General features: G+C 66.2%; 54 protein-coding genes (2 of these 54 only partly in view). 23 read left to right on the top strand and 31 right to left on the bottom strand.

All coding sequences use genetic code 11. The features are described from left to right. The 10 genes from gspD to FG93_RS16100 all read left to right on the top strand — a co-directional run. Positions 1 to 1468, top strand: partial view of a type II secretion system secretin GspD gene (gspD, locus tag FG93_RS16145; RefSeq protein ID WP_161783827.1) — the 3' portion only. The gene continues 806 nt to the left of window position 1, outside the view; 1468 of the gene's 2274 nt are visible here — the last part of the coding sequence; its start codon lies beyond the left edge, outside the window; the stop codon is at positions 1466 to 1468. Positions 1469 to 1519: 51 nt separating this feature from the next. Beyond that, positions 1520 to 3274, top strand: coding sequence for a GspE/PulE family protein (locus FG93_RS16140; protein ID WP_043236091.1), 1755 nt, complete (start codon positions 1520 to 1522; stop codon positions 3272 to 3274). Beyond that, a complete protein-coding gene (locus tag FG93_RS16135; RefSeq protein ID WP_043236088.1) occupies positions 3271 to 4491 on the top strand; it encodes a type II secretion system F family protein in 1221 nt (406 codons plus the stop codon). The genes FG93_RS16140 and FG93_RS16135 overlap by 4 nt, the downstream gene beginning before the upstream one ends. Next, entirely contained in the window at positions 4488 to 4946 is a 459-nt protein-coding gene (locus tag FG93_RS16130) for a GspH/FimT family pseudopilin (protein WP_043236086.1), read from the top strand. Before FG93_RS16135 ends, FG93_RS16130 begins: the two co-directional genes overlap by 4 nt. Further along, positions 4927 to 5358, top strand: a complete 432-nt coding sequence (locus FG93_RS16125) for a type II secretion system protein (RefSeq protein WP_043236084.1) — start codon at positions 4927 to 4929, stop codon at positions 5356 to 5358. The genes FG93_RS16130 and FG93_RS16125 overlap by 20 nt, the downstream gene beginning before the upstream one ends. Continuing rightward, positions 5355 to 5987 (top strand): hypothetical protein, encoded by a 633-nt coding sequence (locus FG93_RS16120; RefSeq protein ID WP_043236082.1) that lies wholly within the window; start codon positions 5355 to 5357, stop codon positions 5985 to 5987. Before FG93_RS16125 ends, FG93_RS16120 begins: the two co-directional genes overlap by 4 nt. 294 nt (positions 5988 to 6281) lie before the next feature. Continuing rightward, positions 6282 to 8684, top strand: a complete 2403-nt coding sequence (locus FG93_RS16115; RefSeq protein WP_043236081.1) for a multicopper oxidase domain-containing protein — start codon at positions 6282 to 6284, stop codon at positions 8682 to 8684. A 69-nt stretch (positions 8685 to 8753) separates the two neighbouring features. After that, on the top strand, positions 8754 to 9725 hold the full coding sequence (locus FG93_RS16110; RefSeq protein WP_052513837.1) for an SCO family protein: 972 nt from the start codon (positions 8754 to 8756) through the stop codon (positions 9723 to 9725). Between the two features lie 198 nt (positions 9726 to 9923). After that, on the top strand, positions 9924 to 10799 hold the full coding sequence (locus FG93_RS16105) for a type II secretion system protein GspK (protein ID WP_043236079.1): 876 nt from the start codon (positions 9924 to 9926) through the stop codon (positions 10797 to 10799). 27 nt (positions 10800 to 10826) lie between these two features. After that, entirely contained in the window at positions 10827 to 11348 is a 522-nt protein-coding gene (locus tag FG93_RS16100; protein WP_052513836.1) for an A24 family peptidase, read from the top strand. Positions 11349 to 11534: 186 nt separating this feature from the next. Here the strand turns inward: FG93_RS16100 and FG93_RS31250 are convergent, their stop codons facing one another. From FG93_RS31250 to gspG, 4 genes are read right to left on the bottom strand one after another with little or no spacing between them, the layout of a single operon-like run. Continuing rightward, positions 11535 to 12086, bottom strand: coding sequence for a type II secretion system protein N (locus tag FG93_RS31250; protein ID WP_052513835.1), 552 nt, complete (start codon positions 12084 to 12086; stop codon positions 11535 to 11537). Next, positions 12071 to 12631, bottom strand: coding sequence for a type II secretion system protein GspM (gspM, locus tag FG93_RS16090; RefSeq protein ID WP_043236077.1), 561 nt, complete (start codon positions 12629 to 12631; stop codon positions 12071 to 12073). Before gspM ends, FG93_RS31250 begins: the two co-directional genes overlap by 16 nt. A gap of 1 nt (position 12632) precedes the next feature. Continuing rightward, a complete protein-coding gene (locus FG93_RS16085; protein ID WP_043236075.1) occupies positions 12633 to 13730 on the bottom strand; it encodes a PilN domain-containing protein in 1098 nt (365 codons plus the stop codon). Then, positions 13727 to 14380 carry a type II secretion system major pseudopilin GspG gene (gene gspG / locus FG93_RS16080; protein WP_244448631.1) on the bottom strand — a complete coding sequence of 218 codons (654 nt, stop codon included), beginning with the start codon at positions 14378 to 14380 and terminating at the stop codon, positions 13727 to 13729. The genes FG93_RS16085 and gspG overlap by 4 nt, the downstream gene beginning before the upstream one ends. 402 nt (positions 14381 to 14782) lie before the next feature. Between gspG and FG93_RS16075 the strand changes: the two genes are divergently transcribed. Continuing rightward, positions 14783 to 15340: a peptidylprolyl isomerase gene (locus tag FG93_RS16075; protein WP_200878114.1), complete on the top strand. Its 558-nt coding sequence runs from the start codon at positions 14783 to 14785 to the stop codon at positions 15338 to 15340. A gap of 111 nt (positions 15341 to 15451) precedes the next feature. Here the strand turns inward: FG93_RS16075 and FG93_RS16070 are convergent, their stop codons facing one another. The 4 genes from FG93_RS16070 to argH are packed head-to-tail and all read right to left on the bottom strand — an operon-like array spanning position 15452 to position 19385. After that, the gene (locus tag FG93_RS16070) at positions 15452 to 16282 is read right to left on the bottom strand and encodes an ABC transporter substrate-binding protein (RefSeq protein ID WP_052513834.1); all 831 of its coding nucleotides are present in this window, start codon (positions 16280 to 16282) and stop codon (positions 15452 to 15454) included. Positions 16283 to 16303: 21 nt separating this feature from the next. Further along, on the bottom strand, positions 16304 to 17083 hold the full coding sequence (locus tag FG93_RS16065) for an amino acid ABC transporter ATP-binding protein (RefSeq protein ID WP_043236074.1): 780 nt from the start codon (positions 17081 to 17083) through the stop codon (positions 16304 to 16306). Continuing rightward, the gene (locus FG93_RS16060; RefSeq protein WP_052513833.1) at positions 17080 to 17973 is read right to left on the bottom strand and encodes an amino acid ABC transporter permease; all 894 of its coding nucleotides are present in this window, start codon (positions 17971 to 17973) and stop codon (positions 17080 to 17082) included. Before FG93_RS16060 ends, FG93_RS16065 begins: the two co-directional genes overlap by 4 nt. Beyond that, positions 17970 to 19385: an argininosuccinate lyase gene (argH, locus tag FG93_RS16055; protein WP_043236072.1), complete on the bottom strand. Its 1416-nt coding sequence runs from the start codon at positions 19383 to 19385 to the stop codon at positions 17970 to 17972. Before argH ends, FG93_RS16060 begins: the two co-directional genes overlap by 4 nt. A gap of 97 nt (positions 19386 to 19482) precedes the next feature. Here argH and FG93_RS32425 point away from each other — a divergent pair, with 97 nt between their 5' ends. The 4 genes from FG93_RS32425 to FG93_RS16030 all read left to right on the top strand — a co-directional run bounded on the left by FG93_RS32425 (position 19483) and on the right by FG93_RS16030 (position 24004). After that, positions 19483 to 20457: a LysR family transcriptional regulator gene (locus tag FG93_RS32425; RefSeq protein ID WP_052513832.1), complete on the top strand. Its 975-nt coding sequence runs from the start codon at positions 19483 to 19485 to the stop codon at positions 20455 to 20457. 180 nt (positions 20458 to 20637) lie between these two features. Continuing rightward, the gene (locus tag FG93_RS16045) at positions 20638 to 21351 is read left to right on the top strand and encodes a hypothetical protein (protein WP_043236132.1); all 714 of its coding nucleotides are present in this window, start codon (positions 20638 to 20640) and stop codon (positions 21349 to 21351) included. A 45-nt stretch (positions 21352 to 21396) separates the two neighbouring features. Continuing rightward, positions 21397 to 22554, top strand: a complete 1158-nt coding sequence (locus FG93_RS16040) for a winged helix-turn-helix domain-containing protein (protein ID WP_043236070.1) — start codon at positions 21397 to 21399, stop codon at positions 22552 to 22554. 169 nt (positions 22555 to 22723) lie between these two features. Further along, complete coding sequence (locus FG93_RS16030) at positions 22724 to 24004, top strand: hypothetical protein (protein WP_043236066.1); 1281 nt, start codon at positions 22724 to 22726, stop codon at positions 24002 to 24004. A gap of 7 nt (positions 24005 to 24011) precedes the next feature. Here the strand turns inward: FG93_RS16030 and FG93_RS16025 are convergent, their stop codons facing one another. The 11 genes from FG93_RS16025 to FG93_RS15975 all read right to left on the bottom strand — a co-directional run bounded on the left by FG93_RS16025 (position 24012) and on the right by FG93_RS15975 (position 36720). After that, positions 24012 to 24581, bottom strand: coding sequence for a hypothetical protein (locus FG93_RS16025; protein ID WP_043236064.1), 570 nt, complete (start codon positions 24579 to 24581; stop codon positions 24012 to 24014). Next, entirely contained in the window at positions 24574 to 25137 is a 564-nt protein-coding gene (locus FG93_RS16020) for a hypothetical protein (RefSeq protein ID WP_052513831.1), read from the bottom strand. Before FG93_RS16020 ends, FG93_RS16025 begins: the two co-directional genes overlap by 8 nt. Beyond that, the gene (locus tag FG93_RS16015; protein WP_043236061.1) at positions 25137 to 25775 is read right to left on the bottom strand and encodes a hypothetical protein; all 639 of its coding nucleotides are present in this window, start codon (positions 25773 to 25775) and stop codon (positions 25137 to 25139) included. The genes FG93_RS16020 and FG93_RS16015 overlap by 1 nt, the downstream gene beginning before the upstream one ends. A 93-nt stretch (positions 25776 to 25868) precedes the next feature. Continuing rightward, positions 25869 to 26963 carry an NADH:flavin oxidoreductase/NADH oxidase gene (locus FG93_RS16010; protein ID WP_043236059.1) on the bottom strand — a complete coding sequence of 365 codons (1095 nt, stop codon included), beginning with the start codon at positions 26961 to 26963 and terminating at the stop codon, positions 25869 to 25871. 125 nt (positions 26964 to 27088) lie between these two features. Then, positions 27089 to 28039, bottom strand: coding sequence for an AEC family transporter (locus tag FG93_RS16005; RefSeq protein ID WP_043236058.1), 951 nt, complete (start codon positions 28037 to 28039; stop codon positions 27089 to 27091). 159 nt (positions 28040 to 28198) lie between these two features. Further along, the gene (locus FG93_RS16000) at positions 28199 to 29542 is read right to left on the bottom strand and encodes a YncE family protein (RefSeq protein WP_152579458.1); all 1344 of its coding nucleotides are present in this window, start codon (positions 29540 to 29542) and stop codon (positions 28199 to 28201) included. Between the two features lie 75 nt (positions 29543 to 29617). Beyond that, complete coding sequence (locus tag FG93_RS15995; RefSeq protein WP_043236053.1) at positions 29618 to 32539, bottom strand: FAD-binding and (Fe-S)-binding domain-containing protein; 2922 nt, start codon at positions 32537 to 32539, stop codon at positions 29618 to 29620. An 88-nt stretch (positions 32540 to 32627) separates the two neighbouring features. Continuing rightward, positions 32628 to 34157, bottom strand: coding sequence for a tripartite tricarboxylate transporter permease (locus tag FG93_RS15990; RefSeq protein ID WP_043236052.1), 1530 nt, complete (start codon positions 34155 to 34157; stop codon positions 32628 to 32630). Positions 34158 to 34167: 10 nt separating this feature from the next. Then, positions 34168 to 34665, bottom strand: coding sequence for a tripartite tricarboxylate transporter TctB family protein (locus FG93_RS15985; protein ID WP_043236049.1), 498 nt, complete (start codon positions 34663 to 34665; stop codon positions 34168 to 34170). Positions 34666 to 34833: 168 nt separating this feature from the next. Continuing rightward, the gene (locus FG93_RS15980) at positions 34834 to 35817 is read right to left on the bottom strand and encodes a tripartite tricarboxylate transporter substrate binding protein (RefSeq protein WP_043236048.1); all 984 of its coding nucleotides are present in this window, start codon (positions 35815 to 35817) and stop codon (positions 34834 to 34836) included. Positions 35818 to 35982: 165 nt separating this feature from the next. Then, positions 35983 to 36720 carry a GntR family transcriptional regulator gene (locus FG93_RS15975; protein WP_052513830.1) on the bottom strand — a complete coding sequence of 246 codons (738 nt, stop codon included), beginning with the start codon at positions 36718 to 36720 and terminating at the stop codon, positions 35983 to 35985. A gap of 159 nt (positions 36721 to 36879) precedes the next feature. Here FG93_RS15975 and FG93_RS15970 point away from each other — a divergent pair, with 159 nt between their 5' ends. The 3 genes from FG93_RS15970 (at position 36880) to FG93_RS15960 (ending at position 39924) form a co-directional block, all read left to right on the top strand. Then, positions 36880 to 38079 (top strand): alanine--glyoxylate aminotransferase family protein, encoded by a 1200-nt coding sequence (locus FG93_RS15970; RefSeq protein WP_043236046.1) that lies wholly within the window; start codon positions 36880 to 36882, stop codon positions 38077 to 38079. 260 nt (positions 38080 to 38339) lie between these two features. Further along, a complete protein-coding gene (locus FG93_RS15965) occupies positions 38340 to 39131 on the top strand; it encodes an enoyl-CoA hydratase/isomerase family protein (protein ID WP_043236124.1) in 792 nt (263 codons plus the stop codon). A 115-nt stretch (positions 39132 to 39246) separates the two neighbouring features. Beyond that, positions 39247 to 39924, top strand: coding sequence for a transglutaminase-like domain-containing protein (locus FG93_RS15960; protein WP_052513829.1), 678 nt, complete (start codon positions 39247 to 39249; stop codon positions 39922 to 39924). Between the two features lie 38 nt (positions 39925 to 39962). Here the strand turns inward: FG93_RS15960 and FG93_RS15955 are convergent, their stop codons facing one another. The 7 genes from FG93_RS15955 to FG93_RS15925 all read right to left on the bottom strand — a co-directional run bounded on the left by FG93_RS15955 (position 39963) and on the right by FG93_RS15925 (position 46917). Further along, entirely contained in the window at positions 39963 to 40697 is a 735-nt protein-coding gene (locus FG93_RS15955; RefSeq protein WP_043236041.1) for a 2OG-Fe(II) oxygenase, read from the bottom strand. A 327-nt stretch (positions 40698 to 41024) separates the two neighbouring features. Further along, positions 41025 to 41411 carry a type II toxin-antitoxin system VapC family toxin gene (locus FG93_RS15950; protein WP_043236039.1) on the bottom strand — a complete coding sequence of 129 codons (387 nt, stop codon included), beginning with the start codon at positions 41409 to 41411 and terminating at the stop codon, positions 41025 to 41027. Then, positions 41408 to 41779 (bottom strand): type II toxin-antitoxin system Phd/YefM family antitoxin, encoded by a 372-nt coding sequence (locus tag FG93_RS33620; RefSeq protein ID WP_244448630.1) that lies wholly within the window; start codon positions 41777 to 41779, stop codon positions 41408 to 41410. Before FG93_RS33620 ends, FG93_RS15950 begins: the two co-directional genes overlap by 4 nt. A gap of 120 nt (positions 41780 to 41899) precedes the next feature. Further along, positions 41900 to 43174, bottom strand: coding sequence for an acyl-CoA dehydrogenase family protein (locus tag FG93_RS15940; protein ID WP_052513828.1), 1275 nt, complete (start codon positions 43172 to 43174; stop codon positions 41900 to 41902). A gap of 12 nt (positions 43175 to 43186) precedes the next feature. Continuing rightward, the gene (locus tag FG93_RS15935; RefSeq protein ID WP_043236037.1) at positions 43187 to 44227 is read right to left on the bottom strand and encodes a phosphotransferase family protein; all 1041 of its coding nucleotides are present in this window, start codon (positions 44225 to 44227) and stop codon (positions 43187 to 43189) included. A gap of 31 nt (positions 44228 to 44258) precedes the next feature. After that, positions 44259 to 45500, bottom strand: a complete 1242-nt coding sequence (locus FG93_RS15930) for an MFS transporter (RefSeq protein WP_043236034.1) — start codon at positions 45498 to 45500, stop codon at positions 44259 to 44261. 10 nt (positions 45501 to 45510) lie between these two features. Continuing rightward, entirely contained in the window at positions 45511 to 46917 is a 1407-nt protein-coding gene (locus FG93_RS15925; protein ID WP_043236032.1) for an amidase, read from the bottom strand. Between the two features lie 178 nt (positions 46918 to 47095). Between FG93_RS15925 and gcvA the strand changes: the two genes are divergently transcribed. Further along, positions 47096 to 47998, top strand: coding sequence for a transcriptional regulator GcvA (gene gcvA / locus FG93_RS15920; protein ID WP_043236030.1), 903 nt, complete (start codon positions 47096 to 47098; stop codon positions 47996 to 47998). A 332-nt stretch (positions 47999 to 48330) separates the two neighbouring features. Further along, entirely contained in the window at positions 48331 to 49926 is a 1596-nt protein-coding gene (locus tag FG93_RS15910; protein WP_043236027.1) for a CYTH and CHAD domain-containing protein, read from the top strand. A gap of 138 nt (positions 49927 to 50064) precedes the next feature. Here the strand turns inward: FG93_RS15910 and FG93_RS15905 are convergent, their stop codons facing one another. Further along, positions 50065 to 51303, bottom strand: coding sequence for an aspartate kinase (locus tag FG93_RS15905; protein WP_043236024.1), 1239 nt, complete (start codon positions 51301 to 51303; stop codon positions 50065 to 50067). A gap of 148 nt (positions 51304 to 51451) precedes the next feature. Between FG93_RS15905 and ubiG the strand changes: the two genes are divergently transcribed. Next, the gene (gene ubiG, locus FG93_RS15900) at positions 51452 to 52207 is read left to right on the top strand and encodes a bifunctional 2-polyprenyl-6-hydroxyphenol methylase/3-demethylubiquinol 3-O-methyltransferase UbiG (protein ID WP_043236022.1); all 756 of its coding nucleotides are present in this window, start codon (positions 51452 to 51454) and stop codon (positions 52205 to 52207) included. Positions 52208 to 52298: 91 nt separating this feature from the next. Here ubiG and FG93_RS15895 read toward each other — a convergent pair whose 3' ends face one another. Both FG93_RS15895 and FG93_RS15890 read right to left on the bottom strand, forming a co-directional pair. Then, on the bottom strand, positions 52299 to 52676 hold the full coding sequence (locus tag FG93_RS15895; protein ID WP_043236020.1) for a DUF4180 domain-containing protein: 378 nt from the start codon (positions 52674 to 52676) through the stop codon (positions 52299 to 52301). 42 nt (positions 52677 to 52718) lie between these two features. Continuing rightward, positions 52719 to 53027 carry a hypothetical protein gene (locus FG93_RS15890; RefSeq protein ID WP_043236018.1) on the bottom strand — a complete coding sequence of 103 codons (309 nt, stop codon included), beginning with the start codon at positions 53025 to 53027 and terminating at the stop codon, positions 52719 to 52721. Positions 53028 to 53412: 385 nt separating this feature from the next. Between FG93_RS15890 and ccrA the strand changes: the two genes are divergently transcribed. Both ccrA and FG93_RS15880 read left to right on the top strand, forming a co-directional pair. Beyond that, a complete protein-coding gene (ccrA, locus tag FG93_RS15885) occupies positions 53413 to 54687 on the top strand; it encodes a crotonyl-CoA carboxylase/reductase (protein WP_043236016.1) in 1275 nt (424 codons plus the stop codon). Positions 54688 to 54918: 231 nt separating this feature from the next. Next, positions 54919 to 55848, top strand: coding sequence for an acetamidase/formamidase family protein (locus FG93_RS15880; protein WP_043236015.1), 930 nt, complete (start codon positions 54919 to 54921; stop codon positions 55846 to 55848). 56 nt (positions 55849 to 55904) lie between these two features. Here the strand turns inward: FG93_RS15880 and aac(6') are convergent, their stop codons facing one another. Then, the gene (gene aac(6'), locus FG93_RS15875) at positions 55905 to 56354 is read right to left on the bottom strand and encodes an aminoglycoside 6'-N-acetyltransferase (RefSeq protein WP_052513827.1); all 450 of its coding nucleotides are present in this window, start codon (positions 56352 to 56354) and stop codon (positions 55905 to 55907) included. A 58-nt stretch (positions 56355 to 56412) separates the two neighbouring features. After that, a protein-coding gene (locus tag FG93_RS15870) for a GNAT family N-acetyltransferase (RefSeq protein ID WP_043236012.1) crosses the window boundary here: on the bottom strand, positions 56413 to 56641 show its final stretch. The gene runs 284 nt beyond the window's last position; only the last 229 of its 513 coding nucleotides appear in the window; its start codon lies off the right edge, out of view — the gene reads right to left on this strand; it ends in the stop codon at positions 56413 to 56415.

The raw sequence follows: 56641 nt of genomic DNA, 5'->3' as shown, positions 1-56641 counted from the left end.
GGTCAACCGCATCTTCGCATCGAATGCGGAAGGCGCGATGAGCGGCATGGTCCAGCTGGTTCCCAATGCGAAGCTCAAATCCATCCTGATCATGGCGAGGCAGCCGCAATATCTGCGCGAGGCCCAGCAATGGGTTCGCCGCCTCGATGACCAGGCGGCCGGACCGCAGCGGGAAATCCACAGCTATGTGCTCCGCAACCGGCAGGCCAAGGAACTCGTGGAGGTCTTGAACTCGATCTTCGCCAGCGAGGTTACCGGCGGCGGCGATGCAGGCCGGCGCGGCGGGCAAAGGGTGCGCAGCTCCGAGCCGGATGCCGCGGGCGTGCCGGGCCAACTGGCCCAGGCCACTGGATTCTCGGGCGGCGGCGCGGGCGGTGACCGGTTCGCGGCCGCCTTCGGGGGCAGCGCGCCGCGCCGCAGCTTCGACATGTTCTCGGGCCTGCCCATTGGTGGTTCGACCCTGGCCACGGGAGGGCAGGAGAATGGTGCTGCTGCCGAAACGGCCGCGACGGGGTTCGGCGCGGGTGGACCGGGCGGCGAGCCGCGGATCAAGGTCGTGGCCGACCCGGCGCAGAATGCGCTCCTGATCCTCGCCTCCCAGGAAGACTACAAGCGGGTGGCCCGGGTCATCGCCAATCTCGACATCGTTCCCAATCAGGTCCTGATCGAGGCGACGATCGCCGAGGTGACGCTGAACGACGACCTCAAATTCGGCGTCCGCTGGTTCTTGCAGAACCAGCGTGGCAATCAGTCGGCAACCTTCACCAACGCGATCGACGGGGCCATTGGCGCCGCGTTCCCGGGCTTCTCCTACGTTTTCAGGGCAGCCCAGGCCAATGTTACGATCAATGCGCTCGCCGAGGTCGGGCGGGTCAACGTGCTCGCTTCACCGAGCCTGATGGTCGTCGACAAGAAGACCGCGACCCTGCAGATCGGCGACCAGGTGCCGATCACGACCCAGTCGGCGGTGAGCGTGCTGACGCCCGGAGCCCCGGTCGTGAACTCGGTCGCCTACAAGGACACGGGCGTGATTCTCAACATCACGCCGCGGATCAACGAGTCCGGCCGTGTCCTGCTCGATATCGAGCAGGAGGTCTCGACCGTGCAGAGAACCACCACCTCCGGCATCGATTCGCCCACATTCGGGCGCCGGCGGGTGCGCACCACCGTCGTCGTGAACGATGGCGAGGGCATCACGCTGGGCGGCCTGATCCAGGACAGGACATCGCGGGTGGCGACGCAGGTGCCGGTCCTTGGCGACATCCCGCTGTTCGGCAATGCCTTCAAGGACAAGCAGGATCTGGTCGAAAAGACCGAGCTCGTCATCATGCTGACGCCGCGCGTCGTGCGGGACCTGAACGAGGCGAAGGCGGTTACCGACGAATACCGGCGCAAGGTCGAGGCCTTTGCCCCGACCCGCAATCCCGGTCGGGTCGTGATCCAGAACGCGAAGCGCGTGCTACGATGATACGGAGATCATCTGGGCGATCTCCGGCACTGGGCTTCCCATGGAGGGAGCATGACCGAGTACGCGCGAACCGCACTGGCAGACAACGATCCGCATAGCCGATCGTTCTCGGAGAAATTCGGGGCATTCCTGCTGTCGCAGGGCCTCCTGGATGCGACATCGATAGGCCGCGCGCAACGCGCCGCCGCGACCGCCGGGGATCGCTTCGACCTCGTTCTGGCCAAGCTCGGCATCATGTCCGAGGCGGATCTCGCGCTTAGCCTCGCACGCTATCTCGGGCTCCCGCTCTATGCGCCAGGTGACGAGAGCCTGCAGCCGCTTCTCACCGAGAAGCTGCCGCCTTCCTTCGTGATCCAGAACCGGATCCTGCCGATCCGGCTGGAGGCGGGCACGCTGACGCTCGCCGTCGTCGATCCGCTTGACCAGATGCCGCTGGATTCTGTGCGCTTCGTCGTCGACCACGCGATCCGCCATGAGGTCATCACGCTTGCCGAGTTCGAGCGCCTCGCCGCGGTGCTTTATGGCGAGATGAGTTCTGCCGAAGCACTGGCGACGCCCGTGCAGGCGGGCGAGGACCCCAGCGAACACGACCTGCAGCGGCTGCGCGACAGCGCCAGCGAGGCGCCGGTGATCCGGCTCGTCAACCAGATCATTTCCGCCGCGGTCGATGCCCGCGCCTCGGATATCTATGTCGAGCCGATCGGGAATGGGCTCTCCGTCCGGTACCGGATCGACGGGATGCTGCGCGTCACCGAGGAGGTGCCTGCGCGGCTGCGGGCGGCTGTCATCTCGCGCATCAAGATCCTGGCGAGGCTCGATATCGCCGAGCGCCGCCTGCCGCAGGACGGGCGCATCAAGCTCGCGATCCGCGGCAATGACATCGATTTCCGCGTCGCGACCATCCCCACCATCGATGGTGAGACGGTGACGATGCGCGTGCTCGATCGCAGCCGGGTGAAGCTCGATTTCTCGAGCCTCGGCTTCGAGCCGGCGCAGATCGCGGTGCTGCACCGGGTCATGGAGCAGCCGAACGGCATCATCCTCCTCACGGGCCCGACCGGCAGCGGCAAGACGACGACGCTCTACACCATGTTGAAGCACGTCAATCGCCCGACGGTGAAGATCTTCACCGTGGAGGACCCGATCGAGTATCAGCTCGCGGGCATCAGCCAGGTGCAGGTCCAGCAGACCATCAACCTCGATTTCCCGGCCTGCCTACGGGCCATCCTGCGGCACCACCCCAACATGATCATGATCGGCGAGATCCGTGACACGGAGACCGCCCGGATCGCCGTGCAGGCCTCGCTGACCGGCCATCTCGTGTTCTCGACCTTGCATACGAACAGCGCCGCCGAGACGGTGACGCGCCTGATCGACATGGGGATCGAGCATTTCCTGCTCGGCTCGACCTTGCGTGGGATCATGGCCCAGCGGCTGGTGCGGCGCTTGTGCACCTCCTGTGCAGAGCCGCATGAGGTCGCCCACGAAATCGCGGAGCAACTGACCGAAACGGTTCCGGCACTTCGCGAACTCGGCCCGCCGAAGCTGCTACGGCCCCATGGTTGCGAGAAATGCGGCTTCAGCGGGTTCCGCGGCCAGTTGTCGATCGCGGAGCTGCTGGTCGTTGACGATAGCGTGCAGCGGGCGATCCTGCAGCGCCTGCCCGCGGTCGAGATCGAGCGCATGGCGCGCAGGACGGGCGGGGGATCGATGTATGAGGACGGCGTCGCCAAGGCCTGGCGGGGCCTGACGACCGTCGAGGAAGTGCTGCGCGTGACGACCGCGCTGACGGTGGAGCAGCCATGAGGTTCCACTTCGAGGCATTCGATGGGGCGGGCAACCTCATCGAGGATGATGTCGAAGCCGCGTCGAGCGACGAGGCCCGCGACATCATTCGCGCTCGCGGTGTCACCCCCTATGAGGTCCGGGCCTCGGGGGGAGGGGATTTCCTGTTCCGCGAGATCAGCCTGGAGCGCGGCTCGCGGCGGATAAGCGACGCCCAGCTTGCACGCCTGGCCCGCGATCTTGCGGTGCTCCTGCAGGCTGGCCTGCCCCTCGATACCGTCCTGCGCATCGCCTCGACGACGACGGAAGAGCCGCGGATGCGGGCGCTTGCGCTGCAACTGATGGAGGGGGTTCAGCAGGGCTCGACGCTCGCCGAAATCATGGAGGGAATGCCTGGTCGCTTTCGGCACGAATACATCCGCATCGTTCAGGCGGGCGATGTCGGCGCCGATCTCGGCGGCGCGATGCAGGAACTGGCCGAGCTGCTCGATCGACGGGTCGAGATCAGAAGCCGGATTCGCTCCGCGATGGCCTATCCGGCCCTCCTGGTCTGCCTTGCTGCGGTGTCGATCTCGATCGTTCTCGGACTGCTGGTCCCGGCGGTCACGCCACTCTTCCTGGAGAACGGCATGCCGCTGCCCACCGTTCTCGCCGCCATGGAAGCCGTTCGGCAGAACGGGGCGTGGATCCTGGGCCTTGCCGCTGCGACGCTCGTCATCGCGGGGTTGGGCATCACCGTGGCCCGGCGGAATACTGTGCTTCGGATCAAGCTGGACCGGCTCTATTTGTCCGTACCCGTCATCGGGCGCATAGCGGAACTCCGTGAGGCGGGGCGTTTCACGCGCACGCTCGCCACCCTGGTCAAGGCCGGTGTCCCGCCGCTGCAGGCGCTCCAGGCCTCCTGTCCCCTGGTCAGGAACCAGCACACGCGCGAACGGCTTGACCGGGCCGTCACGGATGTCCGGGCCGGCGTCAGCATCGGCGACGCGGTCTCGGCAGCCGAGGCGCTGCCTTCGGTGGCGCAGCAGATGATCACGGTCGGCGAGGAGAGCGGGCGCCTGCAGGACATGCTGCTGCGCGCGGCCGTGATCCTCGAGCGCCAGGAGCAGGTCCGGACCGCCCGCGCGCTCGCGGCGCTGACCCCGGTCATCACGATATTCGTTGCGGGCATGATCGCCGTCATCATCTTCTCGGTGATGGGAGCGGTGCTCTCGATCAATGAACTGGCATTGCGATGACCCGCGCAGGGCGCGCCATCCCCGCCAATGCGGGCTTCACGCTCATCGAGGTGCTGATTTGCATCGCCATCCTGAGCCTTGCCCTGACCATGGCTGCGCCGCTGCTCAGGCGCACCCCGTCGCAGGCACAGGTGACGGCCGACGCGACCCGCCTGGCGGCCGCGCTCCGGGTCACGCGCGCCGCCGCCATGGCGCAAAGCCGGGACATGCTCTTCCTGATCGATGCGGACAGGCGCACCTATGGCTCGCCCGTGATCGGTGAAACGCAGATGGCGCCCCGTACCAGCATCGACATGGCGCTGGCCGAGGCCGAGCGCCGCTCCGCCAGTGTCGGCGGTATCCGCTTCCTGCCGAGCGGGCGTTCGACCGGCGGCGACATCCATTTGCAGCTGAGCCAGGTTGCCGCACGCGTGCGGGTCAGTTGGGCCACCGGCAATGTCACGCTCGAGCAATAACGCCAGGCGCGAGGGCGCAAGCGACAACGCCCAGGCGGGCTATACGCTGCTCGAGTTCCTGGTCGCTTTTGCGATCCTGGTGGTCGTCCTGGCTTCGCTCCTGACAGCCTTTGCCGTTGCGATGCGCGGCGACCGACAGGCCAGCTTCCTCACTTTCGCGACGCTGCTCGCCAGGAGCAAGCTGGCGTCGGCCGGGCAGGACTTCCCCTTGAGGCCGGGAACGACGGCCGCGAGATTCGACAATGGCTATGAATGGCGTGCGGTCGTGCGCAGCTACGGCTCGGTCAGACTGGGCGAGAGCCGGCAGGCCGAGAGCCTGTGGGTCGACGTCACAGTCTCGGATCCCGCCAGCAACGGCAGCCGCTCGCTGACCCTGTCGTCCCTCGAGATCGCACCGAGGTCCGGGCCATGACGAGAGGCTCGCAGTCCGGCGGCCGGACCGGTGGCTTCGTCCTTCTCGAAGTCCTGGTCGGGCTGATCCTGCTCTCCCTGACGCTGGGGCTCTTTGCGCTGACGCTGAGCTTTGCGAGCAGGGTCGCGGAGGCGGGGCGTCTGCGCGACCGCGGCGCCGAGATCGCCGTCGGGACTGCGGCAATGTCCGGCTGGCTGGCTGGCGCGCTGCCGCTCGTTCAGCCGCGTGCGACAGAGCGGCCGCTCGTGATGTTCGAAGGTCTCGCCGACAGGGTGTCTTTCGTCACCTTGAGCAACGGAGACGCGCAGGCTGGCGGAATACTTGCGATCACGATTGCGAGCGAGAACACCGGGACGCGGGGCAACGGCGCGCTTGTCTTCGGCTCGTCGCTCCTATCGATCGGCGCTGCCGCGTTGCCGGTCCAGAACGCGGGAGAGGTTCTGGCGCGCGGCGTCGCTTCGGCGACATTCAGTTATTTCGGCTCGTTGGAGGAGGGAGCTCCGGGGCGTTGGCATGATGAATGGAGAAATTCCGAGCGGCTGCCAAGTCTCGTCAGTCTACATATCAGCGTTATTGTGGAGCGTAAATTGGAGGATTTTGAGTTAAGCTTTCGTATTTTTACAGAGTGATCGAATCGTATTCTTGCTTTTAAGAAAGTAATTTAAATGTAAATCTATCATTCTCGCAATTTTATGAATTTGATTATGGCTTTCCGCTCGTGCTTCGATCTGGCTCGGCGACTTGACCATTCCGTAGAGCCGTCCCGCCGCAATAATTTCTAGGCAGGATGAGAGAGTCGTACGACCAAGGTCACGGACTTTGGTTCCATGCGCGGGCCGACCTTTGCCCCTTCAGTTGCTTCCGCCCGAAAACTAGAATCCTCCCGATATCTTGCAGGCTTTCAGCTCGGGGAGGAGGCGGTCGTGTATCTTCCACGCGGGACCACTGGCATCCGGTTGAGGGAAGCTGAGCGCGCTCTGGAAAACCGGCTCGAGATCGTCAAGGCTCTTTCGGTGGGGCAGATCACCAAACGCGACCTGCTGCGCTGGGGCTATTTCACCGCTGGCGGGCTGCTGATCGCGAAGAACGGGCTCAGCCCCTTCGCCAAGAGCGCTTATGCCCAGGTGCCGACCGGGGCGCCACGTAGCCCCACGTTCGGTGCTGCCAAATTTCACGACGCGATGCGGCGGGCCGAAGTCCAGAAGCCGGTCCCGCTTCTGCGCATGCCGAATGGCGATGCGGCATGGCAGTTCGCTGGGGGAGGTCAGGAACTGCCGGCCAGGAACCTCTCCTATCACACCGATTTCAGCAACTCTGGGGGGGCGGCATTTCGCAACCCGGTGACCGGATTCGGGCCGTTCGAAGGACGACCGCCGGGCGAGTTCTTCGCGCATCAGCGCTGGGAGGAACTCTATCCGAAGAAGGGCTATCTGCTGTCGCTGGGGCAGGCCCGGCCGGGCAACAAGTTCTGCGACGCCATGCCTGACCAGAACCCGAACGCGATGTGGAGCTTTGGCCCGCGGCAGCCCGGACAAGCGGGCAATGTCGCCGGCACGCGCAACGGTCTTGGCATGCCGATCCTGATCAAGGCGCGCTATGGCGAGCCGGTCCTGACCCGCATGTACAATGATCTGCCGGTCGACCGGGCGGCCAATGGCGGTTTTGGCCGGAACGAGGTCTCGATCCATTTCCATAACGCCCATAACGGCGCGGAGAGCGATGGCGCCTGCAACGCCTTCCACTTCCCCGGGACCTTCTATGACTACCACTGGGGAATAACCATGGCCCGGCGCGACATGCCGAGCCTCTGGCCGACGGGCGACCGCGATTATGTCCGCAAGTGCTCCGGCCCCGATGACGGCGATGGTCTTGTCCCCGTTCCCGGGGACTTTCGGGAAATCCAGGGCAGTCTCTGGTTTCACGATCACCGCTTCTTCTTCACGGCGGAGAACGTTCACAAGGGTTTGTTCGCGGTCTGCAATTTCTACAGCGGGCCCGACAGGGGCCGTGAGGATCTCAACGACGGCATCAACCTGCGGCTCCCGAGCGGATCGCAATTGAAATGGGGCAATGTCGATTTCGACGTCAACATGGTCATTTCGAACCCGGCCTTCGATGCCGATGGCCAGTGCCGTTTCGACATCTTCGACACCGACGGCTTCCTCGGCGACATGCTCTGCGTCAACGGCACCTATTATCCGCATTTCGAGGTGCTGCCGCGACGCTATCGCTTCCGCTTCCTGAATGCGTCCATGTCGCGCTTCGTGAAGCTCGCGCTGGGCGTGAACAAGAGCGCTCGGTTTTCGCAAGGCACGAAGGTGCCATTCTACTTCATCGCCAATGACGGAAATCTGGTGGTCAACCCGATTCTGCTCACCGAGCTGGACGAGCAGGGCGTTGCGGAGCGCTACGACATCGTCGTCGATTTCGCGGCCTTCGCGCCTGGAGACAGCGTCTATCTCGTGAATCTGCTGGAGCAGACGGACGGGCGCAAACCCAAGGGCGCCGTCTCGATGGACAAGGCCTTCAAGGGCCGGGATGAGGACCCCTGCGTCGGCCCGATTCTTGAGTTCAGAATCGTGAGCCAGGTCCAGAGCGTCGACAATCCCGGCAAGGTCTATAACGCCAGCAATCCGCTCGATGCCGATCGCAGCGCCAATTTCGCCGATCCCGACTGGAAATCCGGGGTCAAGACGCTGACCACCCAGATCCCGATCGTCGCACCCGTTCGCGAGCGGGTGATCGAGTTCGGCCGGTCGGGAAGTGGCGATTCACGCGGGGCGGACGGACAGTGCATACCCGAATGCGGAGACATCACGGCCTTCCCGTGGAGCATCAAGGTCAATGGTCAGGCGGCGCACACGCTCAACGCCAATCGTATCTCCGTGCTCATTCCAAAGCCGGGCGAGGTCGAGCACTGGACGCTCGTCAATGGCGGCGGCGGCTGGGACCATCCCATCCACCTCCATTTCGAGGAAGGCATCACCATGGACCGGGGAAGCCTCTCCATTCCGGCGACGGAGCGGCTGGTGCGCAAGGATGTCTGGCGCCTGCGGCCCTCGGGCAAGGTGAAGTTCCAGGTGCGCTTCGGCGAATTCGGCGGCGCCTATGTGAACCATTGCCACAACACGGTTCACGAGGATTTCGCGATGCTGCTGCGCTACGAGCTGCTCACTCCGCCGCCCGGTGACCCCAACTATAAGGGGCAGCCGCAATATGTGCCGACGATGACGCCGATCCCGACACCCAATGGCGTGACCTGGAAGCAGCCCGAAATTCTGCCGGAGGGCGATCCGAGATCTCTGAAAGTTGCTTCCAAGACCTGAGGGGGAGTCACCACCCCGACGGCCTCTGCCGAAGTCGAGATCGCATTCGTTGCTATGAGGGGACTGTTCATGCTGAGACGACTTTTTGCGATCAGCGCCATGATTGCACTGTTTGGAAGTGTCGGCGGCAGCATTGCGGCCCCTGGCGGCTCGCCCTGGGGCGCAGGATACCTGCCCAACGTCCCGGTCATCACGCAGGACGGCAAGACGCTGCAGTTCTACGATGACGTGATCAAGGACAAGATCGTCGTCATCAGCTTCATCTACACGACCTGCAGGGATATCTGCCCGGTGATGACGGCGCGCCTGGCGCAGGTCAAGGACAAGCTCGGCGATCTCGTGGGCAGCCGCATCTTCTTCGTCTCGATCAGCATCGAGCCGGAAGTCGACACCCCCGACAAGCTCAAGAACTATGCGGAGGTATTTCAGACGGGGCCGGGCTGGGTCTTCCTGACCGGCAATTCCGCCGATATCACCGTGCTCCGGCACAAGCTTGGTGAGCGAAGCCGAAAGGTGTTCGAACATCGCAGCGATATCATGCTGGGCAATGACGCGACCGGCGAGTGGGCAAAGGATTCAGCCTTTAGCGACCTCAATACGCTGGCCATGACGATCAAGGCCATGGATCCCGTCTGGCGCAATCAGATGGGGAGTCCCGAGACCGCTGCGGCAGATGGTGCAGTTGGGCGCGGCGAACGCCCGATCGCGGCGACCTCGACCGGATTGCCCGGCCAGGCCCTGTTCATCAAGGCATGTGCCGCATGCCACACCATCGGCAGCGGCAAGCGCGTCGGCCCCGATCTTCAGGCGCTCACCGCGCGGCGGGATCGCGACTGGATCGTGAACTACCTCATGGAGCCCGATCAGATGCGGGCGAAGAAGGACCCGATCGCGCTCGAGCTGTCGGGAGCCTACAAGATCCGCATGCCAACTCTCGGCCTGTCGAAGAATGATGCGGCGGATCTGATCGCCTATATCGACGCCATGTCCTATGTCGCTGCGGCCAACAAGAAAGACCCCCATGCGGGGCATCGTCACTGACCTGCATCTCGCGTCCCCAAGACTGCCTGCCGATGACTGCCTGCCGATGGCGGGCAGTCATCGTTCTCGCTTTGGGAATGACATTTCCAGAGGGCAGCGCCACAGTCCCTGGGTCCTTGCCTTGGATTCGGGCGGCAGATGATGAGAGCACGGCCGGGCCGCTATCCCCATAGCCGGCCTGCGGGAGATCCGAGGGCAGTGGATCGCGCGGAAAGCCGCAGGGACAGCGGTTTTGCGCTGCTCGTCGTGATCTGGGCGACCGGGATCCTCGGCCTGCTGTTCATGACCTACATCGCGGCGGCGCGCTATCGCGCCATCGAGGCCGCGAGCCTGTCGCAGCATGCCCGCGCCGAGGCGATGGCGAATATCGGGATCAAGATCGCGATCCTCGATCTTCTCTCCGGCAGTTCGCAGGGGCGGGCTCGCAGTGGCCGCTTCGGAGCTGACGGGACGCAGGTGGGCTGCACTTTGGGCGACGGCTGGACAGTGGCGATTTCCGTCGCGGACGAGGGCGGCAAGGTCGATCTCAACACCGCAAATATGGAACTGGTCGACGCGCTCATCCGCGGTGTGAGTGCGGACGGCGAGGCCGCAGCCTTGATCGTGCGGAACATCAAGGGGTTGCGCGAGCTCTCGCAGGACACGGGCAGCACGGCATCCGGGGGCTCTTCTTCGGTGCGGGCGCTCAAATCCGTGTTCGAGCTCGATCAGATCCCCGGTGTGGGGCGCGATCTGTTTCGGGCGCTGCTCCCCCTGGTGACCGTCAACTCCGGCAGCACCGGGTTCGACCCTGCCGTCGCCCCCCAGCAATTGCTCGTGGCCCTGGCGCCAGGTGGCGCCGCCTTGTCGCGGGAGGTGGCACGACGGGACCTGCCGGCCCTCTATATCACTGAAACCGCAGGCAGGGCCTTCCTGATCGGGAGCGAGGCGCTGGCCGGTACCGGAGTGCGCTTCGCGCGCGACGCCGTCGTGGAAATCTCGCAGGACCTGCCAACGGGCTATCGCATTCGCGAATGGCGTGAAGGATTGCCGCGTTCGGACGCCGACGCTGGCGGGCGGTTGCCGCCATGCTGAAGCACCGTCCGTAAAGGGGCTGGGCCGATGCCGGATCTTGCTCACCTTGCAGCGCTGACGGTTCTCGTCGGGCTGACCTGCTACGCGGCCGCGGTCGATCTGCGGTCGATGATCATTCCAGATCCGGTCAACCTGGCGATCTTCGCATCCGGGATTGCGGCATCCTTCCTTCTCGGCGTCACCGGCCCGCTCTCGGCGCTCGCCGGAGCTGTGCTCGGAGGTGGCGGTCTCTGGCTCGTGCAAAGGGCCTTTCGGGCCTATCGCGGCTATGACGGTCTCGGGCTCGGTGACGTCAAGTTCGCAGCCGCGGCAGGGACCTGGACCGGCATGGAAGGCCTCGCCTTTGCCCTTGTCCTGGCTTCGCTGTCGGCCCTGCTTTACCTGCTGGCGCGCCGCCTCCTCGATTCCAGCTTCGACGCCCGGCATCCCTTGCCCTTCGGCCCGTTTCTGGGGGTGGGCGTCGTGTCGGTCGCCGGTTTCGCAATCCTGACCGGGGCATCGATTGCCGAGATCATTGATGCCTGGCTATGGCGGTTTCACGGCGGCTAAAGCATCGGCCCGAAAAGTGGATTGCGGTTTTCGGGAAAGCCGATGCGAATACTGAAGGTCAGAGCATCGGCCCGAAAAGTGGATTGCGGTTTTCGGGAAAGCCGATGCGCACACTGAACGTCAGTTCATCGGCCCGAGACGTGGAGTGCGGCTTTCAGGAATGCCAATGCAATCAAGACAGTGAGCTCAGCGCGTCATCGCCGCCGACTGGCCCTGCGTGCGGGCATGGAGAGGCAGCGCCACCTGCCGGCCTCCACGGGCCAGCGTCACCCTGTCCGGATTGATCGATGCGACGACCCAACCCTCATCGGTCGTTTCGCCCAGGCTGAACCATCGTCCGGCCTCGCGCAGCTGTCGGCGCAGCAGCGCCTTGCTCAGGCCGGACGAGACGACGACCCCACCGATCAGATAGCTCGGCGGTGGTTCCTCGACCGGGCTTGCGACCGGCTCGGGCACGGGGGCCCTGGCGACGACGCTCGCCGGCGGTCGCCTGCTGGGTGAGAACAGCGGCCTCGCGGTCAACATGCCGGGCCGATAGCGCGGCGCCTCCGCCGGCGGAGCGAGCGCATCGCTCGTGATCGATGCGGCCTTCGTTACCGCGGAAGCGGGCGGGGGCTCGATCGGGCCTGACAGGCTTCGCGACGCGAAACTCACGGCAATGGCCGCCATGGCGGCGAGGCCAGCGAAGCCCGCGGCCTTGGCGAGACCAGTCCTGCCTACGCTCAGCCCTTTGACCATCGCGTCACTCCATAGATCTCGATCGTGACGCTCAGTCCGTTGTCGCTGGCCTCTGCCTCGCTCGGCGCTGTCAGTTTTGCGTTCCGGATGAAAAGAAACGAAGGCCCGTCTTCGAGGCTCGACAGGACTTCGGCCACGCGCGGCGTCGGCGCGGTGAACTCGACCCTCGCCCCGATCATGCGATGGCCGGACCAGTTGCGCGCCGGCAAGGTTGCGACCGAGTTGAAGCTCACGGCGTGCTGATCGGCGACCTCGCGAAGCCGGGTCAGCAAGTCGGCGGTCGAAAGGCTCTCGGTATCGCCCTGGAGAAAGCGCCGCCTGGCTCCGTCGACATCCTCGGGGCGCAACGCGGACAGCGATTGCCTGCGCGCGACAGCCGAATCAAGATGCTCGATCATGACGGCGTTCTGCGTGATCTGGGTTTCCTGGTCCCTCAGGATCTGGAGCGCGGGATCGATCAGGAAGAGGTAGATCCCCGCCAGGATCAATCCGTTCGCGGCGACGAAGGCGGTGAAACGGGTCCAGCTCTTGATCTGTCGCCACATCTCACTTGCCCTCCTCAGCTGGGAGACGGGCCTTCCGCAGGGTGACGCGGAGCGAGAAGTTCTCCTTGCCCGTGGCGCGGTCGAAGACCAACGGGCCGGCCAGGGCGGCATTGTGCAGGATCGGCGATTCCTCCAGCAGCTTGATCAGGGCCGGAGCCGCATCGGAATAGCCGGTCGCGCGCAGATTGGCGCCGGAGATCTCAAGTTCCGTCAGGAAGGTCGAATCGGGAAGGATCCGCGAGAGTTCGTCCCAGACCTGGACGATGCCGGGTGTGCTTCGCAGCGCGGTCAGCCGCGAGACGTCGTCGGCCAGCCCAAAGACGGATCTGAGGCTTTCCGTCGACTGCCGGGCGGGCCCCGAGATCTCGGCAATCTGCGCTTCCATGCTCTTCAGGAGCTGTGCCTGGCGCCAGGCGAGGGCGAGATAGCCGGTCACCGCTCCGAGCACCGTGAGCAAAAGGAGTGCGACGGCAATCCTCTTGAACCAGGGAGACGGTGCGTGTGGCTTCTGCGCAAACGGGACGGACACCGGGGGCAGGCCTTCGAAGGCAGGGCCCTCCAGCACTGCGATGTCGGAAGGAGCGACAGCCAGGCGCGCCAGGGTCTGATCGAGCCCCGCGCGCGGGAGCAGGAGATAGCGCAGTTCGAGCTTGCCGGCAGCCGCTCCCCTCAGATCATAGCCGACAAAGACCTCGTCCGGCTTCAGTGGCGTTTTCCGGGCGATATTCTCCCGCACGATGTCCTCGGCCCGTGCCTGGGCGCGCCGCGGGATGACGAGCGACTGGGCGATGGCCTGGGGAGCCGACAGCACGAGCCGGATTCGGCTGCTGGGGGCGAAGGAGGCCGCCTGCTCCTTGCAACGGTTGAGGACGCTGCGACTGTAGTCCGCCCAGTTCGCGCGCTCGGCGAACAATTCCCTGCCGTCCGGGGCGAAGAGCGTGATGGTGACATGGTCCTCGGCGGGGCGGATGACGAGCCGCAGGAGGCGGTCGGGCTTGGCCCATCTGCGGAGCGTATCAGGAAGCGATGCCCGGAACTCCTTGGCCCAGAATTCCGCGATGGAGGCAATTCCGGAACTCAGACGACGGGAGCCGGTCATCGGGTCACGTTTCCACGCGTCGAGGAAAGCTGCCGTTGCGCCAGGCTGTCCTCGGCTCCGCCCTGCCGGTCATTGCCGGCAATGGTGATCACGAAGCCGCGGCCATCATTCTGAACGGCATAGCCATAGGGCCGGCCCCAGGGGTCGCGCGGAACAGCCGAGCCCTTGAGATAGGGGCCGTTCCAGGTTCGCAGATTCGACGGCGCGGCGACCAGCGCCTGGAGACCCTCCTGTTCCAGCGGGTAGCGGCCGTTATCGATGAAGAACAATTCCACCGCGTTCGAGAGCGTCGTGGCCTGGATGCGCGCAGTCGAGATCTTGGCATCGGTGAGATAGCCCACGACGCGCGGGCCGATCAGTCCAACGACCAGGCCGATGATGCTGAGGACGACGAGCACTTCGACAAGCGTGAAGCCGGCCTGGCTGCGCCCCTTGTGCTGATGGCGGGCGGCCGCGACCATTCCCTGCGACGGCTGGTGCGGCACGCCTGCTGAAGTCGGGGGCTTGAGGCGATGAGGCGCCTGATGGTCTCCTCGTCCCGCAATCGGAACCGTCGCCGCCGGCGTGCTTGCCGATTGCGATCCCGGTACCCAGCCAGGCCGCAGCTTTGCTGCGCTGGCGAGCATGGTGGCACGCATGCTGTCTGTCATCTTGGTCACGCCATCCCCCGCAGTCGAAGCCAGGCCGGAGGGCGCCTAGGGCGGGAATGCCGCCACGACGACCAGCCTGGCGCACGGGCCGGGGAAGCGCCTCGACGCGCTGGGACCAGGCCCGGCGGAGGCTATTCGATGCTCGAGGAACAGGCGCCGTATCACGTCGAGCGCTCCCTTCCGTGGTTCCCGATTATATCCCCTCTCGCCAGCGCTTTGGAACGGACCTTGGTCTGATGAGCGGCCTGCCAGCCACCTCGAAACGTCGGATGAATTCGCGTGCCCAAACGGGCGGAGGGCGATGGTTCCGGCAGGCAGGCAGCTGCGCGATACTGGCGCCTCGAACGAGTCGTTCGGCCGCGCCCACGCAGGCCGATCCGGGTTCAGAGGGGACAGGAAGCAATGGTTGGGCAGATGGCCCATGGCGCGCTCGTACAGGTTGACGTCGAGACGCAGGAGGGCGCGTTTCTCCTCGCCATCGACGAGGCGCGTGCGCCGCTGACCGCCCGGAATTTCCTCGCCTATGTCGATGGCGGACTCCTCGACAATGCGACGGTCTATCGGATCGTGACGCTGGCCAACCAGCCGCCCGCGACCGAACACAAGATCGAGGTCATCCAATGGGGCTGGCCGGCGCCCGCTGACAAGCGCGAGCCGCCCCTTCCGCCGGTCCCGCATGAGCCGACGTCGGTGACCGGGCTGCGCCATCTCGACGGCACGCTGTCGCTGGCGCGGCTCGCGCCCGGCACGGGCGGCCATGGCTTCTTCATCTGCGTCGGCGACCAGCCCGAACTGGATGAAGGCGGCGGCCGCAACCCGGACAGGGCGGGCTTTGCGGCCTTCGGCAAGGTGATCGCGGGCCGCGACACGATTCAGCGGATTTTCGCGCAGGCCGAGTTGGTCGAATATCTCGAGAAGCCCATCCGGATCCTGCGCGCGCGGCGCCGCGAACTGGCCTGAAACGCGGCACGGCCCCGCAAAAGCAGATCGCCCCGCGAACAGGGTTCGCGGGGCGATCGTGGACTGCTGTCCGGCCTGACCACGCAGGCGCTGGACAAGGGCTGAAGGCGCTTATTCGCCCTGGTTCATCACGATTGGCTTCAGCACATTGCTCGGCAGGCCGTATTTGGCGATCAGCGCGTCATAGGTGCCGTTCGCCTGGAGGCGGTCGAGCGCACCCTTGACGGCATCGCGCAACTGCGTGCCCTCGGCGGTCTTCGGGAACGGGATGCCGGTCAGCGAACGGGTGAAGGGCGCGCCGAGCGGCACATAGGTGTTGGGTTCGAGCTTCTGGTTGTGGCTCATCGTCTCGCTGCCCTGGACGCCGCCCTGCAGGCGCTGCGTCTTGAGCTGCGTGCGCGCATCGACCGAACCCTCGGTGCCGACGACGTTGATCGCCGGCTTGCCCTTGGCGACGCAATTGGCCTCGCTCCACTCGCCGATCTGGCGGGGCCAGTTGGTCGAGCGGCTGGCGCCGACGCTCTTGCCGCAGAGGTCCTCAGGCGCCTTGATCGAGCCGGCAAGCGCGGTGACGGTGTAGAACTGGGCGCCCGAGACCATGTAGTCGATGAAGTCGGCGGTCTCGCGACGGGCCGGCAGGTCGCTCATGCCGGCCATGACCATGTCGACGCGCCCGGTATGCAGCGAAGGCAGCATCTGGGCGAAGGCGGTCTCCTGCCACTCGGCCTTGACCCCGAGTTCCTTGGCGATGGCCTCGCCGAGATCGTAGTCGAAGCCGGTCATCGTGTTGGTGGCCGGGTCCTTGTAGACGATCGGCGCGTAGTTCGGCTGGGTCGCGATGATGATCTTGCCGGCGGTCTTGATGCGCTCCGGCAGGGCCTGGGCCTGGGCGGTCAGCGCGGTGGCGGCGAGCAGCGTCGCTGCCAGGGTGAAACGAAGCATCGGGTTCTCCTTTTTGACCGATTATTTCAGAACGGCGGCGATGAAGTCGCGGGTGCGGGCCTGTTGCGGCGCCACCAGAACGGCATTGGGCGGGCCGCGCTCGACGATCTCGCCCTTGTCCATGAAGACGACGTCGGTTGCGACCTCGCGGGCGAAGCCGAGCTCATGCGTGACCACGATCATCGTCATGCCGCTGGCGGCGAGATCGCGCATCACGGCGAGCACCTCGCCGACGAGCTCGGGGTCGAGCGCCGAGGTCGGCTCGTCGAACAGCATCAGCTTCGGCTTCATCGCCAGCGCCCGGGCGATCGCGATGCGCTGCTGCTGGCCGCCGGAGAGCTCGATTGGGTAGGCGTTGCGCTTCTCGGAGAGACCGACGCGGGCGAGCAGCTTCTCGGCCTCGGCGATCGCTTCCTGGCGTGGCCGCTTCAACACCGTGACCGGGCCCTCGATGATGTTCTCGAGCACCGTCATGTGGTTGAACAGGTTGAAGCGCTGGAAGACCATGCCGGTCGAGAGGCGCTGGCGCGCGATCTCGGCGTCGCTCAGTTCATGCAATTCATCGCCCTTGATGCGATAGCCGATCAGCTGGCCATCGACCCAGATCGCGCCCTGATCGATCTTTTCGAGCTGGTTGATGCAGCGCAGCAGGGTGCTCTTGCCGGAGCCGGACGGCCCGATAATGCACTGTACGGTGCCGGGCGCGATGGTCAGCGAGACATTGTTCAGCGCGCGCAGGTCGCCGAAGCGCTTGGTGACATTGGCGGCGGCGACGATGGCGTTTGCGGGGGAGGCGTTCATGCTCCGGCCTCCTCGACGATCTGCGGCTTGGCACGGCGGTCCCCGCGGCCCTTGGAGAAGTAGCGCTCCAGGAAGAACTGGCCGGTCTGCAGCAGCGTGACGACGATCAGGTACCAGCCGGCGGCGACGATCAGGAGCTCGATGACGCGGGCATTGGCGTAGTAGATCGTCTGCGCGTTGCGCAGGATTTCGGAGAACTGGATCACGCTGGCGATCGAGGTCAGCTTGACCATGCTGATCACCTCGTTGCCGACCGGCGGGATGATGACGCGCATCGCCTGCGGCAGCACGATCCGCCTGAGCGTCGTCAGCCGTGTCATGCCGATCGACTTGGCGGCCTCGGTCTGCCCGACATCGACGGAGAGAATGCCGCCACGCACCACCTCGGCCGTGTAGGCGCCCTGGTTCATGCCGAGCCCGAGCAAGGTCGCCATGAAGGGGCCGATGACGTCGATGGTGCGCCACTCGACCAGGCCGGGGATGCCGACCGTCGGGAAGACCAGCGCGAGGTTGAACCAGAGCAGGAGCTGCAGCAGCAGCGGCGTGCCGCGGAAGAACCAGATGTAGAACAGCGCGACGCCGCGCAGCACCGGGTTCGGCGACATGTACATGATGGCGAAGATGACGCCGAGCGCGATGCCGAGCGCCATGGCGCAGGCCGTCATGATGATCGTGTTGACGAGGCCGCTCAGAATCGCCGGCGCGGTGAAGAACTGCCCGACGATCTTCCAGTCGATCTGGCCTTCGGCGAAGGCCTTCATCACCCAGGCCAGCACCAGGATGATCAGCGCCGCAGCGACCCAGCGCCCGTAATAGCGGCGCGGCACGAGCTTCAGCCCGGCGATCCCGGCGAGGTCACGCCCTATTCCAATTCCGACTGCGCTGGTCATCGCTGCGCTCCGCGGGTCCAAACGTCAAAATCCGCCAGCCAGCTGCGGAACCGGGTGATCTGCTCGGCGACGCGCGCTGGCGCGGTGCCGCCAAAGCCGCTGCGGGCGGCCACCGCGGCATCAAGGGTGAGACAGGCCCTTACATCCTCACCGAGGCGCGGATCAATGGCGCGCAGCTCGATCGGCTCGAGTTGTTCGAGATCGCGCCCCATTTCCTCGCAGTAGCGGACCAGCGTGCCGGTGATCTCGTGAGCTTCGGCAAAGGGAACCCCCTTGCGCGCGAGATAGTCGGCGACCTCGGTCGCCAGCGCGAACCCGGTGCCGGCCTGCGCCCGCATCACCTGCGGATGCGCTTCCATGCTGGCGATCAGCCCCGCGAAAGCCGGCAGCACCTCGCCCAGCACGTCGACGGCATCGAACGCGGCGCGCTTGTCCTCGGCGAGGTCGCGGTTATAGGCGAGCGGCAGGCCCTTGAGCGCGCCGAGCATGGCGACAAGATCGCCGGTCAGCCGCGCCGCCCGGCCGCGCGAGATCTCGGCGATATCCGGGTTCTTCTTCTGCGGCATGATCGACGAGCCCGTGGCGAAGGCGTCGTCGAGCGTGATCCAGCCGAACTGGCGCGAGGTCCAGAGCGTGACCTCCTCGGCCAGCCGCGACAGATTGGTCGCGAGCATGGCGGCGACGAACAGGAATTCCGCGACATGGTCGCGTGCGCCGACGGCATCGACCGAATTTTCGCAAGGCGCGTCATAGCCCAGCGCCTCGGCGCTGAGTTCGGGCGTCAACGCGATCGCCGAGCCGGCAAGTGCTGCCGCGCCGAGCGGAGACTGCCCGGACCGGCGCTCCCAATCCTGCAGGCGCGAGGCGTCGCGGGCGAGCACCTGGCCATGCGCCATCAGCCAGTGGCCGAATGTCACGGGCTGGGCACTCTGCAGATGCGTGAACCCCGGGCAGATCGAGGCGACGTGGGTTTCCGACTGGGCCGCGATGGCGTCGAGCAGTTCGGCCAGCATGGCGCCGATCAGGCGAACCTGCTCGCGCAGATAGAGCTTCAGGTTGTTGGCGGCCTGGTCGTTGCGCGAGCGGCCGGCACGGAGCTTGGCTCCGGTGTCCCCGATCCGGGCGATCAGCACGCGCTCGATGAACGTGTGGACATCCTCGTCATCGGCGCTCGGACACAAGGTGCCGGCCTGGACCTCCTGGGAGATGGCTTCGAGGGCGACAATGATCGCCTCCATTTCGGCGGCGGTGAGCAGTCCTGCCCGCAGCAATTCCGCGGCATGGGCCTTGCCGCCGGCGATGTCCTGGGGGGCGAGACGGGCATGGGCGCTGGCGGCACTGGAAAGCCGCATCAGCCGCGGATCCGGCTGCTTGCGGAAGCGGCCGCCCCACAGGCGTGTCGTCTGGTTCATCGCTCTCCCCTTTGATCTTTTGCAAAGACTGCCTCTTGACCGGGCAGCCAGCAAACGAAACGATCTCCGGCGGGTAGTCCAAAAAGGAATAGCTGTTGTGGCCGGCAATCGCCTCCCGCCATCGACGACGGGACTCAGGATTTTCCTCGCGGTTGCGCGGCTTGGCTCGACCGCGAAGGCGTCCGTCGCGGTCAACCTGACGCAGAGCGCCGTCTCCAAGCAGATTCAGGCGCTCGAGGAGCATCTGGGGACGACGCTGTTCGAGCGCACGCCGCAGGGGCTCAAGCTGACCGAAGCAGGCTCCATCTATAACCCTTACGCCGAGGCTGCGATCGAGCAGATGGAACGCGGCGCGCGCCGCCTGAGCGAACGCGCCGCCCAGGGGCGTCCGATCCGTCTCCACATGATCGCCATCGCCGGGGAACGCTGGTTGATGGAGCGCTTTCCGGTCTTCGCCCAGGCCCATCCCGAGATCGACGTGCAGTTCACCAATTTCGTCAGCGAGGAGGAGACGGAGGAGCCCGATATCGACATCGGCCACCAGAGCGGGCCTCTGCCCGGGCGCGAGTCGCATTATCTCTTCGGACGCCAGGTCGCCCTCGTTGCCGCCCCCTCGTTGATCGAGCGGATGGGCGGCTTCCAGCGTGCGGCCGATATCCAGAAGATGACCCTGCTCCAGCATTTCCAGATGCCGACCTTCTGGGCCGAATTCACCGAGACGCATGGCCTGCGTGGCGCCGTCCCCGCCCATACCGTGCGCTACGGCTACTATTCGGCGATGGCGGGGCTCGGCGTCGCGCTCGCGCCACGCTGCTACGTGGCGGAGGAACTGGCTTCCGGCGCCCTGATCAATCCGCTCGGTCTCGGCTTCGAGAGCGCAACCGGCTGCTGGCTCACCTTCAGCCCGAACACCGAGCACCGGCCGGGTTTCGAGGCGCTTGTCGCCTGGTTGCGCGAGGAGGCGGCGATCTTCGAGGCCGCGACGCTGGCCAAGGCGGCCAATGATGTGGCGGCCGTCGCGGTCAGCGCTGCTCCCGCGGTCCGGCAGGGGCGGCGAGGCCGTGCTTCGTAAGGCGGGCTGCCTCCGCCGCGGCCTGCGAGATGAGTGCTGCAGGAAGCCCGTCAGCCGCTCTCCGGGCAACGGGTATTGGTTGGAGGCCGGCCTGAACGCGGCGATTCCACGGAGCGGGAATTGCGCGGCCAGCGCTGCTATGCTGTTGCGGGCATCTGCCACCACAAGCCGAGAGAACCCGTGATTCCCTGGATCCAGATCGATACCGCGACGATGCCGGGTGGTGGCGGCGAGATCCGCCTCAAGCAGCGCGGCACGGAATTCTCGATCATGCTGGGCGCGATCGAACTGATGAACAGCCGCCTCAGCGGTTCCGAGGAGGCGCTGGCAACGCTGGTCGCGACGCGCCTTGCCGGCCGGCCGGAGCCGCGCATCCTGATCGGCGGACTCGGCATGGGTTTTACCTTGCGCGCGGCGCTGGCGGCATTCGGGCCGGGCGCGCAGATCGTGGTCTCGGAACTCGTGCCGGCCGTCGTCGCCTGGGCGCGTGGTCCGATGGCTGCGGTCTTCGGCGATTGCCTCGCCGATCCGCGTGTCACTGTCCGCAAGGAGGATGTCGCCCGGACGATAGGCGCCACTCCGGCGGCGTTCGATGCGATCCTGCTCGATGTCGATAACGGCCCGGAGGGGCTGACGCGCCGGGCCAATGACGGTCTCTACGACATGGCGGGTCTCGCCGCTGCACGCGCGGCCCTGCGTCCTGGCGGCGTCCTTGCCGTCTGGTCGTCCGGCCCCGACCATGGCTTCACGCAGCGCCTGCGCAAGAGCGGCCTTGCCGTCGAAGAGGTGAAGGCGCGCGCCAATGGCAAGCGCGGCGGCGCAAGGCATGTGATCTGGCTCGCGACCACCCCCGGTGCCGCCCAGGCCGAGCGCGCGCGGCGGGCCGGCGCATGATCGCTCCTGACAGGAGGGCGCGCCTCGCGTCGCTATAGACCCGACATGCCGAGACGTCCGCCGAAACCCCTCTCGATCAGCCCGTCGCAGGCCCGCCGGATCTGGCTGCGCGCCCAGCGGCTCGACACGCTTGCTCCCTTTGGCGACGGCCCCGAGGCCACGCCGGCGGCGGTGGACCATCTCGGCTACGTGCAGATCGACACGATCAACGTGGTCGAACGCTGCCATCATCACATCCTGTGGACCCGCATCCCGGCCTACCAGCGCGCGCATCTGCGCCAGGCCCAGAGCGTCGACAAGAGCGTCTTCGAATACTGGACGCACGCGCTGGCCTATGTCCCGACCCGGGATCTGCGCTTCTTCCTGCCCGAGATGAAGCGACGTCGCGAGAATCCTCCGAGCTGGTTCAGTTCGGTGACGAAGCAGGACCTGCGCAAGGTCATGGGCCTCGTTCGGCGCGACGGAGCGCTCTCGATCCGCGACATCGACGATGACGTGCTGGTCGATAAGGATCATGCCTGGGCAAGTCGCAAACCCTCGAAGCGCGCCCTGCAGCTCGCCTTCTTCAGCGGTGCGCTGACGATCTGCGAGCGCGCCGGCATGCTGAAGAGCTACGAGCTTCCGGAGCGGCATTTTGGCTGGGAACGGGCGCCACGGCCCGCCACCGAGAAGCAGGTTCTCGACTATCTCCTCGACCGCGCTCTGCGCTCGCAGGGCATCGTCAGCCTCGATTCGGTCTGCCATCTCGATGCGCCGCGCAAGCCCGCGATCCGCGAGCTGATCGAGACGCGGCTCCGTCGCAAGGCACTCGTGCCCGTCACGATCGAAGGGGCGGGAAAGCAGGAGCACTGGGCGCAACCGGCCACGCTCGAACCGACGCCCGCGCCGGACGCGGAACTGGTCCATATCCTCTCGCCCTTCGATCCGCTGATCATCCAGCGCAAGCGGCTGAAGCTGTTCTTCGACTACGATCACCTGTTCGAGGCCTATGTGCCGAAGGACAAGCGGGCGATGGGGTACTTTGCCCTGCCGGTGCTGGTCGGCGACGAGATCGTCGCGGCGGTCGACCTCAAGGCCGACCGCGCGAACGGGACACTCCTCGTCCAGCAATGGAACTGGATCGGCGAGGGCTCTGTCGAGCGGCACAAGGCGGTCATCGAGGAGGCACTGCATCGCTTCGAGCGCTTCCAGCTCGAAACGTGAATGAGTGCGCTCCGGCCGGAACGGGATGCCCCGGGTGCGCACAAGGGGGAGGCGCTGGCGGGCGGTTCAGGTCTGAAATCGGCGCTGGCAGCTCATCTGGCCGGGATGATGCCGCATTTGCGCGGAACGATCTCGCGGCAGATTCGTCGGACGCATCGCGGGATCGTTCATGCGCGACATCCTTGACCTCCTGCGCCTGTGGGGGCGCCTCTGGTGGCAATGCTGGCCGGTCCTGCTGCTGATCGCGGCCTGCGGAGCGATCGCCCAGGATCTGCTGCTGCCGCTTGCGGTTCAGGCCGGATTCCTCAACGGGCTTGCCGGCCTCGCCGTTCTCTCGCTGCTGGTGCTCGTCAAGCTCATCGCCATCGTGCTGATGTTTCTCACGCTGCGCGCCTACATGCCGGCCGTCGCGGCGCTGCAGGCCACCGGTGGCGCTGCTGCTGATCCGGAGAGGCTGCAATCGCCTGGCGAGCGGCGGTTGCTGGCACTGATCGCCGTCGCGATCATCCCCTTCTTCGCCTATTACGCCGCCTGGGGTTTTCTCGGCGATACGGTTCGCGAATACTCCCTCCTGGCGCTGGAATCCGCTCCCTTCGGCGAGCGGGCAGTGATTCTCGACATTCCGGATTCACAATGGCTCGTGGCCGCCATCCTGCTGTTCTGGGCGGTGCGGCGCTTCGCGAGGTGGATGAAGACGCGCGGCGCCGGGCCGTTCTGGCAATTCGTGATCGTGCTGTGCGACACCAACTGGATCTTCATCGGCCTTTACGTGCTGACGCGCTGGAAGGACGCCTTCTGGGCCTGGATCGCGACCGGCGGCCCGTTGCCCTACCTGATCATGATCCGGGACATGCTGCTCGCAGCGACCGGCCGGGCGCAGGCGGCGACGATCCAGCCGGTGGAACTGGCCGAGCCGCCTTTATCCGCCAGCGCCCAGAGCCTGCTGCTCTACGCCCTGCTGCCGCTGGTCTGGCTGCTGATGGCGGCGGTGATCTATGGCTACGACATGAAGGAGCCGGTTCCGCTCGCGCGTCACGAGCGGGTGACGGCGGCGCTGTCGCGCTACGGCGCCCTGCCGAAATTCCTGCGCGACTTCATCGCCCATTCCATCGAAGGCTACCGCTCCCGCTATCTGCCAATCGTCAACAGCGTGAGGCTGGCCTTTGGCGCCAGCCTGCCGGTCCTGCTCACGCTGATCGTCGGCTATCGCGCAATCGGCTGGCTTGGCGCCTGGGGCTGGGTCGGGCTGAGCCGTCTGATCGGTCCGCATGATCTCGCCACCTGGCAGGCGCTGGCGAGCCCGATCGCGCTTCTGCTCGGCGGGCCGAGCGACATCCGCGGCGGCATCCTTGTCGATACCGTGCGGATCTGCCTGCTCGCTGCCGTGATGGAGCGCGCCGTCGCAGCGCGCGGAGCGGAGACTGCCCAGCCGGCCGGTGCCGCTGGTTGAGCCGGCCTTACGATCCCCTGGCGAAGCGCAGATAATGCGGCCGGCCGCCGGCGAGGCTGACCACGACATCGACCTGAGCGAAGGCGGCACGGGGCAGCAGAAAACTCTCGGCGATGGCCAGCACGGCCCCGGCCTCCGGCTTGCTCGCCAGCGCCGGGCCGCAGGTCTTCGCCTGGCTGTTGCGGCGCGAAGGCAGGCGGCTCACCTCGGTTGGAGCCAGGAAGGTCGGCAGCCAGCGCTGGCCCGTGCCGTCCGCAAGTGCGATGCGGCATGGCAGCAGGGCAAACGGCGCCGGATCGCGCACCGTGGCCTCGAGTTCGAGCAGGGCTACCGTGGTGCCGTCCGGTCGCTCCGCGACCCGCTGCAGGCTGACGACGCGCCAATCGGCGCCGGCGAGGGGGGCACTTGCATCGAAACGCACCGGCTGCGGAAAGAGATCGCTCGCCCGCCACCAGTTCGTCGCCGTCTCGCGGCCGCGCAGGGCAAGGGCAGCAATCAGCGCCACCGGCAGCGCCCACAGGCTGAACCGCCTGAGTCGCATGGCCCGAGCGGAGGCCTGGACCTGCGCCTTACTCATTGGCCAGCCCGTTCAGGTCGAGAACATCGGCGCTCTCGGCAGCATCCGCCGCGAAACTGACCCGCGCCTGCGAATCCAACCGCGGCCAGCGCGCCGTCGAAACCAGCAATGTGCCGCCGGCCGCCTGGTCGCGCGGGAGTTCGAAGACAAGGATGCCGCGCGCCGGCAGGCCGGGTTCGATGCGCCCGGCGGTGAGGAGACGCGGCGCGCCGGCTACGCGCTGGCTCGCCTCGAAGCGAAAGCCCGCCGTGCTGCGCCAGAGCGCGCCGCCGATCGAGACCGATTCCGGCCGGGCTTCGAGCCGGGCTACGACCACCGCCCATAGGCCCGTGGTGCTGCGCTCGAAATCGCGCCCATAGGCGCGATAGCGGATGCGCTCGGCGAGGACGAGCTTTTCGACCGTGAGCGTGAAGCTGCGTGCCGGGATCGTCTCGCCGGGACGTCCCGAGGCGGGAAGCGGGCCGGTGATCTCCGCGTAGCCGGGCGTCGAGCGCTGCATTCCGAGCAGCATGCCGGCCGCGGCCAGGATCGCGATGAACTGGAGCAGCAGCCGCATCAGGAACCGTCGCCCCTGCCGGCAGAGCCGAGCGGCAGCGTGACCGCTGCGATCGTCTTCGGGTTGAACCAGCCGGGCGTGGCGAGCAGGTTGTCGCGTGGCTTGAAGGTCTCCGCCGTGATCGTCAGCCGCACGGTATCCGGCGGCACGGCTTCGGCGGGGATGGCCCAGACGACACGCACGCGCTCGGGCAGGCCCGGATGCAGCGCGTTCAGGATGCTCCTGTCGCGCAGCAGATAGAAGGTCGGGCTCCCTTCCAGCCCGGCGATCGGCGGGTCGATGGTCAGGATGCGCGAGACGACGTTGGAGCTTTCCGACGTCTGATTGAGGATGTCGAGATCGACGCTGAGCGAGGCCTTGCCTTGCGGGCCGCGATAACCGTCGGGACGTGGCTCGGTCGAAACCTTGGCCGCCAGTACGGCGACGCGCCAGCGTCCGGCATCGATCGCCTCGCCCGGTGCGACAGTCGGCAGCGAGGTCGCCGGCATCGCGCCCAGGATCGTCTGCACCGTCGCCAGGGCCAGGGCGAGCAGCCCACCGACCCCGGCCATGAACCGACTGAACAGGGTCTTTCTCAGCGTGGCGAGGGCGGCAAGCATCGCAGAGGCGTCAGGCTCCGTCTGGGCGGCGGACAGCACCCCGGGCGGATCGCGCGACCGAATCCGTCAGGGTGCGCCAGCCGGAGCATAAGGGCCGCCCGTCATGGCGCAATCGTGGCAACCAGCCGCCGATTACCCGAAAAGGTTGCGGAACTGCCGCGGCTGGGAGCGCAGATACTGGTTCGGCGCCTTGACGCTGGCGCCAAGATGGGCGGCGGCGTGCCAGGGCCAGCGCGGATCGTAGAGGATGCCGCGTGCCAGCGCGACAAGATCGGCGTCGCCGGTGCCGACGATCGCTTCGGCCTGATCCGGCTCGGTGATCAGCCCGACGGCGATGCTCGGCAGATTTGTCGCCTGCTTGACGGCCCGGGCGAAGGGGACCTGGTAATTCGGGCCAAGCGGGATCGCCTGCTTGGCCGAGAGACCGCCGCTGGAGACATGCATGAAGCTGCAGCCGCGTGCCTCGGCTGTCTTGGCGAAGGCGATCGTCTGTTCGATGTCCCAGCCGCCCGGCACCCAGTCAGTGCCGGAGACACGGAAGCCGACCGGGATATGCGCAGGGACGACGGCCCGCACGGCGTCATAGACCTCGAGCGGCAGGCGCATGCGGTTTTCGAGCGTGCCGCCATAGTCATCCCCACGCTGGTTCGAGAGCGGCGAGAGGAACTGGTGCAGCAGATAGCCATGGGCGGCGTGCAACTCGATCGCCTGCAGGCCCAGCCGCACGGAACGCCTGGCCGATGCGGCGAAATTCTCGCGGATGCGGGCGATGCCTGCGAGATCGAGCGCCAGCGGCGCCCGCGGGTGATCGCCAAACGGGATCGCCGACGGGGCAAGCGTCTGCCAGCCGCCTTCGTCGAGTCCGAGCTGGCCGCCGCCAGTCCAGGGCGCGCGCACCGAGGCCTTGCGCCCGGCATGGCCGAGCTGGATGCCGATCGGCATGTCGGAATGCGCGCGGACCGCAGCCAGCGTCCTGGCCAGGGCTGCTTCCGTCTCGTCCGACCAGAGGCCGAGGTCCTGCGGGCTGATCCGGCCTTCCGGCTCGACGGCCGTCGCCTCCAGGAACATCAGCGCGGCGCCCGACAGGGCGAGATGGCCGAGATGGATCGTATGCCAATCGGTCGCCCGGCCGTCCTCGGCCGAATACTGGCACATAGGCGCAATCACGATGCGATTGGCGAGTTCGAGACCGCCGAGCTTGTACGGGGTGAAGAGCTGGCTGGTCATGGTGCCTCCGGCGGTTCCATCGCGCCGCGCGGACGGACCCGCCGACCGGTTGCTTCTAGCCGTCTCGCCAAGCCGCTGACTACAGGCAACGGCGCAAGGGCACGGTTGCAGATGCGAAGAGAGTGCTACGGCCCCGTGGCCGAGACCAGCCAGATGGCGAAGGGGAAGGTCAGCGCCGCCAGGGCCGTGGAGAGCACGATCGCGCCGGCGATCGGCCGGCTGTCGGTCTCGAAGCGCTCGGAGATGACGAAGACATTGGCCGCAATCGGCAGGGCCGAATAGAGCACGCCGGCCATGACCCAGAACGGATCGAGCTTGAGCACGACCGCAAGCACGACCCAGGTCACCAGGGGATGCAGCACGAGCTTGCCGGCGACCAGCGGTGCGATCCTGAGGCCCGGAAGCTTGCTGCCGCCACCGCTCCATTGTCGCGCCGCAAGGCCGAGCGCGAAGACGCCGACGGGCGCTGCCGCATTGCCGAGGAAGGAGAGGAAGCGGTCGACCGGCTCCGGGATCGCGACCCCGCTGACCGAGAGCGCGAGGCCGCCTGCGATCGACAGCATGAAGGGGTTCAGGATCGTGCCACGAATGAGCCGGCCGGCGATGACGGGCACCGAGCCGGCGCCGCGCCCGGCCTCGATCAGTCCGATCGACAGAGGCACGATCAGCGCCGTGTCGCAGATCAGGCCGATGGCGATCGGCGCCGCGGCGCGCTCGCCGAGGAAAGCCAGCATCAGGGGAATGCCGAGAAAGGCGAAATTGCCACCGACGAGGCTTTGCCCGCGCGAGACGGCATTCGGGAAGGGCAGGGCTCGCAGTCGCGCGCCTATGAGAATGCCGAGCACCATGATCGTCACGCCGATGGCCGCCAGAGCCATGAAGAAGGTCGTGTTCCAGAGCTCGGCGATCGGCTGCCGCGACATCACCCGCAGCACCATTGCCGGCGTCGCGATCATGAAGGCGAAGGTGTTGAGCACCCTGACGGAATCGGGGCCGAACAGCGTGCGGCCGGAAACCAGCGCGCCGAGCGCGATCACCGCGAAGAACGGCGTGCTGGTGGCAAGGAATTGAAGCATCGATTGCGCTGACGGCTGGAGAACCCGCGCATCATCCCGGTTCTGCCTGTCCGGGCACCGGAATGACGCGCGTTTTGCAGCTCTCTACCAGCCGGGGCTCGGCATTGGCCATGCGGCCCGCCGCCTGACGGCCCACCACCAACGCAGGCGCCGCCGTGATCAGTTCGCTTGGAAGGCGCCGATCATGTAGCTCTCGTTGCCGATCTCGGTGACGCGGCCCTTCACCTCGTAGGTCGCGAGATCGACGATCCAGACCACGCTGGAATTCGACTTGCCCTTGGGCGCCCCGGTGATCGCGGCATATTTGCCGTCAGGGGTGATCGCGATGCCGCGTGGGCGGGAGGGTTCGCCGCCGGGGGTCTTCAGTTCGACTCGGCTGATCGTCGCCGGCCGCCCGGCGATGGCCTTGGCGACATCGATGATGTCGATGTTGTTCGAGCGGAAATGCGTCGACAGGATGCGCTTGCCATCCGGCAGGAACGCCGCCACGAAGGGACGCGTCGGCACGGACTTGTCGTCGGTGCCGACCAGCACGCGGGCGACCTCGGCCTTGGCAGGGTCGGACAGTGCCTTCTCGACATCGATGATCGAGACCGTGTTGCCGGGCGTGTCGGTCTGCGCGTTCTCGCGCGAGGCATGCGCCACGAGCTTTCCGTCCGGGCTGGTCGAGATGCCGAAGCCGCCCGCCTGCACGGGGATGCGCGCGATCTCCGCCCCGGCTTCACCGGCAATCGCCTTTTGCAGGCTGATCACCGAGATATCGTCCGTGCCGCCATTGGCGCCGAAGATCGTGCCGCCGCCGAGGGGACTGATCGTCACGCCGTTGGTGTCGGGGAAGCAGCCGAATTTCGGATCGGGGGCGCGGTGCGGCACGGGATCCGGCGGGCAGGGGAAGCCCGGCTTGCCGAAAGCCTGCTCGACCCGACGAATGACCTTGTTGCTGGCGAGGTCGACGATGCTGATATGGCGACCGCCATCTTCGTCGCCCTTCTGTTCGGCATGGGCGAGCGCGGCATGCCGGCCGTCCAGCGCGATCGCGAAGCCGGTCGGTCCGAAGCCTTCCGTCTCGATATAGCCCTCGACGGCCGCAAGCGTGCCGTTGCTCGCCGGATCGAGCGCCTTCCTGAGATCGACGATGGTGACGGTGCCGGCATGGCCATGCTGGAAGGCGGCGGCATCCTCCGGCCTGGTGCGGCCGGAATGATTGACGACATAGGCGCGCCGGTAGTCCGGCGCGATGGTGATGGTGATCGGCTGGCCGCTGGAGATCGTGTCGGCCTTGCCGGTTCCGGTCGCGTCGATATCGGGCGTGACGCGGATGCGGTTCACCACCGCTTTCGGCGTGCCGTCATTGGCCGGATCGATCGCCTTTTCCAGGTCGATCACCAGGACGACATTGTCCCAGCGCCCGCTCGCGAGGAAATAGTCCTTTGCCATGGCGGCCTGTGTTCCTCCGGCAGCGATCAGCGCCATTACGCCAGTCAGAAGCATCGTCCTTAGCATCGTCCGTCCTCCTTCGGCTCACCCGTTTGTCCGGGTCCTTGGTTGGGATGCCTGCTGTCGCTCCGGCCTTGCGCGTCAGGCCTCCAGCGCCATGTCGAGCACGCGGGCGACATGCAGCGCCTCTCGGCCTGCGCCATCATGGATCTGGTGGCGGCAGCTCGTGCCATCGGCGACGACGAGATCCTGCGCCCCGGCCTTGCGCACGGCCGGCAGCAGCGAGAGCTCGGCCATGGCGAGCGAGACGTCCATGGTTGACGCGCCATAGCCGAAGGCGCCCGACATGCCGCAGCAGCTCGACTCGATCGGCTTGACCTCGAGGCCAGGAATCGCGCGGAGCGTCGCCTCGACGGCGCCCATCGCCGCGAAGGCCTTCTGGTGGCAATGTCCGTGCAGATGGGCGACGCGGCCCCGCTGGTCCTTCAGCGGCAGCGTGGTCGCCCCGGACTTGATGTCGGCCGCGAGCAGCTCCTCGAGCAGGAACGCGGCCCTGGCGGCAGGTTCGGCCTGCTCCTTCGGCAGGATCGCGCCAAACTCGTCGCGGAAGGTCAGCAGGCAGGATGGTTCGAGCCCGACGATGCGCGCACCCCTGGCGATATAGGGCGAGAGCGCATCGAGGGTGCGTTTGGCCTCGGTGCGCGCCTCATCGACCAGCCCGGCCGAAAGGAAGGTCCGCCCGCAGCAGAGCGGCCTGCCGCCGTCGGCCGGCTCGACCTTGTGGATGCGATAGCCGCCGGCCGCGAGCACGCGCTCGGCCGCCTCGAGGTTCTCGCGCTCGTAATAGCGGTTGAACGTGTCGCCGAAGAGCACGATGTCGCGCCCGTCGCCCTTCACCTCGCTTGCCGTCGCGGGTGTGCCGGCCTGCGCCCAGGGCTTGCGCCAGACCGGCAGCGAGCGCCGCGCGCTGAAGCCGAGCCAGCGCTCGCTCAGCTTGGCCAGGGCGGGGATGCGATCGCGCAGATTCATCAGCGGCGCCAGTTTCGCGGCATAGGGCGCGTAGCGCGGCAGCCAGGCGATCAGCCGTTCCTTCAGCGGCAAGCCATGGCGCCGGTGATAATGGTGGAGGAATTCGATCTTCATCCGCGCCATGTCGACACCGGTCGGGCAGTCGCGCTTGCAGCCCTTGCAGGAGACGCAGAGATCGAGCGTCTCCTTCATCTCCGGCGAGGTGAAGGCGTCGGGGCCGAGCTGCCCGGAGATGGCGAGGCGCAGGCTGTTGGCGCGCCCGCGCGTCAGATGCGTCTCGTCCCTGGTGGCGCGATAGGACGGGCACATCGTGCCGCCGGAGAGTTTCCGGCAGGTGCCGTTGTTGTTGCACATCTCGACGGCGCCGCCGAGCCCGCCCCAGTCGGACCAGTCGAGCGCGGTTGCGGCCGGAATGGGCGTCGCATAGCCCGGCGGAAAGCGCATCAGGCTGCGATCGTCCATCCTGAGCGGGCGCACGATCTTGCCGGGGTTCAGCCGGTTCTCCGGGTCGAACCCGTCCTTCACCGCCTCGAAGGCGCGCGTCAGCGGGCCGCCGAACATCGGCTCGACGAACTCCGAGCGCGAGATGCCGTCGCCATGTTCGCCGGAATAGGAGCCCTTGAACTGGCGCACGAGGTCGCAGGCGGCCTCGGCGATGCCGCGCATCGCCTTGACGCCGGCCTCGTCCTTCATGTTCAGGATCGGGCGGACATGCAGGCAGCCGACCGAGGCATGGGCATACCAGGTTCCGCGCGTGCCATGGCGGGCGAAAAGCTCGGTCACCGCGTCGGTGTAGTCGGCGAGATGTTCGAGCGGGACCGCGCAATCCTCGATGAAGGAGACCGGCTTCCCGTCGCCCTTCATCGACATCATGATGTTGAGGCAGGCCTCGCGCACCTCCCAGACCGGCTTCTGTCGCGCCGGCTCGACGACCTCGACGACCGCCTCGGCAAAGCCGTGATCGGCCATGCACTGATCGAGCCGCTTCAGGTCGCGCTTCAGCACTGCGAGATCGTCGCCGGCGAACTCGACCAGCAGCAGGCAGTTCGGCTGGCCCCTGGTGATGTCGGCGAGCGTCCGCACGAAGAGCGGGATATCGGCGCCGAGCACCAGCACATTGTTGTCGACGAGCTCGACCGCGACCGGGCCCAGCGCCACGATATGCTGCGTCGTCTCCATCGCCGCGCGAAAATCCGGGAAATGGCAGACGCCCATGACGCGGTGCGTCGGCAGGGGCGAGAGCCTGAGCGTCGCCTCGGTGGTGATGGCGAGCGTGCCTTCCGAGCCGACCAGCAGATGCGACAGGTTCGGCCGGGCCGGGAGCAGTTCGTCGAGATTGTAGCCGCCGACCCGGCGCTGCACCTTCGGGAAGATGCGCTCGATCTCGTCGCGGTGCCCGTCGGCCAGCGACAGCATCCGCGTCATCAGGTCCCGCGCCCTGACCGAGGCATTGTCGCCGACCGGGCTCTCGCCCAGCGCAAAGGCCTCGCCGTCATGGAACTGCGCCCGCAGGGCGATGACATTGTCGACCATCTTGCCGTAGCGCAGCGAGCGCGCGCCGGAGGAGTTGTTGCCGGCCATGCCGCCAATGGTGCAGCGGCTCGCGGTCGAGGGCTCGACCGGGAAGAACAGGCCGTCCTGCTTCACATGGCTGTTGAGCTGCTCCAGCACGATGCCGGGTGCGACCGAGACCGTGCGCGAGGCCGGGTCATAGTCGCGGATCGCGTTGAAATGCCGGCTCATGTCGAGGACCAGCGCATCGCCGATCGGCTGGCCGTTCTGCGACGTGCCGCCGCCGCGCGCGATCACCGGGACGCCATGCTCGGCCGCGATCTGGAGCGCGGCGGCGATGTCGGCCTCGCTCTTCGGGAAGGCGACGCCCTGCGGGATGATCTGGTAGATCGAGGCGTCGGTGGCGTAGCGCCCGCGCGTGAATGCGTCGAAGCGGACCTCGCCTTCGAGGGCCTGGGCCAGGCGGCGTTCCAGCCCGAGATTGCGCGAGCCCTGTTTGGCGAGAGGGGCGGCATGGGTCATCGCGTCACATATCCATTCCAGTTCATCTCGCCCCGGCCCTGCGTTGCGCTTCGGCCGGAACGATCCGCATTCCCGTGGATGCGGTCACCTATTCGGCGGCCTCAGCCGCTTTTCCGGCTCGGCCGCTCCTGCGCCGCACCGCCCCGATCAGATCCGACACCGGCCCCCAGAAGAGCAGGATCATCGCGAGCGCAACCAGCGTCGTGACGAGCCCGTTGGCGACGAAGACGCCGAGGCTGCCGCCCGAACCGAGCAAGGCCTGCCGGAAGGCGTCCTCGGCCCGGTCGCCAAGGACGAGCGCCAGCACCAGCGGCGCGAGCGGGTAGTCGAGCTTCTTGAAGACATAGCCGACGATGCCGAAGATCAGCATCAGCCAGATGTCGAAGATCGAGTTGGAGATCGTGTAGGCGCCGATGGCGCAGACGATCAGGATCACCGGCGCGACGAAGGAGAAGGGGATGCGCATGATCGCGGCGAAGAGCGGCACGGTCGCCAGCACGATGATCAGGCCGGCGAGATTGCCGAGATACATCGAGGCGATCAGCCCCCAGACGAAGTCCTTCTGCTCGACGAAGAGCATCGGGCCGGGCTGAAGCCCCCAGACCAGCAGGCCGCCGAGCAGCACGGCGGCAGTGGCCGAGCCCGGGATGCCGAGCGCCAGCATCGGCAGCAAGGCGCTGGTGCCGGCGGCGTGCGCCGCGGTCTCCGGCGCCAGCACGCCCTCGATCTCGCCCTTGCCGAAATTGGCGCCACGCCGCGAGAAGCGCTTGGCGAGGCCATAGCCCATGAAGGAGGCGGCGATCGCGCCTCCCGGCGTCACGCCCATCCACATGCCGACGAGGCTGGAGCGGGCGAGCGTCGCCCAGTAGCGCGGCAGCCCGGCCCAGGTCCGCAGCACGACCTTCAGGTCGATCGTCGCCTGCTTGCCCTTGAAGACCAGTCCTTCCTCGACGGTGAGCAGGATCTCGCTGACGCCGAACAGGCCGATCACGACGATCAGGAAGTCGAAGCCGCGCATCAGCTCGGTCGAGCCGAAGGTCATGCGCAAATCGCCCGAGATCGAATCGAGCCCGACTGCGGCCAGCAGGAAGCCGATGCAGAGCGAGGCCAGGATCTTTGCCCGGTTTTCCCGGCCCATGCCGATGAAGGAGCAGAAGGTCAGCAGGAAGACGGCGAAGAACTCGGCCGGCCCGAAGCGCAGGGCAAAGGAGGCGACCAGGGGCGCGACGAAGGTGATCAGGATGACGCCGGAGAGAGCCCCGATGAACGAGGCGGTGAAGGCGGCCGTCAACGCCTCGGCCGCCTTGCCCTGCACTGCCATCGGATAGCCGTCGAAGGTGGTCGCCACCGACCAGGCCTCCCCCGGGATATTGAACAGGATCGAGGTGATCGCGCCGCCGAACAGCGCCCCCCAATAGATCGAGGAGAGCAGGATGATCGCCGAGGTCGGATCCATGCCGAAGGTCAGGGGCAGCAGGATCGCCACCCCGTTCGGACCGCCCAGGCCCGGCAGCACGCCGACGATGATGCCGAGCACCACGCCGATCGCCATGAATCCGACATTCTGCCAGGACAGCGCGACCTGGAAGCCGGCGATCAGCGAAGAGAGGTCTTCCATCAGTTTAACCTCAATAGCCGAGCATGGCTTCGAGCGGACCCTTGGGCAGGGGCACGCGGAACTGCAGTTCGAAGATCCAGAAACAGACGATCGGCACGAGGATTGCCGTCAGCACGATGCTCCACCAGCGCGAGGTCGCGACGACGCCCATGAAGACGAGGATGAAGATGCTCGCGGCGACATAGAGCCCGAGCGGCTGGATCAGGGCGACGAAGAGAACGAGCGGGCCGAGCACGCGCGAAACCTGCCCGAGCTGCGCGAAGGTGACGAAGACGCTGTTCTCGGCGCGGAAGGACTGCACCAGGATGAACAGCGCGGCGGCCAGGAACAGCCAGCCGACGCGGGCCGGGAAGAAGCCGTTCTGCGGGCCATTGTCCCAGCCGGCCCCGCGGCCATAGGAATCCCAGAGCACGACGAAGGCGAGGGCGATCAGAATCGCTGCCGTGACGAGCTCGACAGGGCGGCGCGAGAGGCCACGTGGCGTTTCGCCTTCAGGATGAGCGGACATCGGCGTCTCCGGACGTCGGCAGAGGGAGGAGGCCCGTCTTGGAAGGCGGGCCGGTCGGGCTCAGGCTGGAATATCGGCTTGAAAAGTCGAATGCGGTTTTCGGGAAAGCCGATGCATCACAGAAGGTTAGGGGATGGGGATCCGATATCTCGTCCCATCCCCTAAGGCTCACTTCGCGGTGAAGCCGGCGTCACCCATCAGCTTGGCGTGCTTCTCCTCATCGGCCTTGAGGAAGGTCACGAAGGCCTCGCCGTCGCGATAGTCCGGAACCAGCGCGCTGCGGGCGAGATAATCCTTCCATTCCGGTGTCTCGGAGACCTTCTTGAACAGGTCCACGTAGAAGGCCTGCTGCTCCTTGGTGACCTTGCCGGGCATGAACATGCCGCGCAGCATCTGGTAGCTGACGTTCAGCCCCTGCGACGCGCAGGTCGGGATGTCGGCCCAGGACTTTCCGTCGGCGACCGGCGTCGAATAGGTCATCTTCTGCTCGGAGAAGACGCAGATCGGCCGTGTCGCCCCGCCCCGCCAGTTGGCGACGTCCTCGGCCGGATTGTTGGTGCTGGCATCGATGTGATCGCCGGAAAGCTGGGTCGAGGCCTGGCCGCCGCTGGTATGCGGGATATAGGCGAACTTGACCCCGCCGGCCTTCTCCATGCCGAAGACGATCAGGTTGTCCTCGCGCTTCGACGAGGTGCCGCCGATCTTGAGCGAGGGCGAGGCGGCCTTGGCCGCCGTCATGAAGTCGCCGGCGGTCTGGTAGGGCGCCTTGGCGTTGACCCAGAGCACGAAGGAATCCTGCGCCATCATCGCGATGGGCGTGTATTCGGTCCAGTTCAGCGGCAGCTTGGTCGCCATCGGGGTCATGAAGATGCCGCTCGATGTCGTGATCAGCTTGTGCGGATCGCCCGCCGATTTCTGGATGTCGAGCATGCCCTCGGCGCCGCCGGCGGCCGGCTTGTTGACGACGATGATCGGCTGCGAGGTCAGGTTATTCTTCTGGATGATGCCTTGCATCGTCCGCGCCATCTGGTCCGAGGCGCCGCCGGCCGAGAAGGGCACGACGATTTCGATGGCCTTGGTCGGCTCCCAGGCCAGTGCGGGTGTCGTCGCGGCTGCAAGCGCCGCGCCAGCGGCAAGCCAATGCTGCTTCATGTCTTCCAACCTCCCTGCAACGCGCTCTGTCGGCGCCGTGGCGAGAGCCTAGAATCAAAAAATTTTGCATTCAATCTGAAAAATGATGCTAGCCGGATTGACGACGAGCAGTATCCGGTTGTCGTCCTGCATCAACGTCAGCCAATTCTCAGGCTGGTGTTGGAGTCAGGTGGAGCTGCTTTCGTCGCCGGTCTGCGCGGCGCTCTGATGCTGCGCGGCTTTTCGCTTGTTGCGCAGATGCAGGAACATGATGTCGCTGAGTTCGCTGCCGGCGCGTCGCCGCAGGGCATCGAGGATGGCCTCGTGCTCGCGCATCGCCTCGCCCCAGCGATCGCGCTCCTTGTCGAGATTGGCGGAATAGCGCACGCGCCGGATGCGGCCGGCAATGCTGTTATAGGTCGCGCTGAGCGTCGCGTTGCCGGCGGCAGCGACGATCATGCGGTGGATGTCCTGGTTGCACTGGAAATAGCCGTGCATGTCGCGCCGCAGGTAGAAGCGGTACATCTCGTGGTGAATCTGCTCGATTTCGGCGATGTCCTCGTCGCTGATGCGTTCGCAGGCCAGCCGCCCCGCCAGGGCTTCCAGCCCGCCCATCACGTCGAACAATTCGCGCAGATCGTCGGCGCTCAGGGCGCGCACGCGTGCGCCGCGATTGGGCAGGAGCTCGATCAGCCCTTCTGCGGCCAGGACCTTGAGCGCCTCGCGCAGCGGCGTGCGTGAGATGCCGAAGCGGTTGCAGAGCAGACGCTCGGGCACGCGCGCGCCATCGGCGAGATTGCCCTCGACGATATAGTCGCGCAGTGCTGCCAGGAGTTCGCCATGCAGCGATGTCTGCCCGGCGCCGTCCTCGCGTCGCAGCGATGGGCTTTCGATCGTTTCGGCGTCGAGGGCGATGTTCGTCATACTGGTTTGCTACGCGAGTGGATGGTCTCCTGTCGAGATCGACCAGCATATTATTGCACGCGCGAACGGTGTTGCCAAAGACAAAAATGAATGCAAAACATCGCCGATCACGAGCGGCGAGCCTGAAGCGCCGCCACGTCCGAAGAGGGAGTTATCGCCATGGCATCGCAGCAGGGCCGCCATTTCCTTCAGATTCCCGGCCCCAGCCCGGTTCCCGACCGGATCCTGCGGGCCATGGACATGCCGGTGATCGATCATCGCAGTGCCGAGTTCGCGAAGCTCGGGCGCGAGGTGCTCGCCGGCGCCAGGTCGGTGTTCAAGACCAGCCAGCCGGTGGTGATCTATCCGTCCTCCGGGACCGGGGCCTGGGAAGCGGCGATCGTCAATGCGCTCTCGCCGGGCGACACCGTGCTGATGGCCGAGACCGGCCATTTCGCCACGCTCTGGCGCCAGATCGCCGGGCGTTTCGGCATCGAGGTCGATTTCATTCCGGGCGACTGGCGCCGCGGCGCCGACCCGGCCGCGATCGAAGCGAAGCTGGCCGAGGATCGCGGCCACAAGATCAAGGCGGTGATGGTCGTCCATAACGAGACCTCCACCGGCTCGACCAGCCGGATCGCCGAGATCCGCAAGGCGATCGACAAGGCCGGGCACCCGGCGCTCTTCATGGTCGACACCATCTCCTCGCTCGCCTCGGTCGACTACCGACACGACGAATGGCAGGTCGATGTCACGGTCTCGGGTTCGCAGAAGGGCCTGATGCTGCCGCCGGGCCTCAGCTTCAACGCGATCTCGGAAAAGGCGATGGCCGCCTCCCGGGCCAACACGATGCCGCGCTCCTATTGGGACTGGCAGGAGATGGTCAAGATCAACGCCAATGGCTTCTTCCCCTACACGCCGGCGACGAACCTGCTCTATGGCCTGCGCGAAGCCGTCAGGATGTTGCATGAGGAGGGGCTGGACGCTGTCTTCGCCCGCCACGAGCGTCTTGCCGCGGCGACGCGCGCCGCGGTGAAGGCCTGGGGCCTGGACATCCTCTGCGAGAACTCGGCGGAATATTCGCCGGTGCTGACCGCCGTGCTGATGCCGCCGAGCCATGATGCCGACCATTACCGCAAGGTGACGCTCGAGAAGTTCAACATCTCGCTCGGCTCCGGCCTCGGCAAGGTCGCCGGCAAGGTCTTCCGGATCGGCCATCTCGGCGAATGCAACGAGCTGACCCTGCTTGGCGCGCTGTCCGGCGTCGAGATGGGGCTGGCGGCTGCCGGCGTGCCGCATCGCAGCGGCGGCGTGCAGGCAGCGATGGCGGCGCTCGAAACCCGCGAGGAGGCCAATAAACCGAAGGTTGCGGTTGCCTAAAGCATTGGCCCGAAAAGTGGATCGCGATTTTCGAGAAAGCCGATGCAAATACAAGAGGTTAGATCATCGGACCGGATACGATTTCCGGTCCGATGATCTAACGAGGGGAGAAGTCCGGGGGCTCTTTGATCGCAGAGGGCTTCCGGGGCTTCGCGCTTGCCTTGCGAGCATTTCTGCGCTCCCCCTGCGCAGGATTCGGAGTGCCGCAGGCCGAAATGCCCATGGTAGAACCGGGGCAGTCGCCGCTCCGGAACCTGCCGATGATTGATCCTTCCAGTTCCATCCTGTTGGCCGTCGATGCCGGCGTCGCAGTGCTGACGCTGAACCGTCCCGACGTGCTGAACGCGTTCGATGCGGCCATGGCCGAAACCTTCCTGGCCCGGATCGAGGAGATCGCGGCGCGGCGGGATGTCCGCGCCATCCTGCTGAAGGGCGCGGGCAGGGGCTTTTGTGCCGGTGGCGACGTCTCGCAGTTCACCGCTGGTGGCGACCCCGAGGCCGCGATCGAGGCGATCATCAGGCCGTTGCATGCCGGGCTGAAGCGGCTCGATGAGTTGCCGCAGCCTGCGATCGCCTGCCTGCATGGTGCAGTGGCCGGAGCCGGATTCAGCCTGGCGCTTGCCTGCGATCTCGCGATCGCGGCCGAAAGCGCGAAATTCACGCTGGCCTATGCTCGGATCGGCGCGACCCCGGATGGGTCTGGGACCTATCATCTGCCGCGCATCGTCGGCATGAAGAAGGCAAAGGAGCTGGCTCTGCTGGCCGAGACGATCGATGCCGGCGAGGCGCTGCGGCTCGGCCTGATCAATCGCACCGTGCCGGCCGAGATCCTCGATGCCGAGGGCATGACGCTGGCGCGCAGGCTTGCCGCCGGGCCGACCCAGGCCTATGGCCGCATCAAGGCGCTGCTCGGCGCTTCGCTCAGTCATTCACTTGGCGACCAGCTCGACGCCGAGCGCGACGCCTTCCACGCCTCGACCCGGACCGCGGATTTCGGCGAGGGTGTCTCGGCCTTTCTGGAGAAGCGGCCAGCCCGGTTCACCGGCCTTTAGATCATCGGACCGGATACGATGTCCGGTCCGATGATCTAACCTTTTTGTGTTTGCATCGGCTGCCCCGAAAACCGCAATCCACTTTTCGGGCCGATACCTTCGAGGATTGATGACAATGCAGGACTCCCACCGCGTTCTCTTCACGAGCCCTGCCGAATTCGTCGACAGCGACCATCCCATGGTGATCGCGGAGGCGCAGCTGCTGACCTCGGGCATCAGCGACCCTGCCGAGCAGGCAGGCATTCTCTATCAGGCCGTGCGCGACGGCATCCGCTATGACCCCTATGGCGACTATCTGAATCCCGAGATCTATCGCGCCAGTTCCGTGCTGGCGGCCGGCATCGGCTACTGCGTCGGCAAAGCCACGCTCTATGCCGCCTATTGTCGGGCCATCGGCATTCCCGCCCGCATCGGGCTAGCCGACGTCAAGAACCATCTCGCCACGCCGCGGCTGCTGGAGGCGGTCGGCACCAATCTCTTCGCCTATCACGGCTATGCCGAGGTTTTCCTCGACGGGCGCTGGCTGAAGGCTTCGCCGACCTTCAACGCCCGCCTCTGCGACAGGCTCGGCGTCGCGACTCTGGGCTTCGACGGCAAGAGCGATGCGCTGCTGCAGAGCTTCGACGGGCAGGGCCGCAGTTTCATGGATTATGTCGCGCAGCACGGCAGCTTCTTCGACGTGCCGGTGAAATTCCTGATCCGCGAGATGTTGCGGCTCTATCCGAAGCTCTGCGTCCCCGGCGGGCTGCGCGGCAGCATGGAGCGGGAGGCGCAGGCCTCGTCTTCGGGTTGACGCGGAAGGCGCCATCGCCGTGGCGAAGCGCGTATGCCTCAGCGCGCGTCGTGAAAGATCAGCCCGGTGGTGTAGCGCTCGCCCGAGCGCACCCGGCTGACGCCGTGGCGGAGATTGACGCGGTAGGTGCCGCGGGAACCCCGCATCGGCCGATGCTGCACGGCGAAGATCGCGGCTTCTCCCTGTGCCAGCGGCACGACCTCGGGCCGTGACTGCATGCGCGGCCGCTGCTCGACCAGGGTGAACTCGCCACCGGTGAAATCGACACCGGGTTGCGAGAGCAGGATCACCATCTGGAACGGGAAGAACAGGTCGCCGTAAAGGTCCTGGTGCAAGCAGTTATAGTCGCCCGCGCCGTATTTCAGCAGCAGCGGCGTCGGCCGGACCTGCCCGGCCTCGTGGCAGAGCGCCAGGAAGGCATCGAGCGCGTCGGGATAGCGCTGGGCGATCCCAAGCGTCTCGTTCCAGCGGTTGGCGATCGGGGCCAGGCGCTCATAGATGGCCGGCCGCAAGGCTGCGAGCGTCTCCGGCAGCGGATGGGCGAAATACTGGTACTCACCGCTGCCAAAGCCGTGACGCGCCATGACGATGCGGCTGCGGAAGCGGCTCTCGTCGTCATAGAGCGCGGAAAGCGCGCGGCACTCGTCCGGGCTGAGCAAGGGGCCGGTCAGGCCGACGCCATGCGAGTCGAGTTCCGTCTCGATGCGGGTCCAGTGCAACGTGTCGACGCGCGATGCGAGGGAGGAGGCGGGCAGTCTTGCTGCGGCGGGCATGGCTTTTGGCCTTCTTGGACGAGCGCGGTGCGTGGCACGAAGACTCGCACGATGTGGTGGCGCTCAACCACCCGCTTTCTGGAACGGGTCAGCATCCAGCTCGAAACGGCCTTGACGTAAAATGCACCCGAATTATCCCTATGCTCGCGCAGGTTGCGGGCGAGAGTTGGTCATTTGAATGGCACTGCAATCGCGCGTTCTTCCCGATGCCAGAAAGAAGCGCTTCAGTGCGCTAATCTCTCAATCCCTTGTCCGGGTAGCGGCTCGTGTTCTGCAATTTCTTCAGAACCTTGAGAGGTCCGGATTATCGTGTGGGATCGGAGCCCGCTACCAAAGGCGTTTGACTGCGAAACCGTCGAATAGTGCTTCGTTCGAAATCAACACCATGTCCTCGGATTGACTTTGGGCAATGAGCAAGCGGTCGAACGGGTCCTTGTGCGCAATGTTCATCGCACCGGCTAGCAGGGCATGGTGGACGGTGATCGCCAGTTCGGCAAAGCCCTGATCGGCGATGATCGCCTCGAAGTTCTGCGCGAGCAGCGCCGCGTCAGGGAGCTTGCCAATGCGGAATTTGGTGGCGACCTCCATGGCCGAGGCGGCGCTGACGGCGATGCTGTTGACCTCGTCCCCGATAGCCTCGCGGGCACGGCGGCTCAACGCCTCGTCACCCGCAAGCCACCAGATCAGGGCATGGGTATCGAGCAGCAGCCTCAAGCGAGATTCCACCCCCCGAGTTCATTCTCGGGCAACGGCTCGTCAAAGCGCGCATCGACGGCGATCTTTCCCTTGAGTGCTCCAAAGCGCCGCTTGCCGCGCGGCGCGACCGGCACCAGGCGTACGACCGGCACGTTGCCACGGGCAATGACCACATCTGCGCCCTCAAGTGCGTCTGCGATCAGTTTGGACAGGTTGGTCTTGGCATCGTGAACCGAGAACTGGGCCATGAGCATCTCCTTAGCTAAGATGATAGCTAAGGTCTCCGCGCCGAGCAAGGGCGATGCCGTTTCCGGACTGCTCGCGAAGCCGATGCATGGCGTCGGCGAAATGCGAAGGCCCTCGGTATGGATGCGCGCGCGGGACACGCCCGCCTTCCTGAGATCGGCGATAAGACCCTCGACCATGGGTTTGGCCGGCCGCACATGAAGTAGTCGGTCGCTCGCGAGAGGTTCGGGCAGCGGCTGGCGCCCCCAGATGAGCGGTGTCTACGCCACCGTCAATTTCACGTGAGGCATCGTCACGCCCTGCTCGGCCATCGTGCTGCGATTGCTGGCCTGCCGCTTCTTGATCTCGGCACGAGCCACGGTGCGCAGATGCACCTCGTCCGGCCCGTCGATGAAGCGCAACGCCCGGCCCCAGCTATAGATGAAGGCGAGCGGCGTATCGTTGGAGAGACCGGCCGCGCCGAAGACCTGCATCGCCCGGTCGGCGATCTTCGTCTGCAGCCGCGTCGCCACGACCTTGATGGATGAGACCTCGGTGCGGGCGGCCTTGTTGCCGTGCTTGTCCATCATCCAGGCGGCGCGCAGGCAGAGCAGCCGCGCCTGGTCGATCTCCATGCGCCCTTCGGCAATCCAGTCCTGGACATTGGCATAGTCGGAGAGATGGCGACCAAAGGCTTTCCGCTGCAGCGCGCGCTCGACCATCAGTTCGAGCGCGACCTCGCATTGGCCGATCGTGCGCATGCAGTGGTGGATGCGGCCGGGCCCGAGCCGCGCCTGTGCCAGTGCGAAGCCGGCGCCTTCCTCCCCGAGCATGTTGGCGGCCGGGACGCGGACATTGTCGAAATCCGTTTCGGTATGGCCTTCCGGCGAATGGTGGTTGAGGAGCGGCAGATTGCGCATCACGGTCACGCCCGGCGTATCCATCGGCACGATCACCATGGAATGGCGCTTGTGCGGATCGGCCTCCGGGCGCGTGTCCGAGAGACCCATGACGATGCAGAATTTGACGTTCGGATGCAGGGCGCCGGTGGTCCACCATTTCCGGCCGTTGATGACATAGTCGTCGCCGTCGCGGGTGATCGTGGTCTGCAGATTGGTCGGATCGGAAGAGGCGACGCCGGGCTCGGTGATGCCGACGCAGGAGCGGATCTCGCCCTTCATCAGCGGCACGAGGAAGCGCTCGCGCTGCACCGGCGTCGCGAACATGTGCAGAATCTCCATGTTGCCGGTGTCCGGGGCGTTGCAGTTGAACACCTCCGACGACCAGAAGATCCGGCCCATGATCTCCGCCAGGGGGGCGTATTCCAGATTGCTCAGCCGCGTGCCGGGCTCGTCGGGCTTCAGCGCCGGCAGGAACAGGTTCCACAGGCCCTCGGATTTCGCCTTCTCCTTCAGCCCGTCGATCAGCGCCAGCGGATAGCGACCGGCCTCGACCTCATGCTTCCACGCGGCGTCGGCCGGCTGGACATGGGCATCGATGAACGCCTGCAACCGTGAGCGCAGCTCTTCGACCTTGGCGGAATAGGCGAAGTCCATGGTGATCCCCGTTCAACTCTGGTCGATGATGGTTGCGGCCTGCCGCGCGAAGCTCTCCGCCATCCCGCCGACCGCCACCGCATTCTCCGCCGCGGCATTGCCAGCCCTGGCGCGCGCCGCGATGCCATCGAGGATGACGGCGAAGCGGAAGAGCGAGAAGGCGAGGTGGAAGCGTCCCGGTCCGCCCTTGCGTCCGGCCGCCTCGCAATAGCGGGAGAGGTACTCGGCTTGCGTCGGGATGCCGAGCGCCTCCCGGTCGAGGCCCATGATGCCCTGATACATCGCAGGTCCGGAATGCCAGGGCAGACAGGAAAAGGCGGCGTCCGAGAGCGGATGGCCGAGCGTCGAGAGCTCCCAGTCAAGCACGGCGACCACGCGCGGCTCGACCGGATGAAACATCAGGTTGCCCATCCGGAAATCGCCGTGGACGATCGTCGTCTCTGCGCTTTCGTCGAGATGGGCGGTCAGCCAACCGATCAACTGGTCGATCTCGGGAATCTCGCGGGTCCTGGTCTCGCGCCATTGCCGGCCCCAGCGCGCGAGCTGGCGGGCATAATAGTTTCCCGGCTTGCCGAAATCGGCGAGGCCGGCCGCCTGCCAGTCGAAGCGGTGAAGTGCGGCCAGGGTCTCGGCCATGGCGAAATACATCTGCCGGCGCTCGGCCGGCGCCACGCCCGGCAGCGCCGCATCATGGAAGACGCGACCGTCGAGCCGCTCCATGAGGTAGAAGGGCGTGCCGACGATATCGTCCTGCGCGTAGAACAGCAGCACCGGCGGCACCGGCACCTGCGAGCCCGCGAGCGTCTTGAGGATGCGGTATTCGCGATCGACCGCATGGGCCGAAGGCAGCAGCGGTCCCGGCGGCTTCTTGCGCATGACCAGCCGCGTGCCGGCTTCGGGAAAGGACAGGAAGAAGGTCGGATTCGACTGCCCGCCGCTGATCCGCTCCAGCACCATCGCTCCCGCCGCCCGGCCGGGCAGGGCGGAGCGAAGGAAGGCTTCGAGCCGGGCAGGGTCGAATTCGGGGGCGGCGGAGGCGGGGCCGGCGGACATGCCGGCATCATCGGGGCGGGATGAGGCGAGGTCAACGCGGCAGGGAGCGTGACGGCCTCGCGGAATGCGCCGCGATGAGGGCCGCGAGAAGGTTGGCGCAGGCGCTGACGAGGATCGCGATCGCATAGCTCTTGTTCAGGTCGAAGATGAGCCCGGCGGCCGTCGGGCCGATCAGGGTTCCGAAGGCGACGCTCGTATAGAGAATGCCGATGATCCCGCTGACATTGCGCCCGCCGAAATGATCCATGACGACCGCAGGCAGCACGGCGACCCAGCCGCCATAGAAAACGCCATAGAGCAGAGCGAAGACAGCCAGCATCGTAAACCCGCTCGAAAGCCACCAGATGGCGAGCGCACCGGCCATGCCCATGAACATGACGAGAAGGGCGCGGTGGCGGCCGATCCGGTCTGCCAGATTGCCGAGGCAGAAGCGGCCGGCGGTGCTGCCGACGCCGATCAGCGCGAGCAGCAGGACGGCCCGGCCCTGCGGGACGCCGCGATCGAGGGCGTAGGGCACGAGGTGGACGAAGGGGACGAAGACCCCGAACGAGCCGATCAGGCAGGCTGCGTAGAGCCTGATGAAAGGCTGTGACCACACCGCCTCGCGGATCGACATGCCGGACGCCTGGGCCGCGATGCCGCCCGGGGGCAGGACATCTCCGTCCGGCAGCAGCCCGCGCTGGCCCGGATCGCTTTCGATCAGGAGCGCCATGCCTGAACCAACCGCCGCGGCGAGCCCGCCGAGCGCGAGATAGGCGTTGCGCCAGCCGATCTGCTCGATCAGCAGCGAGGCGAAGGGCGGCATCACGAGTGTGCCGACGCCGATGCCGCTGACCGCGATCCCCGACGCGAAGCCACGGCGCTTGACGAACCAGCGCTGCACCGCACCCAGCGCCGGAACATAGGAGCAGCCGATGCCGAGCCCGACGCCGAGCCCATAGGCCAGGTAGATCTCGGTCAGGCTCCGCGCCGCTCCGGCCGCCGCCAGGCCGAGCCCGGTGAGCAGCATGCCGAGGAAGACGAGCCTGCGGGCTCCCCAGCGGTCTGCAAGCGGGCCGCTGATCAGTCCGAAACCGAAATAGAGGAAGCCGGCGAGCGAGAAGACCAGGGATACCGAAGCGCGGGAGGCGGAAAAATCCGCCTGCAGGGACTCGACGAAGGCGCTGAAAGTATAGGCGCTGCCGAAGCCGACAAAGGTGACCGCAAACGCCGCCGCGACCACGAGCCAGCCATGGAAGATCGGGGAGGCAGGCCCCGTCGGATTGGTGCTCATCGCAGGCTCCTCACAGGGCCGGGTGGCGGCGGTGCCACGCGGTCGCTGCCTGGAAGGCTGCGCCGGCGCGGATCAGCCTGGCTTCGCCCAGCTGCGCCGCAACGAGCTGGAACCCGATGGGCATTCCGGCCTCGGAGAAGCCGCCGGGCAGCGTGAGCGTCGGGTTGCCCGTCATGTTGAACGGGCAGGTATAGCGCTGCAGGTCGGCGATCAGCCCGGGCTGCTCTCCCAATGTGCTGATCGTCGCCAGCGTCAGCGGCGGAAAGGGTTGGACCGGGGTCAGCAGCAGATCGATTGTGCGAAACAGGGCGGCGACGCGTCCGCGGAAGGCCATGCGCCGCAGCAGGATGCGCTGATAGTCGAGGCCCGACAGGGCGCGCCCCGCCTCGATGACCGAAGCGAGAACCGGGCCGTATTCGCCCTTGCGCGCCGGATAGGTCGCTTCATGGGCGACGGCGGCTTCCACTGCGCAGTTCGGCGCCCAATCGTCGACGATCTGTTTCGCATCCGGAAACTGAACCGCGATGATCTCGGCTCCGAGTGCGCGATAGGCCGCGACGGCGTCTGCCAGAACCCTCTGCGTCGTCGCATCGACACCTTCGCTGTTCCACGCGGGATCGACGCCGATCCGCATTCCGCCGACGCCTTGCCCGGTCGCTGCGAGATAGTCTGGCACCGGTGCGCTAAGCGCGGTCGGATCGGCGGGGTCAGCGCCGGCGATGACTTGCAGGATCGCGGCGACATCCCTGGTATCGCGCGCCATGGGCCCGACATGGTCGAGCGTCGCCGCCAGCTCGAATGCGCCGTGACGGCTGACGCGGCCCCAGCTCGGTTTCAGTCCCGTCAGGCCGGTGGCGGCGCAGGGCCATCGGATCGACCCTCCGGTATCGGAACCGAGCGAGCCGTAGCACAGGCCGGCCGCCGTCGCCGCAGCCGAGCCGCTCGACGATATTCCGGTCCAGTATGCGGCATTCCAGGGGTTGCGGGGCGGCGTCACCGCGGGGTGGTGGTCGGAATAGGCCCCTTCCGTCATCTGCAGCTTGCCGAGCACCACCGCTCCCGCCTGCCGCAAGCGGCGCACCACCGTGGCGTCCTCCCGCGGCCGGTGCTGCTTGTGGATCGTCATCCCTCCGGCCGTCGGAAAGCCCTGTGTCCAGAACAGGTCCTTCACGGCAATCGGCACGCCATGCAGCGGCCCACGATAGCGCCCGGCAGCGATCTCCGCCTCGGCGGTCGCTGCCTCGGCCAGTGCGACATCCGCCATCACACCCGCGAAACTGTGAAGTTCCGTGTCCAGGCACGCGATGCGCTCGAGCTGCGACCGCGTCACCGCCACGGGCGAGATTTCGCGCGCCTGGATGCGCGCCGCGAGCTCCGACACTGTCAGGTAATGCGTCGCGTCGGGGAGGTTGGGCATGCACGGGCTCCGGCTGACATGGTGGAATGGGCGAAGGAAAGGTTAAGTTTTTATCTTGCAGAACGCTTCAAGAGAACGGTACCAAGCCATAGCTATGTGGCCAATACTGCCTCAATTTGACGGCTAGACGAGTCAGGGGCAAACTGGAATTCCTACGAAAACAAGTTAGAAAAACTAAATGAAACTCGATCGGCTGCCACCGCTCAATGCCCTGCGCGCCTTCGAGGCCACGGCTCGGCATCTCTCCGTGAAGGAGGCCGCCGATGAGCTCTGCGTGACGCCGGGCGCGGTCAGCCAGATGCTCAAGGCCCTGGAGCTTCATTTCGGCACGAAGCTCTTCCACCGCATCAATCGCGGCATGGTCCTCACGCCCGCCGGACAAAGCCTGACGCCGCCGGTCCGCAACGCCTTCCGGCAGATCGCGGAGGCATCCCGGCGCATTGCGGCCGATCCCGGCACGGGCCCGTTGACGATCAGCACGACACCGTTCTTCGCGGGGGCCTGGCTGGTGCCGCGCCTCAAGCAGTTCCACGACGCCCATCCCGATATCGATCTGCGGGTCGTGACCGGTACTGCCCTGGCGGATTTCGGCCGCGACGGCGTCGATGTCGCGATCCGGCATGGCTTCGGCCATTATCCGGGACTGCGCAGCGAGCATCTGGTTGCGGTCGAGGTCGTTCCCGTCGCGGCTCCGGCCCTGCTGGCATCCCTCGGCAGGCCGAAGGATGCGGCTGGTCTGGCGCACTGGCCGCATGTCCATGACAGCGAGCGCAAGGCCTGGCAGCGCTGGTTCCAGGCGCAGGGCATCGAGGAATTCAGTGCGCCGCGCGGGCCGTCATTCGACGATTCAGGCCTGATGCTCCAAGCGGTCCTTGCCGGTCAGGGCGCCGGATTGCTGCCGGCGGCGATGATCGAAGTCGATATCGCGGAAGGACGGCTCGTCCAGCTTGCGAATGTCGCGCTGCTGGAGGATTTCGCCTATTTCCTCGTCTATCCCGAGACAAGCCGGGCGCGGCCCAGGGTTGCCGCGTTCTGCGCCTGGATGCGGGAGGTTGCCGCCGCCTTTCGGCAGGCGGCGTAGCCGGGGCTCACCGCTCTTCGCCTCGGGCTGCATCCAGCCCATGGAGCGAGTGCAGCGTCGGCACCGCGAGCTCGGTATAGGCGGCGTCGATCGGCAGAGATCCCTTGATCTCGGAAGTCGGGATCGCATCGTGCCGCCCGGCCGGGCTGGTCGAATTCGGGGGCGGCGGAGGCTGGGCTGGCGGACATGCCGGTATCATTATGACGGCGGCAGAGCTGAGCAACGCAAAGCCGCGCAATGCTGGTTGCGCACTTATGTCGCGAGTGACTTCGCTGCCGCGGCGGCGCTACTCTGGTGGAGCGCCGCGGAAATACCACGCTGGGGAGGGGTATTTGGACGGAACGCCGAGTGAGGAAACGCAGGCGGATCCACAGGCCGTGGCGCCGGGCCAGGCCAATGCACCGCATGAGATCGAGCTCAAGCTGCGGGCTTCCCCCGAGATGATCGAGCGTGTGCGCCAGGCGCCGGTCATCGTTCAGAACGCTCGCAATCGCGGTGTCACCCGCAGGCTCGAAGCGATCTATTACGATACGCCCGATCGCCTGCTCGAGCGTCATGCCATCTCGTTGCGCGTCCGCCGCAGTGGACAGCACTATGTTCAGACCCTCAAGCGCGCCGCCTCGGGAAACCCGATCGCCCGCCATGAGTGGGAGACGCCTGCCCCCCTCGGAAAGCTCGACCTCGCGCAGCTGCCCATCGCCGAAATCGGAGATCCGCTCGGCGCACTTCGCGAAGAGATGCTGCAGCCGGTCTTCTCCAGCAAAGTGCGGCGGCGATTGCTGAAGCTCGAGCTGGATGGCGCGCTGATCGAGATCGCATTCGATGAAGGCGTGCTCGAAGCCGGTTCGCGCAGCCGGGCTCTCGCCGAGATCGAACTTGAGCTGAAGGCGGGCGATGCCGCCACGCTCTATGAACTTGGCCTATCGTTGCTCGACGTGGCTGCCCTGCAGATCGAGACCGCCAGCAAGGCAGAGCGCGGTTACAGGCTTGCCTTCGAAGCGGCACCTGCCGTCACAAAAGCTCCCCCGGTCCCCATTGTCGCGGATGACAATGTCGATGCAGCCATCGCCAAGATTCTCGGCCAGGGCTACGCGCATTTGCTGGCCAATCTCTCCGCCGTCGAGACGGGGGATGATCCCGACGGGGTCCATCAGATGCGGGTTGCCTTGCGCCGGCTGCGCACGGCCTTCTCGCTGTTCGACCGGGAGCTCGCTCCCCCGGCGCTTGCCCCGCTGGTCAGCGAAGCGAAGCGCCTGGCGCGCCTGTTGGGGCCTGCCCGCAATTGGGATGTCTTCCTGACGCAGACCCTGACCGGAATCGGGAAGACGCCGGTCTCGGATATCGACTGTTCCGGCCTTCGCAAACTGGCCGAACCGCTGCAGGCGCAAAGCTATGCCGCTATCCGCGAAAGGCTCGCAAGTCCGGAAGCCACCCGCTTCTTTCTCTCCTTCGGATGCCTGCTCGAGCGCCGTGGCTGGCGCAACGGCATTGCGAGCCCGGCCATGACCATTCTCGCGGAGCCGGTCTCCAGCCTGGCGCGTCGCGCGCTGGCGCGCAGCCACCGCAAATCGGTGAAGCGCGGCCGCCATTTCAAGCAAATGGGGGTGGAAGCGCGTCACGAGCTAAGGCTTTCGTTGAAGAAGCTGCGTTACACCACTGAGTTCTTCCTGCCGCTCCATGCCGATGACCCCGCTGCCGGGAAATACCTGAAGCGGATGGCCAGGCTCCAGGATGCGCTGGGCGCGGCCAACGATGCCGTGACGACGCAGCCCCTGCTCGACGAGATCAGGCGGTGCACCGACGCGCCCGGTCTGCATTATGCCACGGGCGCGATCATCGGCTGGCAGCGCCGCGAGCAGGTCGAGGCGGCCAAGGGCCTCTTGAGGAAATGGCGGAAGTTCGAAGCGACAAAGCCATTCTGGGAATGAGCGCTTGGCTGACGGCCTGTTCCCTTGCGGCTGCGGGATCCGTTGTGGTCGATGCAAAAAGAAAGGACCCGGCAGCTCTGCCTGCCGGGCTGTTCATTGATGGGCGCAATGTGAGCCGGATCGAAGGCCCGCCGAAGCTCAGGCCGCATCCAGCCCATAGAGCGAGTGCAGCGTCCGCACCGCGAGCTCGGTATAGGCAGCGTCGATCAGCACCGAGAACTTGATCTCGGAGGTCGTAATCGCGCGGATGTTGATGCCTTTCTCCGCCAGCGCGCGGAAGGCGCGGGCGGCGACACCGGCATGGCTGCGCATGCCGACGCCGATGGCGGAGATCTTCACCACATCGGTCGCGCCCTGCAGGCTCTGATAGGAGATGCTGTCGTGACGGCTCTCGAGCAGCGCCTTGGCGCGCTCGTAATCGGCGGTCGGGACGGTGAAGGTGATGTCCGTGGTCGCCTGGTCGTCCGAGACGACCTGGATGATCATGTCGACATTGATATTGGCGTCGGCGAGCGGGCCGAAGATGGCCGCGGCCACGCCCGGCTTGTCGGCGACACGCCGGAGCGTGATCTGGGCTTCGTCGCGCGAAAACGCGATGCCGGTGACGATCTGCTGTTCCACGATGTCGTCCTCGTCGCAGATGAGGGTGCCTGGATTGGGGTTGTCGGGGTCGTCGAAGGAGGAGCGCACATAGGTCGGCACGCGCTGGACCATGGCGATCTCGACCGAGCGCACTTGCAGCACTTTCGAGCCGAGCGAGGCCATTTCCAGCATCTCTTCGAAGGAGACCCTGTCCATGCGCCGCGCCTTCGGCACGACGCGCGGGTCGGTGGTGTAGACGCCGTCGACATCCGTATAGATATCACAGCGATCGGCCTTGAGGCCGGCGGCAAGCGCGACCGCGCTGGTATCGGAGCCGCCGCGCCCGAGCGTGACGACGCGGTTCGTCGTCGCGTGCACGCCCTGGAAGCCGGAACAGACCGCGATTTCGCGGTTGCGGTCGAACCCGGCGAGGATGCCGGCGCCGTCGACGCCCTCGATGCGGGCGGAGCCATGGGCGTCCGAACCGAAGATCGGGATTTGCCAGCCCTGCCAGGAGCGCGCCGGCAAGCCCATGGACTGCAGCACGATCGCCATCAGGCCGGACGTGACCTGCTCGCCGGATGCGACCACGGCGTCATATTCGGCATGGTCGTGCAGCGGTGCCGCCTCCTTGCACCACGCCACGAGCTCGTTGGTCTTGCCCGACATGGCGGAGACGACGACTGCGACCTCGTTGCCGGCGTCGAACTCGCGTTTGACGTGGCGGGCGGCATTCTTGATACGCTCGACAGTGGCGACGGAGGTTCCGCCGAATTTCATCACCAGACGGGCCATAGCGGTCCAAGGGCTCTCTAGAAACGCCCGGCGACGTGCCGGGACGAAAGGTCACCCTCGCGCCGGGCGAAGGGCGGGTGTAGATGACGGGCAGCACCGCAAGTGTCAATGCGGTCCGCGCCCGATTGGCACAAAGGGGGAATCACGCATGGCATCCGCAGCGTCTCAAACCGGCTCGACGATCGATGCTGCCGAGGTCGCGCGCTTCGATGCCATGGCCAGGACCTGGTGGGACCCGAAGGGCCCCATGGCCGTGCTGCACAAGTTCAATCCGGTGCGGCTCGGTTTCGTCAAGGATCTCGCCTGCGAACGCTTCGGCCGCGATCCGAAATCGTTGCGGGCGCTGGAGGGGCTGGCGCTGGTCGATATCGGCTGCGGCGGCGGCGTGCTGTCGGAGCCACTGGCACGGCTCGGCGCCGAGGTCACCGGGCTCGATCCCGCTCCGACCAATATCTCGGTCGCCCGCGCCCATGCCGAACGCGGCGGGCTTGCGATCGACTATCGCGAGACGACGATCGAGAGTCTCGTTGCCGAGGGTCGGCGCTTCGACATCGTGCTCGCCATGGAGGTGGTCGAGCATGTTGCGGATGTCGAGGCCTTCGTCGGCGCCTGCTGCGCGGCGGTGAAGCCCGGCGGGCTCCTGGTGATGGCGACGCTCAACCGCACGCTGAAATCCTATGCGCTGGCGATCGTCGGCGCCGAATATGTCCTGCGCTGGCTGCCCCGCGGCACGCATGACTGGGAGAAATTCGTTACGCCGGAGGAACTCGAGTCTGCGATCGCGCGCAACGGGCTGGAACTCGGCGAGAGCACCGGTGTGGCCTACAACCCTTTCACGGATCGCTGGTCGGCGTCGCGCGACATGGATGTGAACTACATGCTGGCGGCGGCGCGGCCGGCCTGAAGCATCGGCCCGAAAAGTGGATACCGGTTTTCGGGACAGCCGATGCAACCATAGAAGGTGAGGCCATCGGACCGGATACCGAGATTCGGTCCTATGGTTTAGCGGCCGCTCCCGCCAGTCGCTGCTCCAGGGCGTTCATGTCATTCAGGAACCACAGGGCCTGGCCCTGATTGGCCTCATGGACAAAATCGCGCAGCGCCTTACTTTCGGCGCTCCAGCGCGAGATGTCGCCGATGATCGCGAGCTGCAACCGGTAATTGACGAATTTCTGGGCGACTTCGCCGGCAAGACGCGTGCTGAGCCTGAAGAAATCGTCGCTCAGGCGCGCGACCGGGATCACGACCAGGCCCGCCTCTTCGGCCCAGGCCGCACCCAGAAATTCGCCGATGTCGCGCTCGCTGGCGAGCAAGGGGCCGTCTTCGGCGCATAGCAGCACGCGCCTGCCGCGAATTTCGATGGATCTGTCCATGCCGGCGATAGTCGAGACAGGGCGACCGCAAGACAAGCCCCGTCAGATCACCCGTTTGGCGACGCCGCCCGCCACAAGAGCGAGAATCCCGGCCGCAGCGGCGGCAATGGCAGTCGCCATCTGCCGGTCGACGATGACCACATAACCAAGCCGTCGCCACAGAATCGCGCCGAAGATGGCGCCGCCGACCAGGACGACGGCATTGGGAATGATTCCGAAGCCGTGGCCCCTGAGGATGCCGTCGGCGATCCAGCCCAGCAGCAGCGCGCAGCCGGCAGCGAAGCCAAGGAAGACCAGGAATTCCGGAAGTGGAAGGTCAGGAAGGCCGAGCAGCAGTAGCAATTGACGCATGGTCGATCGCTCCGGAGTATTTGCTGGCTGAAACTAGCATGGCTGTGTGCCGCTGGTCATGCCGGCCAGTGGTAATGAGGTTAAGATCGTCTGGAGATCACCGCAAGATTCATCGCGATGTGCACGAGGCTGTGCGAGCTTTACCTTCGGCCGAAAGCGTATCGATGGGTGTCCGAGCAGGCCCGGTCGAAGTCCGCGAGTCGCCCGAAAGGGCAAGCCGGGAATGCAATTGGAACACGAGCCGGGATTCGGACTTGTTTTTTGCAGTGCGACATAATTCCTTAGGAGGATAGCGCAGCGCAGCATCGAGCCGCATGATCGCCTCAACTCCGTCGGCCGCCCTTACGCGGCGCAAGGCGGCGAGGAAGACCAAGGGGAGAGAACCATGTCCAAGCCGCAGCCAGCTCCGCAACGCCCGCTCAAGGATCTCTACGAACTGAACGAGCTGCCGCCCCTCGGCCACGTCCCGGCCACCATGTACGCCTGGACCATCCGGCGCGAGCGCCATGGCCCGCCGCAGGAGAGCTTCCAGGTCGAGGTCGTGCCGACCTGGGCGATCGGCGAGGAAGAGGTGCTGCTGCTGGTGATGGCCGGCGGCGTCAATTATAACGGCATCTGGGCCGGTCTCGGCCAGCCGATCTCGCCCTTCGACGTCCACAAGGCGTCGCTCCACATTGCCGGCTCCGACGCGTCCGGCATCGTCTGGGCCGTCGGCTCCAAGGTGAAGCGCTGGAAGGTCGGCGACGAGGTCATCGTCCATTGCAACCAGGACGATGGCGACGACGAGGAGTGCAATGGCGGCGACCCGATGTTCTCGTCCTCCCAGCGCATCTGGGGCTACGAGACGCCGGACGGCTCCTTCGCCCAGTTCTGCCGGGTGCAGTCGCGCCAGTTGATGCTGAAGCCGAAGCACCTCTCCTGGGAGGAATCGGCCTGCTACACGCTGACGCTGGCCACCGCCTACCGCATGCTGTTCGGCCATGCTCCGCATACGATCAAGCCGGGCGACAATGTGCTGATCTGGGGCGCCTCGGGCGGCCTCGGCGTCTTCGGCGTGCAACTCTGCGCGGCCTCCGGCGCCAACGCCATCGGCGTGATCTCGGATGAGAGCAAACGCGACTACGTGCTCGGCCTCGGTGCCAAGGGCGTGATCAACCGCAAGGAGTTCAATTGCTGGGGCCAGATGCCCAAGGTCAATTCGCCGGAATATGCGGAATGGACCAAGGAGGCGCGCAAGTTCGGCAAGGCGATCTGGGACATCACCGGCAAGAAGGATGTCGATATCGTCTTCGAACATCCCGGCGAGGCGACCTTCCCGGTCTCCTGTCTCGTCGCCAAGCGCGGTGGGATGATCGTCTTCTGCGCCGGCACCTCGGGCTTCAACATCACCTTCGACGCCCGTTATGTCTGGATGCGGCAGAAGCGTGTGCAGGGCTCGCATTTCGCCCATCTCAAGCAGGCGAGCGCGGCCAACCAGTTCGTCCTCGACCGGCGCGTCGACCCCTGCATGTCCGAGGTCTTTCCCTGGGACAAGATCCCGCTCGCCCACCACAAGATGTGGAAGAACGAGCACGCTCCGGGCAACATGGCCGTGCTGGTCTATGCTCCGCGCACCGGCCTGCGGAATTTCGACGATGTCGCGGAGGCGCTTGGCGGCTGAGGCCGCGCGCGGGCCGGCAACGGCTCCGTTATGACCACTGCGCTGGCCTGATCGGGAGAAGCGCCCGCGTCCGGCCCGATGCGTCGCGTGCAGCCCCGGCCGGCTAGCGCGCCAACAAATGTTTCGACTACGGTGACGCAAGGCTCGCATCCGCAACGGATTCGGCCGGGACGCTTCGCGACGGCTGACCCTTGCTCCCTGAAGCGCCCGCAAGACTGGCAGGTGAGATTCATGGCGCTTCATCGTTTCGTCCCGAATTCCTATTCCAATGTCATGGCGACCCTGCCCCCGGTCCTCACGGTGGCCAGCGGCGACACGATCGTGACGACGACGCTCGATGCCGCCGGCATCGACCATGAGGGCGTCCAGCGTGCCCCGCGGGGCAACCCGATGACCGGTCCATTCGGCGTCGCGGGCGCCGAGCCTGGCGATGCGCTGGTCGTGACGATCGACAGGATGAGCCCGAACCGCAAGACCGGCTGGACCTATTCGCCCGTCTCGCAGCAGGTGGTCGATCCGCGCACGGTGGCCGAGCTGCCGAAGAGCGAGCGCTTCGAATGGGCGATCGATGCCGAGAAGGGCACGGTCAGCCTGATCGGCGGCTCGGAGCGCATCTCGGGCTGGAGCTTTCCGCTGGCACCGATGATCGGCTGTTTCGGCGTGGCTCCGGCCGGCGGCCAGGCGATCTCGACGGCGACGAGCGGCTCCTATGGCGGCAACATGGACTATCGCCGCTTCGGGCCGGGCGCGCGCATTGCTTTCCCCGTTTCCGAGACGGGCGGACTGTTCTTCCTGGGGGATGGCCATGCCTGCCAGGGCGATGGCGAGATCGTCGGCACCGGCATCGAGACCAGCTTCGAGATCGAATTCACCTTGCATCTGCGCAAGAATGCGCCGGGCCGGTGGCCGCGCTGCGAGACCGCGACCGAGATCATGACGCTCGCCAGCGGCCGCCCGCTCGATCAGCCGCTCCAGTTCGCCACGACCGAGATGATCCGCTGGATCGTCGACGACCTCGGCGTCGACGCCGTCGAGGCCAGCCATCTGCTCGGCCAACTGGTGCGTTACGACGTCGCCAACATCTTCAATCCGGCCTATTGCGTGGCCTGCCGGCTGGAAAAGAACGACATCACCAGGGCGATGTCGCTGCTCGGCAAGTGATGGCGGCGATGCGGCGCCCGGCTGGCAGCACACGGCAACAAAGGTCGGGCAAGGGCTCAGCGGGACTGCAGCAGCTTGCGATAAAACACCACGCGCTCGGTTTCCTCGAAACCGAGCGCGTCATGCGTCTGCTGCGAGACGGCATTGGAGAGGTCAGTGTCGGAGGCGAGTTCGACGCAGCCATGGCGCTTGGCCCAGGTCTCGACGGCCGCGCAAAGCGCGCGGGCGACGCCGTGACGGCGCCAGCCGGGCTCGACATGGATCCCTTCGAGGAAGCCGACGGGCGAAGTCTCGCAGCCATTGACGTAGTCGTGACGGAGGGCGGCCTCGGCGAGGCCGATGGCTGCGCCTGCATCGTTCCGCGCGATGAACGCGGTATCGCTGGGGCTTTCGAGAATGCCGACAGCCTCATCGCGATGTTCCTGCGCCGTCGAATCCGGCCACAGCGCCAGGCGCAGCCTGACCCAGTCCTCCAGCATCCCGTCCGTGCAGGTTTCGATCAGCATCGGGGCAGCCAAGTCCCCTTAGCTCCCGGACCGGCAACGCCGCGGCTGCGCTCGCCGGTCACGACGCCGGGCGCTCCAGCATGGTGTAAGCACCATCCTTGTAGATGGTGCTTCCGAAGGGCCGGTAGCCGAACTTTTCCGCCAGGCGCAGCGAGGCGGCATTCTCGGGGTTGATGATGCAGACGGTACGGGCAGGGGCGTGCGCGCGGGCAAGCCAGTCATGGCTTGCCGCGACGGCCTCGGCTGCCAGGCCCCGGCGATGCGTCGAGCGCGCCATGATCCAGGAG

The organism is Allobosea sp. LC85, from assembly GCF_000735605.1.
GTDB lineage: Bacteria > Pseudomonadota > Alphaproteobacteria > Rhizobiales > Beijerinckiaceae > Allobosea.
The sequence above is the reverse complement of the archived record's forward strand: the minus strand, read 5'-3'. Positions and strand labels throughout refer to the sequence as shown.

Bases quoted from the DNA above. Each gene is read 5' to 3' on its own strand.
- FG93_RS16140 (WP_043236091.1), top strand. From the start codon at position 1,520: ATGACCGAGTACGCGCGAACCGCACTGGCAGACAACGATCCGCATAGC.
- FG93_RS16135 (WP_043236088.1), top strand. From the start codon at position 3,271: ATGAGGTTCCACTTCGAGGCATTCGATGGGGCGGGCAACCTCATCGAG.
- FG93_RS16130 (WP_043236086.1), top strand. From the start codon at position 4,488: ATGACCCGCGCAGGGCGCGCCATCCCCGCCAATGCGGGCTTCACGCTC.
- FG93_RS16125 (WP_043236084.1), top strand. From the start codon at position 4,927: ATGTCACGCTCGAGCAATAACGCCAGGCGCGAGGGCGCAAGCGACAAC.
- FG93_RS16120 (WP_043236082.1), top strand. From the start codon at position 5,355: ATGACGAGAGGCTCGCAGTCCGGCGGCCGGACCGGTGGCTTCGTCCTT.
- FG93_RS16110 (WP_052513837.1), top strand. From the start codon at position 8,754: ATGCTGAGACGACTTTTTGCGATCAGCGCCATGATTGCACTGTTTGGA.
- FG93_RS16100 (WP_052513836.1), top strand. From the start codon at position 10,827: ATGCCGGATCTTGCTCACCTTGCAGCGCTGACGGTTCTCGTCGGGCTG.
- FG93_RS31250 (WP_052513835.1), bottom strand. From the start codon at position 12,086: ATGGTCAAAGGGCTGAGCGTAGGCAGGACTGGTCTCGCCAAGGCCGCG.
- gspM (WP_043236077.1), bottom strand. From the start codon at position 12,631: ATGTGGCGACAGATCAAGAGCTGGACCCGTTTCACCGCCTTCGTCGCC.
- FG93_RS16085 (WP_043236075.1), bottom strand. From the start codon at position 13,730: ATGACCGGCTCCCGTCGTCTGAGTTCCGGAATTGCCTCCATCGCGGAA.
- gspG (WP_244448631.1), bottom strand. From the start codon at position 14,380: ATGACAGACAGCATGCGTGCCACCATGCTCGCCAGCGCAGCAAAGCTG.
- FG93_RS16075 (WP_200878114.1), top strand. From the start codon at position 14,783: ATGGTTGGGCAGATGGCCCATGGCGCGCTCGTACAGGTTGACGTCGAG.
- FG93_RS16070 (WP_052513834.1), bottom strand. From the start codon at position 16,282: ATGCTTCGTTTCACCCTGGCAGCGACGCTGCTCGCCGCCACCGCGCTG.
- FG93_RS16065 (WP_043236074.1), bottom strand. From the start codon at position 17,083: ATGAACGCCTCCCCCGCAAACGCCATCGTCGCCGCCGCCAATGTCACC.
- FG93_RS16060 (WP_052513833.1), bottom strand. From the start codon at position 17,973: ATGACCAGCGCAGTCGGAATTGGAATAGGGCGTGACCTCGCCGGGATC.
- argH (WP_043236072.1), bottom strand. From the start codon at position 19,385: ATGAACCAGACGACACGCCTGTGGGGCGGCCGCTTCCGCAAGCAGCCG.
- FG93_RS16040 (WP_043236070.1), top strand. From the start codon at position 21,397: ATGCCGAGACGTCCGCCGAAACCCCTCTCGATCAGCCCGTCGCAGGCC.
- FG93_RS16030 (WP_043236066.1), top strand. From the start codon at position 22,724: ATGCGCGACATCCTTGACCTCCTGCGCCTGTGGGGGCGCCTCTGGTGG.
- FG93_RS16025 (WP_043236064.1), bottom strand. From the start codon at position 24,581: ATGAGTAAGGCGCAGGTCCAGGCCTCCGCTCGGGCCATGCGACTCAGG.
- FG93_RS16020 (WP_052513831.1), bottom strand. From the start codon at position 25,137: ATGCGGCTGCTGCTCCAGTTCATCGCGATCCTGGCCGCGGCCGGCATG.
- FG93_RS16010 (WP_043236059.1), bottom strand. From the start codon at position 26,963: ATGACCAGCCAGCTCTTCACCCCGTACAAGCTCGGCGGTCTCGAACTC.
- FG93_RS16005 (WP_043236058.1), bottom strand. From the start codon at position 28,039: ATGCTTCAATTCCTTGCCACCAGCACGCCGTTCTTCGCGGTGATCGCG.
- FG93_RS16000 (WP_152579458.1), bottom strand. From the start codon at position 29,542: ATGCTAAGGACGATGCTTCTGACTGGCGTAATGGCGCTGATCGCTGCC.
- FG93_RS15995 (WP_043236053.1), bottom strand. From the start codon at position 32,539: ATGACCCATGCCGCCCCTCTCGCCAAACAGGGCTCGCGCAATCTCGGG.
- FG93_RS15990 (WP_043236052.1), bottom strand. From the start codon at position 34,157: ATGGAAGACCTCTCTTCGCTGATCGCCGGCTTCCAGGTCGCGCTGTCC.
- FG93_RS15985 (WP_043236049.1), bottom strand. From the start codon at position 34,665: ATGTCCGCTCATCCTGAAGGCGAAACGCCACGTGGCCTCTCGCGCCGC.
- FG93_RS15980 (WP_043236048.1), bottom strand. From the start codon at position 35,817: ATGAAGCAGCATTGGCTTGCCGCTGGCGCGGCGCTTGCAGCCGCGACG.
- FG93_RS15975 (WP_052513830.1), bottom strand. From the start codon at position 36,720: ATGACGAACATCGCCCTCGACGCCGAAACGATCGAAAGCCCATCGCTG.
- FG93_RS15970 (WP_043236046.1), top strand. From the start codon at position 36,880: ATGGCATCGCAGCAGGGCCGCCATTTCCTTCAGATTCCCGGCCCCAGC.
- FG93_RS15965 (WP_043236124.1), top strand. From the start codon at position 38,340: ATGATTGATCCTTCCAGTTCCATCCTGTTGGCCGTCGATGCCGGCGTC.
- FG93_RS15960 (WP_052513829.1), top strand. From the start codon at position 39,247: ATGCAGGACTCCCACCGCGTTCTCTTCACGAGCCCTGCCGAATTCGTC.
- FG93_RS15955 (WP_043236041.1), bottom strand. From the start codon at position 40,697: ATGCCCGCCGCAGCAAGACTGCCCGCCTCCTCCCTCGCATCGCGCGTC.
- FG93_RS15940 (WP_052513828.1), bottom strand. From the start codon at position 43,174: ATGGACTTCGCCTATTCCGCCAAGGTCGAAGAGCTGCGCTCACGGTTG.
- FG93_RS15935 (WP_043236037.1), bottom strand. From the start codon at position 44,227: ATGTCCGCCGGCCCCGCCTCCGCCGCCCCCGAATTCGACCCTGCCCGG.
- FG93_RS15930 (WP_043236034.1), bottom strand. From the start codon at position 45,500: ATGAGCACCAATCCGACGGGGCCTGCCTCCCCGATCTTCCATGGCTGG.
- FG93_RS15925 (WP_043236032.1), bottom strand. From the start codon at position 46,917: ATGCCCAACCTCCCCGACGCGACGCATTACCTGACAGTGTCGGAGCTC.
- gcvA (WP_043236030.1), top strand. From the start codon at position 47,096: ATGAAACTCGATCGGCTGCCACCGCTCAATGCCCTGCGCGCCTTCGAG.
- FG93_RS15905 (WP_043236024.1), bottom strand. From the start codon at position 51,303: ATGGCCCGTCTGGTGATGAAATTCGGCGGAACCTCCGTCGCCACTGTC.
- ubiG (WP_043236022.1), top strand. From the start codon at position 51,452: ATGGCATCCGCAGCGTCTCAAACCGGCTCGACGATCGATGCTGCCGAG.
- FG93_RS15895 (WP_043236020.1), bottom strand. From the start codon at position 52,676: ATGGACAGATCCATCGAAATTCGCGGCAGGCGCGTGCTGCTATGCGCC.
- FG93_RS15890 (WP_043236018.1), bottom strand. From the start codon at position 53,027: ATGCGTCAATTGCTACTGCTGCTCGGCCTTCCTGACCTTCCACTTCCG.
- ccrA (WP_043236016.1), top strand. From the start codon at position 53,413: ATGTCCAAGCCGCAGCCAGCTCCGCAACGCCCGCTCAAGGATCTCTAC.
- FG93_RS15880 (WP_043236015.1), top strand. From the start codon at position 54,919: ATGGCGCTTCATCGTTTCGTCCCGAATTCCTATTCCAATGTCATGGCG.